This is a genomic window from Syntrophales bacterium, from assembly GCA_030655775.1.
GTDB lineage: Bacteria > Desulfobacterota > Syntrophia > Syntrophales > JADFWA01 > JAUSPI01.
The window spans coordinates 1-45,796 of the sequence record JAUSPI010000022.1 but is presented as its reverse complement, the minus strand read 5'-3'; the positions used below and the strand labels follow the sequence as shown (position 1 = coordinate 45,796).

Genomic DNA, 45,796 nt, shown 5'->3' with positions numbered 1-45,796 from the left:
TTCACCTCCCTTAACTCCCCACATTGCAATGCTGCCTTAATTTCCGCAGGCTTCAATGTGAGATAATATTTCGTTAGACGCTTCAGAACTTTCATCTCAGCGGCATCAATGTTGATGCACTCGTAAAAAGTCTCAAAATGTGTTATTTGTCATGCTGAACTTGTTTCAGCATCTAATCATTTCAGTGAGTTAGAGACCCTGAAATAAATTCAGGGTGACAGGAAAGACTTTTTGCGAGTCTGTCAATGTTGGATTTTGAGTTAAAAACTGAACTACGGTTCCATGTAAGGCGTAAAATGGAATTTAAGGAAAATTGGACAGAAGAAAAGATTGCGGCGCTTTTTGAATTGAATTTTCATGAGCTCGGGGAAATTGCGGATTCCATCAACCGTAAAAACGGAAACATTGTAACGTTCGTTATCAACCGGCATATAAATTATTCCAATATATGCGTCTCAAAATGCCCCCTCTGCGCCTTTTACAGAGACGCCGAAGATGACGACGCATATCTTATGAGCATTGAGGAGGCAGTCAAAAAATCTGAAGAAGCCGTACAAATGGGGGCATCGGAGCTCCATATAGTAGGCTCCCTCAACCCCGATGTGCGTCTGAAATACTTTGACGAGCTTTTCAGGAAGATAAAGAAGAGATTCCCGCAAGTCGTTATTAAAGCCTTGACTGCAACGGAAATCCGCTTCCTTTCTGAAATAGAAGAGATGAGCATTGAGGAAGTCCTTTCGAGATTGAAAGATGCCGGGCTGCAGGCGATGCCGGGAGGAGGTGCGGAAATCCTCGACGATGAAATAAGAGAAGTGATTTGTCCGAACAAGATTAAATCTGATGAATGGCTCCGCATAATGGAGACAGCCCACGGCATGGGAATAAAAAGCAACGCAACGATGCTTTTCGGTCATATTGAAAAGGAAAAACATAGAGCGATCCATCTGTACAGGCTCTGGAAGTTGCAGGAAAAGACAGGGGGCTTTGTTTCCTTTATTCCCCTTCTTTTTCTTCCGGAAAATACAAAACTTAAAGGTTTGAAGCTCGTTGAGGATAAAACAGATCCTGTCGATATTCTAAAGACGATCGCTGTTTCGAGAATCGTTCTGCAGAATTTCAAGAGCGTAAGGGCTTACTGGGTCGTGCTCGGCGAAAAGATCGCCCAGGTAGCCATAAATTACGGGGCTAATGATCTGGATGGAACGCTTATGGAAGAAAGAATAGCGCATTCCGCTGGAGCCGGAACTCCTCTATCTCTCCCCATAGATAAAATTTCAAACATTGCAAGAAGCGCCGGTAAAGTGCCTGCTGAAAGGGATACCTTTTACAATATTTTGAGGACCTATTCATGAAGGTTAGAATCGGCAAATTTGGTTTGGTAAATAATTTTCTGCCCTACTTTCGGCTTGAGCAGAAAGGGGTTCCGATAATTGAAGCGCCACCGGCAAAGCTTGCGGAGATGTTTGAAAAAGGAAAAATAGATTTTGCCCCCGTCCCTTCCTTTTATTATTTAAAAAACAAAGACAGGTTGAGAAGCTATGATTTCTGTGTTGCCTCCAAAGAGAAGGTTTTGAGTGTCCTTGTTGTTTCAAAAGAAAGGGAACTTGACGATGGAAGTATTGCAATAACAAATCAAACGATGACTTCTGTCAATCTGCTTAAAATCATCTTGAATGAAAGAAGGATGAAAAACATGCTCGTACCCGTGAATGAAAGCAGGGCAGACGAACTGCTGAAACACTGCAACCATGCACTCGTTATCGGTGATGAGGCGATAAAGGCGAGGATGAAGCATGAAAATCCCCCCATCCCCCCTTTCTCAAAGGGGGGCAAGGGGGGATTTTCATATAAAGTAGTAATGGATCTCGGCGAGGAATGGTATAAATTGACAGGCAGTTCAATGGTCTTCGGGATCTCTGTGTCACCCAAAGATATAGATATGAGCGATGTTAACAGAAAAGTTATGAAATCTGTCGGGTGGGGTGAAGAAAATATTGATATGATTGTGACGGAGGCTGAGAAGAAGTTTAAGCTACCAAAGAATTTTCTTGAAACGTATGTTAAATCGCTTACATACCGGATGGGAGAAGAAGAAGTGAGAGGACTTGAGCTGTTTGAGGAGAAATGTCGCGAACATGGCCTGCTCTGAATGGAATGAATATGTTGAGCAAAATTTAGAAGGTGTGGACCTGAGTTTTAAAGAGGCCCTGCATCTATTCGAGATGCCTTTGCCTGTCGTCGGCAGAATTGCGGATGAGATAAGGAAGGAAAAGTGCGGGGAGCTTGTAACGTTCGTTGGAGACAGAAATATAAGCTACACAAACTGGTGCGTGTCGAGGTGTAAGTTCTGTGCTTTTTACGCAAGGAGCAAAGAAGAGAGCTATGTCCTGAGCAAGGAGGAGATTTTAGAAAAGGTTGAGGAGACTGTCCGTGCCGGTGGGACGCAGGTTCTTATTCAAGGCGGGTTCAACCCGGGAATCGGGATTGCCTGGCTGGAGGATATGTTTTCGGCTGTAAAACGTTCTTTCCCGGGTGTCCAGATTCACAGTCTTTCTCCACCTGAGATATATTTCATTGCAAAGAAAGAAGGTATAAGCATAAAAGAAACGCTTGAAAAATTGAGAAACGCAGGTCTGGATTCTCTCCCGGGAGGGGGGGCGGAGATTCTGAGTGATAGAGTTCGACAGATTGTCAGTCCTAATAAGGTCAGTGCAGACGGGTGGATCGAGGTAATGGAGACGGCGCACAGCATAGGGCTCAAAACAACTGCGACAATGATGTTCGGACATATTGAACGCAATGAAGATATCGTGGAACATCTCTTCAGGATAAGAGATCTGCAGAACAGAACGAAAGGCTTCACCGCATTTATCCCGTGGACATTTCAACCGGGGAATACGGAACTTTATGAAACCATAAAGGAGCCGGTAGCAGCGACGCGATATCTGCAGGTATTGGCGATTTCAAGGATTGTTCTGCATCCAATAAGAAACATACAGGCTTCATGGCTTACGCAGGACTTTGATGTGGACAAGATCGCTTTGTTTTTTGGTGCGAACGACTTTGGCGGCACAATACTTGAGGAAAATATTGTAACGGCTGCTGGAAAGGAGTACGAGCCGGCAGGAGTCGAGGATATCGTAAAAGCGGTAAAATCTGTCGGCAGACCGGTGGCACAAAGAAACACACTTTATGAAGTAATCAGACCTTTTTAACCCTGTGGATAAAGAATGTCCAGTGGGGGCATTTCAAAAAAGCCTTTCTCTTTACCCCTTTCTGGGTTCCGTGTCGTATTAGAACGGATGAATCCAGATTCAGATTACCTTACCGAAAACAGTCTGGATTTGTCTGTCATTGTCCTGAGTTCCCTTATAAAAGCCGAATGGCGGTTATATTTTTCCCTGAAGTGGTTGATCAGCATCTGACCCTTATCCTGTTCATTGTTACTCCAGTATGTTTCTGCAATGGCCAGTATAAGCATGGCTGCCTTCCAGTAGCTTTTCCTATGTTTGCCACCCACTCTTTCCCAAATTGATTCAACTCCGGGAGTTCTTCAAGCGATACGTTGATCATACCATGGATGTTGAGATTATCATGGTAATAATAACGCCTGGATATCGCATCAAACAGGGCATCTGGCCGGGATGGCGGCTTTTCTGTAAGATAGATGCAGCGCAGGTATCGCAGCGCGGCCTCATCAATGTCTGTTTCGAGCATCTCATTATGGTCATATCCGGAGAACTGGCCTTCTTCGTTTCCCCCATTGTAAATGTCCAGCAGGTTTTCGTAAGTCTGTCTTGCAAGGCGGTAATCGCCAGCATCATAAAACTCATCGATCTGTTCAACGAGATCGTCCACCTCGGGCACCCAGCTATCATTCCCCCAGGCCCTTTCTTCGCCATATTCATTATCCCATCCCCAGCCATCTGTATACTCATAGTTCGCAGCCCGTTTCCCGAAAGCCGCTATCTCCCGTAAAAGGCGGTCCCCCTCTGCTTTTTGTATCTTTGCGGGTTCCGGTTTAACGGGTAAAACAAAGATATTCAGATATGTCTGACGTTTTTCAGGCGATATAGAGGCTGCATGCTCTAAGATTAAAGTCTTCAATTCATCATGAGTAAATCTGTCCAGTCGCGCCGTCAACTCAGAAACAAACTCTTTTAAAGACAAATTTTTCATAGTTCTCCTTAAGCTCAAATAGCAGTGATTATCCTGACAGCAAGAGCAATTATCATAACTACCGGAAAATTTACATGATTAAATCAGCATTTACTACACATATCATCGGAATCGAACTCATCTTATTGACATACTGTGAATCTCCTGCTAAATGCTTCCTGTATAGATTCAGGTCGATCAAAAAACAGCCATGAAAGAAAAGAAGTTTCTCAAAAAGAAAAAGCGTGAAAAAAAGGTCAGGGCTGACAGGTCTGAGCGGACAAAAAAATGGGAAGCGGAAGATAATTACTTGTGGGCTCGCAGTGAATACAGCGAAGGCAATCTCAAGACAGCGAGACATTATGCGCAAAAGGCCATCAACTGTTACCCGAACCACCTGATGGCTCATCACCTTCTGGCGCAGATATGTATGGATGAGGATGACTTTGGCCGGGCGGCGGAGCTGTTTCGCAGTGTGTTGAAGCTGCGGCCCGGTGATGTTGAGTCAAGATTCTTCACAGGATACAGCCTGACACGCCATGGGTCTTACGAAAAGGCGATTGATGCCTTTCAGGGGTTTCTGGATGCGATAAAGGGGAAGCGACTTGATCAGAGGCTGCGCTCGTTTAAGAAAGACGCATTAAACGGGATCAAGGAATCTACCAGGATTCTAAAATCATATGCTGATGCTAAAAGTTTAGCGCTGCAGTACCAGAGACAAAATCAAAATTCTCCTGTAATTGAACCACACAAGCGGGGGTCTCTGAAAAAAGAAACACTCCCACCGGAAGACCATATACCTGTAGATATTTCCCCTTTCGAAGATAAGAGTCTGCTCAATCAAAGCGTAGAAGTTAAGATAATTTCTGTAGACGGAGATTTTTCCGAAAGAATACCCCGGAAGAAATATGACCCATTCGAAGACTACAACCTTCTTCTGCAATTTCAGCGCCTCAACCTCGTAAAAGAATTTGACGAATTGCTCTGTCTGGAACATCTCCAAAATGTTGATAAATACTGGTATCAAATTGAAACTGTATCTAACGTGCTTAAGCGGTTTCGAGGAAGGGTGTTATTGGCTGACGAGGTAGGTCTGGGAAAGACCATTGAGGCCGGCATGCTCCTGAAAGAGTACACCATGAGAGGAATGATAAAGAAGGTGCTCATTCTAACTCCCCCTTCCCTGGTTTCTCAATGGCAGGAAGAGATGCGAACCAAATTTAACCTTGAGTTTTCGACAACGGATGACATTCTTTACCGTGAGAGCACTCATGATTTCTGGCACAGGCAGGATTGCGTTGTTGCGTCTATCAATACAGCCAAGTCCCGGAGAAATTTTGATACAATTGCCTCTATAGACTATGATCTGCTGATCGTTGATGAGGCACATTACCTGCGTAACAAGAGAACGCTGAATTACAAACTGGTCAACTCCATAAAGAAGAAGTTCATTTTTCTTTTGAGTGCAACCCCTGTCCAGAATAATCTCCTCGAACTTTATAATCTGATTACCCTTCTCAGACCGGGAACCCTCAGCACCGAAACGGAATTCAAGAAGGAGTATATAAAAGGGGGGAATCTCAGGGTGCCGAATAATCCTGAAAAGTTAAGGAAACTCCTGCGGGATGTTATGATCCGCAATACCCGCTCGCTGGTTGATGTGAGACTGCCAAAACGTTTTGCGACCACCTTTTATGTGGAACCGCTGCCCATAGAAAAAGAAGTGTATCAGGAAACAAGTAGTTTTATAAGAAGCTTTCCCAGTGAAAAATGGGGCCGGGAACAATTTACAATCACCAATCTTCAAATGGCTGCCGGAAGTTCCCCCCTTGCCCTCGAGAAATCCATCAAGAATCTATTAGATAAGAATACCAATCTGCGTTCAGGTGATCGCAAGCATCTGTCGAATATTATTTCCAGGATCAGAGAGATTAACCATGATTCATCCAAAGGGAATCAGCTCACACAACTCATCAGGAAGAATGAAGATAAAAAGATAATCTTTGTTAGATATGTAAAGACGCTTGAGTATTTGAGCGGCCTGCTGCGTAACATGGGTTATCCTTTTGCAGTGTTCAGTGGAAACATGACACCTCGAGAGAAGGATATATCCATCTCGGCATTTCGTGATGATATCCCCATCCTTCTCAGTACTGAGACTGGGGGAGAGGGTCGAAACCTCCAGTTTTGCAATACCCTGATCAACTATGATCTCCCCTGGAACCCCATGCGTCTGGAGCAGAGGATAGGGAGATTACACCGCATCGGCCAGAAGCGCGACGTCTATGTTTTCAATCTCTGTATGTCGGGAAGTATTGAGGATTACATGATGAGAATACTGCATGACAAGCTCAATATGTTTGAGCTTGTTATAGGAGAGATTGATACTATTCTCGGCAACCTCAAATTAGATAATGATTTCAGCAACATTGTCATGAACCTATGGGTCAGTTCAAAAGATGATTCAGAACTTAAGGCAAACTTTGACAGGCTGGGTGAGGACATCGTAGCGGCCAAGAAGACATATGAAAAGACCAAAGAACTGGATGAAATCATCTTTGGTGAAGATTATGAGGTTTAAGGATTGATGGATCTTCAGAACCTGGTTGCAAAAATCCTTCAAAGACGCGGTTGTCTCGTTGAAACAACTGTTGATAACACTGTACAGGTACTCTTTCCCAAAGAACTTCAGGAGGTGCTTTCCGTTGGTGAGATGGAAACCTTTGCATTTCAGGGTGGAGAGGGGAATCATTATGAAAGTGACTTTGTCGATTCCCTGGGACCTCTGGTTTCTTCGAGAGGATTATTTGCAGCCGTATCACTTCCCCATTTGAAGCCCCGCATCAAGTATCCGGAAAAACTTCTCACAGACAATCTGGTTGTTCAAAATGGCATCTTCCGTTTCGTGGATCATGAAATAAAACAGCTCAGCTATCTGTTGATGAATTTCAGGGTCAGCGCTGTTTCAGATACAAAAACAGAGCGTGTTCTAACTGTAGTACTCAATGAACATACGGGTACTGTCCCATTGGAAATAGAGGAAAAATTGAAAGGTGAACTGGAAAACGCTTCGGACGATCTCCCTGATCAAAGGACTTCGGACATAGCAACGTCTCTGGAAAAAGGGAGAGAGATAACCGGCAGACTGGCGCTCCTTGAATATCAGGATTTTTTGAAAAGTTTAAATAGACGGCTTAATCGTGACCTGAAAAGGCTTCAGGAATATTATGGTACGATCGCCAGAGAGATAGAGAAAACCCTGAAGAAGAAGGGACTTAAAAAAGAGGATATTGACAGGAGGCTGTCCCGGTTGGAGGCAACAAAGATAGAATATCGCAAAAAAATCAGTGATGCTCGTGACAAATATGCCATGGAAATTCTGATAGAGCCGATTAATATTCTTCGCATCTTTATGACGGCTGTAGTTCTCCGGGTGGATCTGCAGCAACGTAAAAACAAGATACCTATAGAAATACCCTTGAATCCGATAAATAACAGGCTGGAGCATCTTATCTGTACAAGCTGCCATCAACCGGTTCTCAGCTTTTATCTCTGTAATGAGATGCATCTGCTCTGCCCCTCGTGTTATCCTGGCTGTCAATTATGTAAATTGAGCCTGTTCAATAATTAAGATTTAGCGTGCAAAGAAACTGTAGCGGAATCTAAACAGACCATAAAATCAATATCTGTTGCAATAATGCTGTTCAATACTGAGAAAAAGTACAAACAAATTGATATTTAAAGGGAATTTCCAAATATTCCTTAATTTCAAAGGGCAGCAAGTGTTGATATTTTGGGTTAACTTTTTTCAAAACAGTCAGTTTCCGAGGGTTGCCCTCCGGAAACGCAATAAATTTGGGTTAACTTTTGTTTTATGCCCTTGTAACTGGCTGTATTTACACATATTATAAGTATTGAACAGGCTCAAATTAGGTAAGTGAAATCTTGGGGACGGGTTCACATTTTTCCAATCTGACTACCTTTTCTATCAAACTGTCAACTCAAATTAGTCTTCTGACAATTTAGTAGAATGAGACGATCCTTAGTGCCGTTCTTCCCTTTATTTATTTTTCTATTACGGATAAAGAATGTCCAGTGGGGGCATTTCAAAAAAACCTTTCTCCTCACCCATCTTGTAAAGTGTGTCGAGTGCTTTTCTAACCGTTTCAGGCATTTCATACGTATAGTCATTTACATACATCAGTGCGAATTCTGTTATAAGCTTCTCATCCATTCCCCGTGAATACTGCATTGCATACTGCATAGCCTCATCAACATTCTCCAGGGCATATTTTGTGCTTTCACGCATAACCCCGAGAAAATTCCGCTGAAGATCTTCCGGGATATCCCTTTTAATTGTATTGATGCCAAGTGGCATTGGTAAACCCGTTTTTTCATACCACCAATCCCAGAGATCGAAGACTTTTACAAGATTGTGCTGAGAATAGGTTATCTGTCCTTCATGGATAAGAAGCCCGGCATCAACCTCTCCCTTCTGCACCGCTCCGATAATCTCATCAAATTTCATTTCAACAGGCTGAAAGTCATCACATGCCAGCATAAGCAGGAGATTTGCCGATGTAAGTTTTCCTGGAATTGCTATTTTTTTGCCTTCGATTGTCATATCCTTTTTGGCAACTATTATCGGGCCATATCCATCACCTATGCTTGCGCCGGTAGACAGAATTCGATATTTCTCACTAAGAAATGCATAGGCATGGGCTGAGAGAGCGGTGACATCATTTTCAGCGTTAAATGCCTTCCGGTTCAGCGTTTCTATATCTTCAATAACATTGATAATTTCAAAATTTTTTGCGACCTTCCCGCTTACCATCCCATAGAACATAAATGCGTCGTCCGCATCCGGTGTGTGTGCAACGCTCAGTTTCCTCATTTTTTATCTGCAAACTCCTTATTATGATATATTTGTGTTCAGTTGTTATACTTACTCAATCGATTTTGAGGTTATTTAGTCCGTTAATTTCAAGTTCTTTAGCATACATTTCCTCTAATGGTGCTTCTTTTGTTAGCCGTTCTTCCAGGGACAGTTTCACAACATTTTCAATTCCGCCTTCTTGTTTTACTATGTCTCTTTCAACCAGACGATGTATTAATTCTTCCCAAAATGAATCATTTTCAAATTCATCTATGAAATCCATTGCCTTACTTGTTTCATCATATTCTTGTGTCGGGAAGTAACGTTCGAGTTTAGGATCATATTCAATAAGGTTTTCAAAACCCATCTTCTCTGCATGGGAAAATAATTTATGTTCCAGCAATCTATATTCTTCTGTTTCGGGATCTTTTTCCACTTTGTTTGCGTTAAGAACCCAATCGGCAATTGTCAGAATATCCAACAGAGCCCGATACTCTTTTTTTGTAAAGTTGATTTCCATAACATCCTCTCAAAAGATAATGGTTAAGCCAAGTGGAGCCGCTTTTTAGCTTCTTCGTGAGAAACGGTTTGTCCTGCGTCAGCCTGCCGGCAACCCTTTTCCCATACAACCGACATGATTGTCTCCGCCTTAGTAATTAAATTACTATACTATTGTACTTTACTGCTTGTAAGCTGTGTGGACAAATATTTTTTATGATGAGCCTTAATTAGGTATGCTGTATTGTAACGGTATCATGGACTTAATGTTAAAAACATGCAACAGCGATTTGACTGAAGGTGCGAACTTTAAAACTTAGTTCCAGGATGTCGGGAGATAAAGGCATCGAGACCCTCTTCATAACGTTTTCCCGATGTCATAAATCCCTCGTTGTGGGTGCCTGTAATTTCGAGAAATTCCTTCGGTTCCTGTGCCGCTTCGAATAATTGACGGCCGTGACTGAAGGGTATGATGTCGTCGTTTACGCTGTGTATGACAAGGATGGGACAATTGACCCGTCTTATATATTCGCCGGCGTTGTAGTCAAAGCGTGAGAGCAGTCTAACCGGCAGAAACGGATAGATGTCAGCCGCTATATCAGGGACGGAGGTGAACGTGGACTCAATGAGAAGTGCTTTCGGAGTGTAATTCTGTGCGAGCCGTGCGGCAATTGCCCCGCCGAGCGACCGACCAAAGAAGATGATTTCTTCCGGGGGGACGTGCAGCTCCTCAGTCAGGTAGAGCCACGCCGCCTCGGCATCCAGATAGGTTCCCTTTTCGGTGGGTTTCCCCTCGCTTTTTCCGTAGCCCCGGTAATCAAAAATAAACGTGCTGAAACCGAGACGGTGGAAAATATGGATCGAAGCCATACGGTGGGAGATATTGCCCGCATTGCCGTGGAAAAAGAGAACAACCCCACGCGGTTTTTCAGCGGGGATAAACCAGCCGGAAAGCTTTACATTATCAACGGTTTCGAAAGAGACGTCTTCGTATGAAAGCCCCGTCTGGTCAGGCGTTTCGAAAAAGGCCTTCTCCGGAAAGTAAATAAAGCCGGGTTGTGCGACAAAAATAACGCCCATAAGGCCTAAATACGACAAAACGGCTATTGAAATTATTGACCATATCATACGCATAACAGAAAGGATCAAGACTTGTTTTTTATTGCCCTCGACGCTCTGTTGCTGACCCGCAAATGGAGTCCGACATAATCCCCAGCGCCCTTAAATTTGTATCCCCAACGGAACTAAGCCCCGTACCGCCTCCTTATGGGAAAGTATCTTGAGCTATTTCACATTATTCTAATTTTAAATCATCAAAGTTGATATGGCCCCATCCACCGCTTGAAGCATCTATAATCCTAATCTGGGCAGTTCTTCCTATGTACTGAGACACATCCCACCTTAATTGTTCCATTGTCTCTGTGCATTTTCCCGTAGCTTGCAAAACAACTTGTCCATCAATTATGAGTTCCACCCTTTCAGTTTTAATGTCACATCCGCCGCCAATCAGAAAACTGATTGTTGGTCCGGTTATAGTGAAGGGTTCGGAAGTAAGAGTTCCCTGGGGTCCATCACCCTGTATCCTTCCGGGAGGATCAAACGGGGCAGGGCGATTCTCAAATCCACCAATCCAAAAGTTACCCTGGTGGTGCGACGGTTGACCCCGGTGACGTGCTGTGGGATTGTCCCCATAAGTAGGCTGAGTATTAAAGGCATTCCCTGTACTTTTCCAGCCGTCAAGATTGCCCAATTCAAAATTCCAGTTAATACCCAAGACCGATTGCGGAGCTTCTTCAAAAGAAATACTCAGAATATCGTCTTTGTTGAGGGGAACGTTGACTACACGACCATCCTTTAAGAAAACTTTCATGTCACCAAAAGAATAGGTAAAGGCAGCAAATAATATTGTTACGGACAATATAAGAACACACAATAATTTAGCTTTTTTTCTCATTTTGAATAACCCCCCTGAAATCAAAGATGTTTTTTAAATTTCATACCCTTTCAGGTAAAAAACAATATAGAACGGAAAGTAGTGTGTCAAGTGAATTAGCAGTCTCCCTGACCCTATCCCGACTAAGCGAAAAGGAAGCGGGGTTTTTGTTTTGGAGGTCAAGTGTAACAACAATCATGGAGGGCGGTCAGAATTATTGAGTGAAATAAGTCAAACGTAGGCTTGGCCCGCTTAAGCAATCATTCAACATCGTGTTACGTTAGTCACGGTGGCCCGGGAGCAGGCCTCGTTTGCTCTTTCGAATGAATTCGATCAGATAGGCAACCTCCGGTATTTCTCCTAATTCTGCTTCCACCTTTGCCAGCGCATCTTTTCGTATAAGTTTCGAAAAAAAGATGGTTTGCACCGCCTTTCTCAATGCATTTCTGGTTTCGGAGGAAATGCCGGCCCGCTTCAGTCCAACGAAGTTGAGACCGAAGACGGTGCCATCAATGACGAGACAGTAGGGAGGAACGTCATGCGTTACTTTCGAGTACGGTCCCGTCATTGAGAGTGTGCCTACATTGGAGAACTGGTGGACACCGATGTAACCGCTGAGATTAGCGCGGTCTTCCACTGTGACATGACCAGAAAGTACGGCATGATTGCCCAGTGTGCAGTTATTGCCCATTTTGACGTTATGCCCCACATGAACAAAGGCCATGAGCATGCAGTTGCTACCAATTAAGGTCTCCGTACCTTCCCCCTCTCCTCGATGGATGGTGACGTACTCGCGGATGATCGTGTTGTCGCCTACCCGGCAGTAGCTCTTTTCGCCATTATAGTGATAGTCCTGCGGCTCATCGCCGACAACGACGTTTGCGTGAATCTTGACATTATTGCCTATGGTGGTCCAGCCGTTGATATGGACGCGGGGACCAATACGGCATCCATCGCCTATGGTTACTTCATCCTCGATTACCGTGTAAGGGCCAACATGTATATTTTCCCCCAGCTTTACATCGGGGCCAATTACCGCAGTTTTATGAATCATGATTTCTCCTCTTGGGAGGAAAACATAGAGTAAAATTCCCCCCGCGTCAAGATAAAGCAGTTGAAATGCTATTGACACCTCAATAAAAACCCTTGACAATTTTGTTAGGGAATGTATTGTTTTCAATCAGTTCAAGAAGGTAGGACAACAATTTAAAAGTCAGTACGTTTCATCCCATCCCTGTAACAGGAGGGAGCCGTGGAGTGATCGAAAATAAAACCCCGTTTCTTAGAAAAAGGAAGCGGGGTTTTTTGTTTGGGGGATTGGCAAAATGGGCAGATGGCAAAAAGCAAGACCTGACCCCGATTTTTGCCGATTTTTGAGACGCCCTGTGGCGGGGGCTTGACAATACGTTAATTTAACGAATCGTCCTTCCAGTATTTCGTTCCTTTCACCGTTGCCTGAAGGGCTAACCCGGTCTCCGTTAACTGATATATCGTGATATTATCGACCGTGGCCTCACCGCCGACAGCCGCTCCCTTGTCACTCGCCTTGGCCGCCGCATCGGCCTGAGCTCCGAACGCCCAGCCATGTTTGATAAAACGGTTCATGGTATCGGCGCTATGGAACACAAACACGACACGAAAGTCTTTGGCGCCGAGGCCCACACCGATGCCAACCTCTCCCATTTTCATATACGTGTGTTTGCCGGTGCTGTTATTTGTGACGACACCATATCCGCCGCCGAAACTGGCAAAAATAATATTGACATTGATGTTGCTGAATACGGCATACCCTGGGGCACTGGAAATTTGCGCTTTAACGTCGGGCTTTACTTTATAGAGATCCGACAGCGTCTGGTTTTTCATATCGAGAACCGACTGTTGCTTTTGCGCTGGCGTTTTATCGCCCATAGTAGCGCACCCCCCGATGATTAATGCGAGTATCATGTACAGTACTAACGCTTTACGATTCATGGTTGACCTCCTTTTTTATTATAACTTGTCGCGTAATGCTTCGTAGAATACCTTACACAGAGGAGTGATGTCAACTTTCAAGGTGAACTGAACAGCGAGCGTATTCCCCGTTGCTTGCAGCGGGGTTAGCGAGCGAATAAAATCAACAAATTTCATTAACAGTCGGAGATTCCCCGCAGCTTGCTGCGGGGAGCTTCAATAAAGTGAACAAAGAGGGCAAGCGCCGTTTGACCCTTGCTCCCGGATCCTTGTACCTGTTGCTGGCCTCTGCCTGCCACAAATGTTTTTTCTTGACATTTTCGTTTAAGGGTGTATTTTTTCCAATCAGTTCAAGAAGGTAGGACAACAATTTAAAAGGCAGTACGTTTCACCCGCACCCGACAAAGGAGGGAGCCGTGGAGTGATTGAAGATAAAACCCCGTTTCTTAGAAAAAGGAAGCGGGGTTTTTTGTTTGGGGGATTGGTAAGCTGGATAGATGGCAAAAAGCAATACCTGACACCGATTTTCTCAGAGGCTACGATGTTCTTTTTGTTAAGTCCGTTAAAATGCTCCGAACTCTTCTGTCTGCCAGAGCAGATCATTCCTGGGAGAAGAAGATTAAAAAGTTCCTCAGACCAGACCTCCTGATTATCGATGACTTCGGCCTTGCTGCCCTCACTCATACTCAAGCTGAAGACTTCTACGAGATCGTAACTGAAAGACATTTAAAGTCTTCTCTCATTATTACCAGTAACAGGCCACCTCAAGACTGGATTCCTCTATTCCCGGATCCGGTCATGGCCAACTCAGCATTGGACCGTTTGGCCCATCACGCTCATCATATTATTATAGAAGGAGGTGATTCTTACAGAAAGAAATTGAAGCCCACTTATTCCAACTAAAATTTTGTCCCTCTTATGGCAAAAGTGGGGAATTACCTTGACCCCAGGGGTGGGGAATAACCTTGGCCCTTGACAAGCAAGGAGCTGATTAGGTTATACCCGATAACCTTCAGATACCTTGATGGTGATAAACAATTTAGTAAGTATCAGTGGATCAAAGCCAAAATTCAGAAGAATGAATCTGATATTCGTCCTGAAAGTTACAAAGTTAAGTACGATAGCATCCAACTCCTCGACATTATTTCACCAGTTGATGGATGGAATGAAAGGAAAAAATGGATACTAAATAAATCTAACATGTTTAAGTCACTCGAATCCATGATGAAAGCGAGGGATGCAGATGAAATATCAATGGGGATCATCAAACCAAAACATATTAAAGGTTGCATAATTCGCAATAAAACCAAAGATGAATTAAATGAGGCTCTGTCAAAGAAAAAAGCGATTATGAATCAGCTTGATATGTTCAGAGAAAAATTGATTTGGATATATTGCCAGTAAAGTTTCTTTTGCAGTTTTCATGTAACGATTCAGAATGTAGCGGCCACGAGATTAGTATTCTCGATTGGGAATTAGCTGAACTATATCGGAAAGTAAGGAAAAAGTCTGATTGGAAAGAAAAGATTAAATTCAAAATTATTACCGAAATATTCTCGGACAAAAGAGATACATACTTGATAATGGGAAACATGGCCAGGAGGCGAAATGTTTTCTGTATTTTGGGGCTTTTCTGGCCACCCGAGGAAAAACAATTATCACTATTTGATTAGAATAACATTGGTTTTACTTCGAGACCATTGTCACCTATTTTTTTTATTTCTTCAGCGATTATCTTTCTATGGCATTTATTGTGATCTTTCTCATAACACATCAAGGCTACGTTATGGTTTTTATGAATTAGCCCCGATATTTCAAGTAAAAGGTGTGTTTTTTCTTTTAAAATATCACGATACTCATTGAAGAATTTCTCATAATTTCGTGTTTTATGCAATTGATCTCGCATTTTTTTGGGAGTTCCAAGTTCTTTGATGTTGATATAATTTATACCTTTTTCCATCAGTGTGTTGGTAATATTGTTTTTACAAAAATCTTTTTTCCGACTTGACGTTCTTTCTCTTACATCAACAACTGTGGATATTTTAAAAAAATGCATACATTTCATAAATCGGTCTATATCAATACCTTCATACCCGATAGTATAAAGTTTCATTTTAACATATACTCCAATCGATTTTACTGTAGGGAAAGTAGCAGGGTAATTCTGACCTGTCAATAGGTTTCCGATAAATAGGGAGCAATAAACATGAAGGAGGTAGGCCTTGTTTTTTTATTAAAGACCAACTATGGAACAAGGTGAAGGGTTCAAGCCTACCCTTCGACTCACTTACCCTCTTTCCACTTCGAGTAATGAGACTTCATGGCCGTAAAGAAGCTGAAAAATGGATCTGCTGAATCCCCGGAGGGCTTCCGCTTCTGGCCGGCGCCTGCTCGAACATCCTTTAGGTTCTCATCCTGCCTTAGTCTCTCGTATGCCCGCTGTACCTGTTTGAATTTCTTTTCCGCCTCAGGGTCATCCGGGTTCTTGTCCGGATGGTATCTCTTGGCAAGACGGCGGTAAGCCTTCCTGATCTTTTTTTCTGACGCGCCCGGTAAAAGGCCAAGAATCACATAAGGGTCTTCGTTGAAAGAATTCATGGCAGCACCTTCCCCTGATTGACAGATCAAGTATAGGGGATAATGCTTTTGTGTGTCAAGAAGGCAGTAAAAGTGGAAGGAGGGGGGGCGGATTGGTGAGATTGAATAATGGGGTCGGACCAAGATAATCGTCTGTAATCCATAAAATTGTCCCTGAAAACAGGGCCAATTTTACCCTTAGAGGCACCATTTCAGCATCAAAATTGGGTGTTCTAAGAAATTCTCTGCGAAAAAAGATCGTGCTCCCACCACACCTTGAACCTTGACACCTATACCTGTTTTTTACAGTGCCCAGCGCCTATCGTTGTTGACCATATAAACTGCGGATAACGCAAAAGACCTGTAAGATAGTTTCGGATTTACTGAAAAGGCAAAATCAATAGCACTATCCATTTTACACTCATCAGCAAAATGAGTTATAACACTACAGTTTGATATCTTCTACCATAAGGAATTTATGAAAATACTACACACATCCGACTGGCACATTGGCCGTACCCTATATGGTCGCAAGCGATACGAGGAGTTCGAAGCATTCCTGAACTGGCTGGCCGGTCTTATTGATGACGAAGATATAGATGTGCTGCTTGTGGCAGGGGACGTGTTTGACAACAGCACCCCAAGCAATCGTGCACAGGAACTCTATTACCGGTTCCTCTGCCGCGTAGCTGCCTCACCAAAACGCCATGTGGTGGTGACGGCAGGGAATCATGATTCGCCGTCTTTCTTGAATGCGCCCAAGGAGCTTCTGAAATTTCTGAATGTCCATGTCGTGGGAAGCGCATCCGACTCTCCGGAGGATGAACTGATCGTGCTGCCCGGGCCGGACCAGGAGCCCGCTCTTATTGTCTGCGCCGTCCCGTATCTCAGAGACCGCGATATACGCACGGCTGAAGCCGGAGAGAGCGTTGAGGACAAGGAACGGAAGATCATCGAGGGAATCAGGACTCATTACCGGACGGTCTGTGAATTGGCCGAACAGACGCGCGATCTGCTGAAAAAGCCTGTCCCGATCGTCGCCATGGGACATTTGTTTGCCGCGGGCGGCGAGACCATCGACGGTGACGGGGTGCGTGAACTGTATATCGGCTCTCTTGCGCAAGTCAGAAGGGATGTGTTCCCCGAATGTATCGACTACGTTGCACTCGGGCATCTTCATATTCCGCAAAGGGTTGGCGGTTCTGATTTTATACGCTATGCGGGTTCACCTCTTCCCATTGGCTTCGGGGAAGCCGGGCAGAAAAAGAGCGTGGTCCTTGTGGAGTTTTCGAGCAATGCACCCATTGTCACAAATATTTCAGTGCCCCGATTCCAGGAATTGAAGACTCTGCACGGGGATTGGCAAACTATTGCACGGAACATCGACATATTGAAGTCCGAGGGAAGCAATGCCTGGCTGGAGATCGTATATGATGGAGACGAGATAGCCGGTGATTTACGCGAGCGGTTGGATGAGGCAATCGAAAAAACCGGCTTGGAGATCCTCCGCGTTAAGAACATCCGTGTGCTGGAACGGGCTCTGAGTGGGATGGATGCGGAAGAAACACTCGATGATCTGGACGTAACGGACGTGTTCACGCGCTGCCTGGAATCGCATGAAATACCAGACGATCAGCGCCCGGTGCTTTTGAGCGCATATCGGGAAATCATTGTAACTCTGAACGAAGCGGACCCGATGGCTGAATAGGAGAACATGGTATGAGGATACTTGGTGTTCGATTTAAGAATCTTAATTCTCTCATAGGGGAATGGAATATCGATTTCACCCACCCGGAGTATTTGTCCGACGGCATATTCGCTATCACAGGCCCTACCGGCGCAGGAAAGACGACCATTATGGACGCTATATGCCTCGGGCTTTACGGAAGGACGCCCCGCCTTGACAAGGTTACGAAAAGCAGCAACGAGATCATGTCACGCCAGACAGGCGAATGCTTTGCGGAAGTTGCATTTGAGACACAGAAGGGCCGTTACCGTTGCCACTGGAGTCAGCACCGTGCCCGGAAAAGGCCTGATGGCGAGTTACAACAGGCAAAGCATGAAATAGCCGATGCAGAAAACGGGACAGTCCTGGAATCAAGAATAACCCAGGTTAATGAATTTATCGAGAATGCCACGGGTATGGACTTTGAGCGTTTTACCCGTTCGATGCTGCTCGCCCAGGGCGGATTTGCAGCCTTTCTTCAGGCCTCCCCAGATAAGCGAGCTCCCATCCTTGAGCAAATTACCGGCACCGAAATTTACAGTCATATATCCGTAAAAGTGCATGAACGCAGTAGAGAAGAACGTGAAAAGCTGGAATTATTGCAGTCTGAACTGAAAGGAATCCAGGTATTAAGCGCAGATGAGGAAAGTGACCTGCGAGCGGGCCTGGAGGAAAAGCAGTTACATGAAGCAGCGCTTGGCGCTCCGCTCGAAGGCCTTCGAAAGGCTGCTACCTGGCTTGAAACCGTAGCTGCGCTGGAAAAGGGGATCTGCGAACTGGATAAACTCAACAAGGATTTTGAGATACGCCAGCGGATGTTCGAGCCGGAGGGAATACGGCTGGAAAAATCACGAAATGCCCTCGGTCTGGAGGGTGATTACCGGGGATTGGTCGCGTTACGCGATCTGCAGAAAAATGAGACAAAGGAAATTCATGACGCTCTCGCGGCCCTGCCGCTAAAGGACAAGGCCTGTGAAAATGCGTTGACTATCAAAAAGACCGCTGAGACCGGTTTTGATGAGGCACGAAAACGGCAGCAATCCGAAGCGGATGTTATCAAAAAGGTCCGCGACCTTGATGCCAGACTGAGCGAGCAGAAAAAGCAGATCGAGGAGAAGGATAAGTCGATATCATTTGCGGAGAAGCAGGGCAAAGCATATACCGTGAATATCGATAAGGCTTCGCAGATCCTGAACAAATCACAGGATGGCCTGAAAATCGTCCAGGACTACCAGGCAGAGCACGCAGTCGATGCAGCGCTGCTGACCAACCTGGCTGCAATCTCCAGAGTATTTGCCTCACTTTGTGGACTTGAAGAAAGGCATATCAAGGTTCAAGAAACGCGTGCCGCAGCTTTCAAGGAAAAAGAGACTGCCATTGCCGCACACAAACAGATAGAGATTGATCACGAAAATCTTCGTAAGGAATTTGAAAAAGATCAAAGCGAGCTTAAACGGATGGCAGCGGAGATATGCACCATACTCAAAGGGCGCGAGATCAGCGAGTGGCGAAGTGAAACGGACGCTATTAAAGAACGCCAGCGTCTTCTGGTTCAGACTAGTGAAGCCATTGAGCGGATTGATAAGACAAGCACAGCGCTGGACAACCTCGGCAAAAGCCTTGAAACAATGAAGGCTGGTCATGAGAAACTTTTGGATGATATTAAATTAGTCGCAGATAAAAAATCGCTTCTGGGAAAAGATATCGAAAATATGGAGACACAAGTTGTTCTCCTGAGCCGTATCCGCGACCTTGAGGAAGACAGAAAACGACTTGAAGACGGCACACCATGCCCTCTGTGCGGTGCGCTCGACCATCCTTATGCAAAAGGCAATGTCCCTGAATTAAACAAGGCGGAAAAAGAGTTGAAGGATGCCAAGGCTGAGTTCAAACAAGTATCTGAGAAGTTGAGCAAGCTGGAAGCCGAGCAAGCGAAGATGCTGGTGAAAGTTGAACATGTTGAAAAAGACAGAGATGAAAAGAAGTTTGCGCTGGACGCCGATGATAAACAATGTGCCGACAACATGCTGAAACTGAATATCAAAGCCGGTCCTGAAGAACGAGCAGGGAAAGTACGTGAAGAGATTGCAGACGCTCAAACGAAGATCGCTGAAATATCCGGTATTATTGTCACCGCCGAAGAAATGAACCGAAAGGAGAAGGCGGCACAAGATGCCCTGCAGAAATTAAGGACGCTCCTGGAAGGTTCAGGCAAGGCCTTACAAGACGCCAGGCATAAAGTTGAGACAGCCGGTCGTGAGCATGAGCGGCTGATTAAGGAGGTCGAGGCACTTGGGGTGGAGCTTGAGAAGGCCCATGCGGTTGTTCTGAAGGATGTTGTACCCTTTGGTATCAGACAGATACCATCAACCGATCTCGACACCATATTGAAAGACCTTACGGAGCGCAGAGATATCTGGCAGGCAAAGCTGGATGAGAGAACCGGTCTTGAAAAAGAGATCCATAAATTGAAAGCCTCGATTGATAAGGACAAGGCCCTGCTGGAAAAGCTCGAACATGATCTGAAGGAGAGCCGCAAGGATCGTGAAAACATGATGCGGCAGTATGAATCCCAGAGCGCTTCACGCCGCGAATTGTATGGTGAGAAAAACCCCGACCAGGAGGAGAAACGCCTGGCTGACGTAGTGTATCAGGCGAGTAAGGCCTTTGAAAAAGCACGTGAAGAACACGCTCAGATGGAGAAAGAGCTCAGCGCCCTGAAAGAGAAGATAGACGATTTTGAAAACAAGACACGCAAACGGGCAATTGAACTGTCACAGGCTGAAAAAAATCTGACTGAGCGGATAAATAAAGCCGGGTTCGAAGATGAGTCCGACTATTTATCTGCCTGCCTGAACGAAGAAGAACGGGAAAGGCTTGGGGAATTAGAGAAGGCCCTGATCAGGGAAAAAACAGAACTGGACACCCGCAGGAAGGATAAGACGGCAGCCCTTGCGGCTGAGCGTGAGAAACACCTGACGGATCAAACCCTGGAAACGGTCAAGAAAGATATCGATATCTGTGATTCGGACTTGAAACGGATAAGGATCGACATCGGAGGCATGATAAAGATCTTGAGCGAAAACGAAAAACAAAGGGAAAAGCAGCAGGTTCGCATAAAGAACATTGAAGCTCAGAAAAAGGAATGCGCACGGTGGGATGACCTGCATCAACTCATCGGTTCGGCCGATGGAAAAAAATTCCGGAACTTTGCACAGGGACTGACGTTCGAGATGATGACAACACATGCCAACCGCCAACTCAGGAAAATGACGGACCGCTATCTGCTCATACGTGACGTATCACAACCGCTGGAACTGAATGTCATCGATAATTATCAGGCAGGAGAAATCCGATCTACGAAAAACCTCTCCGGTGGCGAAAGCTTTATCGTGAGCCTTGCTTTGGCGCTTGGTCTTTCTCAGATGGCCAGCCGAAATGTACGGGTTGATTCGCTCTTTCTCGATGAAGGATTCGGAACGCTCGACGACGACGCCCTCGAAACAGCCTTGGAAACTCTTGCGGGACTGCAGCAGGACGGCAAGCTCATCGGTGTTATATCCCATGTCACTGCGCTCAAGGAGCGCATCGGCACACAGATACAGGTGATCCCCGAAACAGGGGGACGAAGCAGCTTGAGCGGCCCCGGATGCCGGAGAAATTAAGAGGCATCCAAGGGAATTACATCGGGTCAGCCCTTGACCGGGAGCGCACCCGCAAGCCCCGCCCTGCAGGCGGGGCAAGTCACTCTCCCGTTAGAGTTTTTCCAGTTCATCCCAGAAAAGGGGGAAGGATTTGTTGACGCAGTCTCTGTCTTTAATCTTTATGCCCGGAATAGCGAGGCCGAGCATGGCGAAGCTCATCGCTATCCTGTGGTCGTTGTAGGTTTCTATCTCAGCACCATGGGGCATTCCTCCGTCAATAATCAGTCCGTCATCCGTCTCTTCAGCTCTGATACCGGTCCTTACCAATTCGGTAACCACTGCTGCTATCCGGTCGCTCTCCTTTACTCGGAGATGTGAAACGTTTTTTATGACGGTTCGTCCCGGTCTTATTGCTGCCAGCACTGCAAGCGTCGGCACCACATCGGGCATATCCCCCATATCGAAGACATATTCCCCGCTATTCATTTCTTTGCCTATGACCTTCACCCAGTCATCCCCCCTTATTACGGAGATACCGAGCGTTTCCATGATATCAAGGAGACCGATATCCCCCTGAAGGGTTCCGGGGTTGATATTCATAACCTTTACATTGCCCCTGCACAGAGCAGCAGCCAGAAAGAAATAGGAGGCATTGGAGACGTCTCCCTCTACCATGTATCTATGACCAATATATTGCTGATTGTTTTTTATGATATAGTGATCTTCATTTTTCCTGACAACCTCCACACCGAATTGCTTCATCGTCTCAATCGTCATATCGACATAGGGGAGGGAGACCTTGCTTCCCTTCAGTTTTATTTCTATATCCGTTTTGGCAAATGGGGAGCATATCAGGACGGATGAGATATACTGGCTGCTATCCACATTGGTAAAGGTTACGCTGCCGCCTTTGATACCGTTTGCATTTATGATGACAGGAGGACAGCCATTTTTGTTTTTGCTGCGCGCGTCAACTCCCAGTCCGCTCAAGGCATCAAGGAGTGGTTTAATCGGTCTTTCGCAGAGGCGGCTGTCTCCGCTAATGACAAACTCTCCTTTTCCCAGGGATACAATGCTGGTGAGAAACCTCGTGGCGGTACCGTTGTTGCCAAGGTAAATTTCCCTTCCCGGATTGGTTATATTCCCGCCGGTTCCGGTTACGATGATATCTTCGCCGGTTTTCAGGATTTCTGAGCCTAAAGAACGGAGTCCTTCGGTCAAATATTCCGTGTCATCGGATATCAGATAGTTCCGCAGAAAAGATTTTCCATGGGCGAGTGATGCTATGATAAGTGCCCTCTGGGTGTAGCTCTTTGAGCCGGGGATTACTACTTCCGCATCCAGGTTTTTGATTGGCTTAATTTCCATAAATTCCGCCTTAATAAGGACAGGCGAGACGCCTGTCCTACCATCTAAAAGGTTTTAAGTTTTTCAAGAACGATTTGCCTCATCAACTCCCTCGGGGGTTCCATCCCTGTCCAGATTTTTATTTGTTCCGCCCCCTGATGGACAAACATATCAAGACCGGAAAGCACCGTACAGCCCGCCTTTTCAGCATTCCTCATAAGCTTTGTCCTGAGGGGGTTATAGATAACATCCATCACATGGCTGAAGCGTGTCAGTACAATGCTCCCGACAAGTGATTTTTTGGTATCCGGGTTCATACCCACCGGTGTGGTATTGATCAGGCAGTCCGCCCTGATCTTTTCTATATTATCTATATGATAAGACTTGCAGCCAAACTCAGCGGCCAGCTCACCGCCCTTTTCTGCTGTCCTGTTCAGGATGATAGGGGTTCCTCCCTCCTTTTGTACGGCATATACTGCGGATCGCGCAGTGCCCCCGGCACCCAGAATGACAAAGGTTTTCCCCTCAATTTCCATTTTTTCTTTAAGAGCGATAGTGAGCCCCATCCAGTCGGTATTATTGCCCGTCAATCTTCCGTTCTGGTTTAAGACAGTATTTACAGCCCCGATTTTGAGCGCACTATCATCTACTGCATCTAAGCATTTCATTACAGTGGATTTAAACGGGATTGTGATACTGGCCCCGCAGATATTTGATCCCCGGATTCCCCTGACAGCGCTTTCTATGTCATCCACACAAAAAGAGACATAATGGGCATCGATCCCCATTTTTGAATAGGCGGCATTGTGCATCAGTGGAGAAAGACTGTGTCCTGTCGGATTTCCGAAAAGGGCAAATATTTTCATCTTAAAATCCTTAAAATCTCCTTCATTTCACTGGCGGTCATTTGACCCGGGACTGATTCATCTCCCCTTTCCAGAGACGCAAAGCTGAGATAAGAGCCGAGAAGAGGTGCCGCAGCCCTGCTGATCCGCCCTGAATTGCCCATGCAGAAGGCAATTATTTCCTTATTTCCCCCTTTAGCATAGGGAATAAGATTTAAAACCCTGAGATTATCTTCCACAGAGTTGGCATAAGTAACGATCTTTACGATATCGGCACCGGCTCCGAGGCACTCATCGAACAGTTTTTTTAATTCGCTTTCCGGTGGTGTTTTATTGAAATCGTGATGAGAAATAATCAATTTTGTCCGATTATCATTGCCCCGTATTTTCAGCAACAATTCTTCTATCAATGCATCTTCCGTACTTAATTCAATGTCAATATATTCAGCGCCAAGCTCTACAGCCTCTTTCAGCAGGGCGACTCTTTCCCTTTCACTGCCTTCGAATCGTCCCCCCTCGTCCATTTTTCTGTTGGTTATCAGGAGCTTTCCTTCTTTGGCACCTATCAGTTCGCCGAGCGATATATCCCTGATATAATCAGCCCTCAGTTCTATAACATCGGCCAGAAGAGCACTTTTTTTCATCTTCAGTAATGCCTCTTCATTGGTCGCGGCAATAATTGGAATGCAGATCATGACTGAGTCGTTACCTCCCCTCGTGGATACGAACCGAGCATCTTGACAAAAGATGCCCGTTCCCTCAGGTCTTTAAGGCACTTCTTTATCTTATCATCTTCCAGATGTCCGTCAAAGTCTACAAAGAACAGATACTCCCACATTCTGTCCTTCACCGGATGGGATTCAATCTTAACAAGATTGATATGTTCCCTGGCAAAAGGTTCCAGGGCATCATGCAGAGCGCCCGGCGCATGGGGTGTTCCGAAAAGTATAGAGGTTTTATCTTTTCCCGATGGTTCATTTTTGCCCTTCCCGATTATTAGAAATCGTGTTGTATTCGACGAACTGTCTTCAATACCCTCTGCGATGATCGTAAGACCATAGGTGGATGCGGCGAGATTGCTTCCGATAGCGGCACCCTCTTTGTCTTCCAGGACCCTCTGGGTGGCTGCCGAGGTACTTTCCACCTCACAGAGGGAACAGTGAAGCAGGTTTTTACGCAGCCAGTGCTGGCACTGGGCAAGGGCCTGCGGATGAGAGTAAACCCTCTTTATGCCATCTATTTCTTTACGTGTAGAGATAAGAAAATGATTAATCCTGAGGAAAATCTCGGCACGAATATTCAAAGGGGTTGAGATTAACCTGTCCATAGTAATATTGACGGAGCCCTCTGAAGAATTTTCTGCAGGCACGACGCCGTAATCGATCCTCTCCATTTCTACTTCGTCGAAGACATCAGCAATAGTCGATTGAGGGAGAAAGTTGACGCTTTTCCCAAAATGCGACTGAGCGGCCAGGTGCGTGAATGACGCCTCAGGCCCGAAGTATGCCACTGTTGTCGGGGCCTGCATGGCACGGGAGGCGGATATAATTTCCCTGAAGATGTTTTTCAGGGCATCATCCGGCAGCGGCCCCTCATTCAGCTCTGATAGATAATTGTTAACTTTGTTTTCTTGTAAGGGGTCGTAAATATCCAAACCCTGTTCATTTTTTATCTTTCCCACTTCAATGGATATGTCTGCCCTCTCGTTGAGGAGCTTGATGATGGTTTTATCCTTTTCCTGCAATTTATTTCTGAGTTTTTTTAAAGAAGTTTCTTTCATTTAAAAGAGCCCTCTAACCTTTCAATTCTCTGATTGTTTCCTCAATTACCGCTTCCGACACCCCGCCGTTGACAAAGGGCATGCCGAGTTTTTTCAGTAATACAAATTTAACGGTTTCACCTTCTTTCTTTTTGTCAACCCTTAATTGTGACACGATTCCCTCTGTTCCGATAGACCGGGGTATGCGGCAGGGAAGATCGTAGGTCGTTATCAGGTTTTCTATCTTCTCCCTGTCCTGCCCGGACAGGTGTTTTAACTTTTCGGATATTCTGGCCGCAGCAATCATGCCGATTGATACTCCATCTCCATGGGAAATCGAGTAATCCGACTGCGCTTCGATCGCATGGCCGATCGTATGGCCAAAGTTAAGAATACGGCGGAGCCCGTTGTCTTTCTCATCGATTTCGATAATGCGTTTTTTTATTCTACATGATTTTCCGATGATTGACGAAAGGATCGCCATATCCCTGTCCATGATTGCCTTCGCCTCGCTTTCCAGCAGGCTGAACAGTTCAGTATCTTCAATTATTCCATATTTGATAATCTCCGCCATGCCGTTTTTGAATTCACGGGACGGCAATGTATCCAAAAACGACAGATCGATGAAGACCTCCTTGGGCTGGTAGAACGTTCCCAGCAGATTTTTCCCCTCGGGCAGGTCTATTGCTGTCTTTCCGCCTATGCTGCTGTCCACCTGGGCCAGAAGAGTGGTTGGGATCTGGTAGTATGGAATGCCCCTCATGTATATGGATGCAACAAACCCGACGACATCACCTACCACACCGCCGCCCAGTGCGATCAGAGCCGATTTCCTGTCAATACCCATTTTTATCAGCTTTTTGGTGATATCAAGAACGGTATTGATATTTTTTGAGGTCTCTCCCTCAGGGATTTCTATCATATCTACAGTAAGCCCCATTGATTTGAGTGTTGTTAAAAACCTTTCTCCGTGCAGAGCAGATACGTTGGAGTCTGTAACAACGACATATCGGGAAGCACAGTTATTTTTGGCAATTATCATCTCGATGCGATCACCAATGTTATGGCCTATGCAGATCTCATATGAAGCTGATATTTTTCTATCAAGATTTACTTTTATTTTATTCATTGTATCACCTGTATATCTCTCGCATTGTTTTTTCGAGGATTTTTACTTCCTCCATCAGTTGATAAAACTTTGCCGGTTTGAGCGACTGCATCCCGTCCGAAAAAGCCTTTTCAGGTTCCGGATGAACTTCAACCATGACTCCGTCTGCTCCCACGGCCACGGCGGCCCGTGTCAATGGGATAATGTATTTCCAGTGACCGGCTGCGTGAGAAGGATCAACGATAACAGGAAGATGGGTCAACTCTTTCAAAACAGGCACCGCACTGATGTCAAGGGTATTTCGAGTTGCTGTTTCAAATGTACGGATACCCCGCTCGCAAAGTATGACATTGTCATTTCCCGAAGAAATGATGTATTCTGCTGACATCAGGAGTTCTTCGATAGTAGTCATTAATCCCCGCTTCAGCATTACCGGTTTGCCGGCGCCTCCTACCTTTTTGAGGAGAGCAAAGTTCTGTACATTTCGTGCCCCGATCTGCAGGATGTCGGCATATTCTTCTACCAGATCCACATCAGATGTGTTGAGTACCTCGGTGATGACGGGAATATCAACCGCCTCACCGGCCTTTTTTAAAAGCTTCAGGCCCTCTTCTTCCATTCCCTGGAAACTGTACGGAGAGGTTCTTGGCTTGAATGCTCCTCCTCTGAGTATGTCGCCACCTCCCTTTTTGACAATGTAGGCGCTTTCCATCAGCTGTTCTTCGCTTTCGATTGAACAGGGACCGGCCATGACGATAAATTGCGGCCCGCCGATTTCAATGTCTTTTATTCGGATAGTCGTGTTTCCTTCTTTTGCTTCACGGCTTGCCAGTTTATATGGTTTCAGGATTGGCATTGTATTTTCCACACCTGACAGGGATTCAGCTTGTTTTAAATGTGCTTTGTCCCTGTCGTCTCCAACTACACCTATGATTGTCCGTTCAACACCATAGGAGGGATGTGACTTGTAACCTACCGACTCAACCCACTTCATAACATGATCAATCTGTGCCTTCGTTGCATTTCTTTTCATTACGATAATCATTTTTTGTCCTCCTGTTTTTCCTCCAAAAAAAGGCCATGGTAAAATTCGCTACCATGGCCTGAAAACAAAAAAACCATGGTGTAGAATCGTTCGATCTACCCATGGCCTGAATGTCTTTTTAGTTTACTTTAGGACCTCCTGATCAATGGGCAGACCAATGCAAAATAGTAATAATAACTAAACCAGCCGTTAAAATTTGTGTTTGCATTGATTTTTTGTCTGTCCATTATGACCTGAAAAACTCCTCTTAATTATTGGAGTTACTAAAACCATAACTTTATACCGATGTCAAGAAAAAAATAGAATTTCTTGTTTGACTATGAAAGAAGTTAATATTGTTTTGACATAACACTGCAAATAGATTAAGAAAGCTCTTTAGAAACCTGTAAAACACTTCTTTTTAAGTGAAGGTCAGGGTTATATAAAAAAATGGGAGTGATTTGATATGTATAGTGCCAGTGATTTAAAGAAGGGTTTAAAGATTCAAATTGATGGCGAACCTTACAATATTGTTGATTTTTCTTTCCTCAAGCCGGGCAAGGGACAGCCTGTATATAAGTGTAAGCTCCGTAACATGATAAAAGGGACTCAGCTTGATCGAAGCTTTCGCTCGGCGGATACCTTCCAGCCTGCCGATCTGGAGGAGAAAAAGATGCAGTACCTGTACGCCGAGGAGGACAAATATTGCTTTATGGATGTGGAAAATTATGAACAGATTTTTCTGACTACCGAACAGGTGGGGGATGCCAGAAGTTTCCTTATTGATAACCTTGAGGTAGAAACCCTCTTTTTCGGGGGGAAACCGATCGGAATTACCATCCCTAATTTTGTCGATCTTACCGTCGTCAAGGCCGATCCGTGGGTTAAGGGTGATTCAGTATCGGGAAATACCAAACCTGTTGTCCTGGAAACAGATTATCAGCTACAGGCGCCTCCGTTTATCGAGGAAGGAGAAAAAATAAGGGTTGATACGCGTACAGGGGAGTATGTCACCCGTGTTAAAGAATAATTTACTGCAAGCAATGTTTTTTTGTTGATTGGCACGCTACTTCCGTGATATCCCAAATTCAATTAAGATAATCAAGAGATCAAAGGAGAAAGGTTATGAATGTCAGGTCACAGTCATCACAATCGATTAAGCAGTTGGTCGAAGAGCAGTTTCGAAAGTGGGAAATGAGGAAAAAAGAAGAGAGTAAAAAGAAAATACCTTCCCCTGTGATAACAGTTTCAAGAGAACCCGGAAGTAATGGTCATCTGATAGCCATGGAACTTGCCAGGCAACTGGACCTTGATCTGTTTGACGTCAATATCATTAATGAAGTGGCAAAAAGCGCCAAAATGAGTGAAAGAGTGGTCAGGACTCTTGACGAAAAAGGGCGTTCCCTTCTGGACGAGCTTGTAAATACACTGGAAAAAGAACGACATCTGTGGGATCATCAGTATCTGAATCATCTCACCAAGGTTTTAGGTACCATAGGAAAACATGGCCGCGCAGTTATATTGGGCAGAGGGGCGAATTTCATCCTGCCGTCTGATACAACCCTCAAAGTCAGAATTATCGCTCCGGATAAGGTTAAGATTAAGAATATAGCAAGTGAATTAGGTATTTCTAAAACAGAAGCGAAGCTGCGCATAATGAATGTGAAATCTGAACGAAAGGCCTTCATGAAAAAATACTTCAACGTTAATGTGGCGGATCCGATGCATTACGATCTTGTGCTAAATACCGCAAATTTGAGTGTCGATGCTGCTGTGGATGTTATAAAAACAGCATTGCACTTGAAAATGTCTGCCAAGTAGCCTTGAACATGACCTGTCCATGAATGATTAAATCCGTCATTGGTGAAAAGGGTGAATGAAAAAAAGTATATGGGAGAAAAATACGATGTGGTTGTTGGTATTCCATCTTATAATGAAGCCAGGACCATTGGCCATGTGGTCAAGGTAGCGGGTCAGGGCCTTTCTAAATACTTTCCTGACGCAAGAAGCATCATTGTCAACTGTGACAATAATAGTCCAGACGATACCAAAGGAGCGTTTCTTTCTGCTGAAACCACTGTCCCCAAAAAATACATTTCCACAGCCGAGGGAGTAAAGGGAAAGGGAAACAATTTCTGGAACCTCTTCAATTTTTGCAAAGAGGTGGATGCCAAGGTTATAATCGTTGTTGATGCAGACCTCCGTTCAATCAAGCCGGAATGGATCAAGCATCTTGGGTGTCCCATCCAGGACGGGTACGATTTTGTCACTCCTCTCTATTCGAGACACCAGTTCGATGGGACTATTACAAATCACCTCTGTTATCCGCTTGTCTTTTCCCTGACCGGGTTCGATATACGACAGCCGATAGGGGGGGAATTTGCCTTTTCACCAGAGCTCTGTTCCTACTGGCTGAAGCAGCCGTGGAATGATATGACTCGTCAATACGGCATTGACATCTTTATGACTCTCAATTCCCTGTTTGGCGGCTTCAAGGTTTGCCAGGCCGGCCTCGGTGCCAAGATCCACAATGCCAGTGCTGCTAAGCTTGGTCAGATGTTTGAAGAGGTAGTCTATACCCTCTACTCAATCATAGCTGCAAATCGGCCGAAATGGATGGAGACCTGGTTACAGCCGGGACAGAAGACCCTGTGGCAGACCGAGCCCCGTGAGGTTAAGTGCTATGGCCCGAAGAAGATGGAGGAGCCCCAATCACTTGAAATAGACATTAGGGAACTTAAGAAAGATTGTCGGGTTGAATATGAGAGATATCACGACCTCGTTAGATGGTACCTGAGCCCTTACGGTTACCAGAAACTTCATAACATGTTCTTGATGGATAATTACGATGTAGACATTATGTTCTGGTCTCAGATCGTCTATAATCTTCTTTACCTTTTCGATAAAGGTACTGAAGAGACAAAAAAAGAGATTATAAATGTACTCAAGCCCCTTTATTTTGCTCGAAGCATCACATTTGACTATCAGACCTGGCGCTGTAGCATCGCCTATGCCGAAAAAAACATAAAAAGTGATGCCATGGCCTTTTTATCCCAGAAACCCTATCTGCTCGGTCTCTACCTGATGAAGGGAGACATCTATTCCAACCATTTAAACAAGAAGCCAAAATGAACACGCTCTGGATACTTGAATCAACCGACAATCCAAAATTTCCTTACCTACTGACCATTAGGCAGGATGGAAGGACGCTTCTTCGTCTGCGTGTGCAGGAACGATGGCCCGGGCAGAAGGGGCATGTGTTCTGCATACGTGAAGAGGATGAAGGATTACACCGGATTATTGAAGAAGTTCAGCGTGTGCCAGTCGTTTCACTAAAGCGATACGGAAAACGCCTCGCTGTTGTCCTCGACAGACCGAAGAACAAGCGTTGCGATTTTCTTTTCCTCACTAAAAAATACAAATCCAAAGAGGGCGAATACGAACAGATATTCTGGCGAACCGAACGTGGATTAAAGGAACGAAAACCCAGGGTCAAACTCTCGACTTACACGAAGAGTGAACTCACAATTACAATCGACTCCGCTGAACGTTACCCTTGGCGATTTCCAAATGACACCATAACGAGAGAACAGCTTCCCGTCGGCGATTACGCATTAAAAGAAGGCAACAGAATCACCGCAGTGGTGGAGCGAAAGACACTTGATAATATCGTTGCCGAATTCGGCAGGATGAGTATCTTCCACCAGCAGTTGAGTGAGCTTGAGGCATACCGGAATTCGGCACTTGTCATCGAGGCCAATTATTCCGACTTTTTAAATCCAGGCAAGATGAAATTTTATCCACCCGCTTTTTCAGCAAAAGCAATCGCTGAACTGCATACATTTCACCCAAATTTACCAATTGTCTTTACCGGCAACCGCAAACTTGGCCAGGAATGGACACATCAATTCTTTTCCGCAATTACAGCCCACGAAGAAGACACGCCGCATCGTAAAGTCTCCGAAGTCATAGCCCGTTACGGAAAAACGCCCGAAACAAGCGGCGGCAGTTACTACGAGATAAGAGAAAACATAGAAACCGAATTTCCACAAGAATTCACCATTGCAATGATGCGAGAAACCTTCCCCGATGTTCCGAAATCGACGTTACAACGTGTATTGCGGGATCTTAAAAAAGAAGGAACCGTACAACCCCACGGCAGAGGAAAAAAGAGCTACTGGTCGAAAACCCTGATTGATGCTGATTAAAGGGAGATTAAGCTTGATAGTCTCGTAAAAAGTCCTTTTTTGTCACCCTGAATTTATTTCAGGGTCTCTAACTTGCTGAAATAATTAGATGCTGAAACAAGTTCAGACCTTTGCAAAACTACAATTTTAGTCATTGCGAGGCACAAAGTGCCGTGGCAATCTTGTGAATTGTCGATATGTTATGAGATGATTAATGGGGACAGATTTATTATATCCCTTCCTGAAACGTATCAGTTCAAAGGACGTTCCCGGCAACCGGCGAAAGACCCCTTTAACGCATGTCTAAACTATTGTTACGGCATCCTGTATTCTCTTGTTGAAAAGGCGTGTATTTTCTCTGGCCTTGATCCTGACATACAGAATTAGTTTGACAAACAGATAAAGTAGGAATATGCTTCTATGTAAAGAATACTTGAAAGGGCAGGTTAATTTAGAAATGTATGCTAGAGTATCAAGCAAGGGGCAGGTTACCATTCCGAAAAACATACGTAAAAAATTGAACATAGAAAAAGAGAGTGGTGTCCTTTTTCTGATCGAGGATGATGAGATAAAACTCAGGGGAGTTCCGGGCTCTCCGTCGGACCACCTGGCGGGATCCCTGAAAAAGTATGCCAGGGAATATGTCCCTCTAAAAAAGGTAAGGAAAGCGGTTCAGGGAAGGATTGCCGATGAAATCGCCGGCGAAGACCTATCTCGCTGATACGAATGTAGTCCTCAGGTATCTGCTGGGGGATCACCCGGAATTCAGTCCCCGTGCCGACGCCTTCTTTCAAGATGTATATAAAGGCGTAAAAAAGGCAGAGATACTTGATGTAGTTATCGTGGAATGCGTGTATGTCATGGAAAAATATTACGGGATTCCGAAGGCCGAGATCGCGGCCAAGTTAAGCGGGATTTTAAATTTCCAGGGTATTGTGAACACGGCTAAATCACAAGTCCTCAGTGCCCTCCTGAAATATGAAGCTACAAATGCAGATATAGTCGACTGTATCCTCGCCGCAGCATCTACCGAATCAAGGGCAGTTGTTTCTTTTGACAGTGATATGAAAAAACTGAAAGCGGTTACTGAATCCCTGTGAACTGAACAGCGAGCGAATTCCCCAACGTCCCCGAAGCGACTTTCCGGAGAGTACTGAGAGATCTGAAAAAAGCGGGCATCATACAATCCCACGGCAGAGGAAAAAAGAGCTACTGGACAAAGACACAGTAGTGTTTATAAAAATGTCCTTAAATGACAGAAATGGGTATTTTTTCTATAAATATTATTGCATAAAAATGTAATTTTGTGATATTCTTCTAAAAATGTGAAGATAATATATCCTTAACCCTTATTTAAGAGGGAAACATGAAAGAATTGCACTAAGACCCCGCCTCTTATCGAAGAAAGACGGGGTCTTGTTTTTTTAGCAGGTTGCGCCTATGCAGGTTGTTGTCAATACACCGGGTACCTTCATCACGCAAAAAGATGAATGCTTTCGACTAAAACAGAAAGAAAAGGTATTCGACATCTCTCCTTTGAAAGTGGAAAGCGTTGTCATTTCCAATCAGGCTATGATTTCCACGCAAGCAGTAGTCCTCGCCCTGGAACATAACATAGATGTAATATTCATGGATTCTTACGGTAACCCCATCGGAAGAATATGGTTTTCCAAGATGGGGAGTACTGCCCTGATTCGCAGAAGACAGCTTGAGGCGATGGATAGTCCACTGGGGTTACAACTTGTCATTGATATGGTGACCCAAAAACTGGACAATCAGGCTCGTTTTCTGAAGAAATTGATGCACGCGCGCCCTGGCAAGGAAGATCATTTTACAACATCGATACAGACCATTGAACAGGCCAAAACTAAACTTTCCTCTGACAATACGGATTTGGGGATCGTTCGCGGCCGAATTATGGGACTCGAAGGAACCGCGGGAAGGAGTTACTTTCAATGCATGTCCGCTTTACTTCCTGAAAAGTATCAGTTCAAAGGACGTTCCCGCATGCCGGCGAAAGACCCCTTTAACGCATGTCTAAACTATTGTTATGGCATCCTGTATTCTCTTGTTGAAAAAGCGTGTATTTTATCCGGCCTTGATCCCTATGTCGGTTTTCTCCATACGGACAATTACAACAAGAAATCTCTTGTCTTTGACCTCATTGAACCTTTTCGTATATATGGTGAGCAAACAGCGGCTTATCTCTTTACAGGTAAAAAGATGAGAGATGAGTTTTTTGACTTCAGCGATCAAGCGGTATCTCTGAATCAGAAGGGTAAACCTGTTGTGGTTGAGGCGATGAACAGGCATCTTGATGAATCGATACGGTACCGCCGCAGGAATGTGAAGCGGCGCCACATAATTCAGCACGAAGCCCACCGCATGGCCAATATTCTTCTTGCCGAAACTGGAGAGAAGAGGCCTGACTGGCTGGAGATAAAGGAATTTTAGAAAACGCAAACCAAATTCCTTTTTGCCTGCATCTTCCCTCTCCTGCTGGACAGGTTGTTCTATCATTGCTTCCCTCCCTTGGTGGGAGGGATTGAGGGAGGGGGATAAAAAGGAAAAACAACAATTCCCCCTTTTCTAAAGGGGGATAAAGGGGGATTTATAGTGTCCGTCCTCATTTGGATCATCTACGATATCTCAGACGACAGAACCCGCAACAAAGTCGCCAAAGAATGTAAAAAATACGGCCTCATCCGGGTCCAGAAAAGCGTATTTCTTGGCAAACTCAAGGCAAACCGCTTTGATGAACTGGCGGAGAAGTGCCTTGACCTCATAAATGATGATGTAGACAGCTTATACCTGTTTCCATTTTGCCAGGAGGATTTCAGACAGATCAAGGTCATGGGGCAGGGGTTTGACAGAAAACTGGTAAATGATGAGGTACTGGCACAATTCTTTTAAGAAATCTGTTGGCTTTGACCTCATCTGTCAAATAGGAGCGATAAAGATACAGAATCCATTTAAAACAGATTACATATAGTACCATATGCATATGGTACTATATGTAATTTCGAAGGTTTTCCTCTTTTTTAAAGAGAGTTAGAAGCAATACTGTTCACTTAAACAATTTATCCCCCCTTTTCTAAAGGGGGGCCAGGGGGGGATTTTATACAATGCAAATCAAACGGGCGGCCTTGGAAGTTTTGAAAAATATAAATGAATTCATTTATAAATTCCGGCAAAAATGTTTGTTCTGAAAACAACCCCCTTCAGCGGCCGTAATGGAAACATGAATATGCACTCCCAATATCCGAAAATCATAACAGAAATAACAGAAAGAGCGCAACGCGACGAATTAAGGCACTTTGATTTGTCCTCTTTTATGTCCGATATCAATCTCTATGATGTATACCAGAAAATCGACAGAACCATGAAATTCTTCTCGGTATATGTTCTTGAGGAGCTTCTTGAAGATGATTTCTGGGAAGACAGTCGTTACATGGATAAAGAGGACGTAAATCTTTGTTCTCTGGTAGAAGCGGAAGCCAGAAAATATTGGGGGGGCAGATCAAGGGAACATCTGAAACTTATTGGTGAACAGGTAGAGTTATTAAAAAACGACCCGGAATATAAGAAGATGAATAATTCCGATCTCAGAGACAGGGTTATTGAGGACTTAAATCAACAAGTTTACCCCGAAGCGATTGAGCGGGTAAAGGAAGAATATCAGTTTATGTATGAAGATGAATGGGAAAAATACTGGAAAAAGGAAGATCCGTTTAAGCCGAGGAAGGAATTCCGCTACAACCGCAAATATGAAATGCCGCCCCCTTTCAATAACTGGGACAGACGAAACCCGTGGCAACAATATTATTTCGCCAAAGATAAAGATGACATTTTCTATTATACACAAGGGGGAGTCGGCGGCAGTTACCAGCGGTATAATCATGGATTTTACGGCCACTTGTTCGCTCTTTTAAACAGAGAAAATCCTGTCTCAACATATTTTTTCATCTATGACAGCCAAAACAATTTTATCTTTCAACGAAAAGAAGAAAGTCTGTGGCTCAACTTTATGGATCTGACCGGAAATTTTAAGATAGATTTGGATGAAAGCCGGGAAATACTTAAGGATGTGAATGAGATAGAGATGAAAAGGCGCTGGCATGAGAGATAAAAAGCTGATGAACGATGAAATTTTGGCAATTTTTGATAACGTTCAAAAGTGTTAGCAGTCGGAAGGTTATGACAGAAGATGAGTTTGAAATCTTGAGGTCACAAACTGTGACCTTAAGATGGGAAGGACGCCAGCCTGCAGGATTTTGAACTGGCAATCAATATCACAAAAGTTCAGAGGGTTTGAAAATAAAAAGCAGAGCAAAAACCCCAGGAAGAGGCTGGAGATAAGGATGGGAATAGCGGTTTGAAAAGAGATGCACAAGTGAAACCAATGAAGATCGAAAAAACGGAATTATGGATTACTTGTAAAAAACCATTGGAATTTCCAGATGGGAAGGCTTTGAGGGGATTCTTTGGAAATTTGTACCGGAACCGACCTGAATTTCATCATCATAATAGTGGAGACAACTTAATTTACAGTCATCCTTTGATTCAATATAAAATAGTTGAGAAATCTGCGCTAATAGTGGGATTAAAAGAAGGTTCCTATTTGTTGAAAGCTGTTCCCAAACTTGACCACATCGAACTCCACCACCAAAACTACGCTATCTTAGAGCAAAAATTGCACCCCAGCACTGTTTCCTGTGGTCTGACGTCGGAACCTGTCCATTATCGGTTTGCAACTCCCTGGGTCGGCCTAAACGAAAGAAATCATGTAGAATATATGCGAATTAAACATAGAAAAGAGCTGGTTAGCAATCTTTTGCGGAGGATTCTGGTCGGCAACATTCTTTCTATGTGTAAATCATTAAGATATGTGGTGGAAAACAAGATTGAAGCCGTTCTTGATTTAGAAGAATGCGCAAAGGTGGAAATAAAACGAGACGTGGAACTGGTAGCCTTTACTGGCGAATTTAAAGTAAATTTTAACATCCCGGATTTTTGGGGAATTGGGAAATCTTCCGCACGGGGCTATGGAACCGTCATTAGGGGGTAAACGCGATGGAGCAGCAAAATAGGGATATTGAATTAACTTTCAAAAAATCAGGACACTTCTGGTTGGATTCGGGTTTGATTGGTCTTGTAAAGATGCTTGAGGAAGTTAAAACTGATATTCAAATTAGCGTAAGTGACGATAAACTTGTATTAAGGGGTCCAAGAGATAATCTGCAATCGTCTATAAAAAAGGCCTATAGTATTTTAGTATCCAATTACTATAACCTATCGACCAAAAAACAGGAAACTGACACCTCTTCATATAATTTTTATTATGACACAGTACAAGATAAGTTTATTCCCTTTCCAAAGAAAAAAGCAGTGGGTATTGCCTCTGTTGTTTATAACAAAGCACCTCGTCCCTCCGTAAGTATTTTGAAATGGAAAGAGAAAGACTGGAAAAAGCAAAAGAAGGAAATAAGTGTTAACGGCAAAAAAATACAACGAACGCGTCCCCATCTTCCCGATACTCATAGGACTCTTCAAGAAAGAATGGATGACTTTTTGGATAAGCGTGGATTAGACATTACTACTTCTGGATTATTGATAGATGGGCCTAATCAAATTCGGCCAAAAGTAACGATTAAAATTGGTGCTGGCGCTTCGAAAGGAAATTGCTATCTCTGTGGGGAACCATCAAATTTATTAGAAGACATCAAAGAAACAGTTTTCCCTCTCATAACCGGTTCAAGCGGGGTACTTTCCTTCAATTCACTGGGAGGCAAACCGGAAAAAGTATGCTGGAAGTGTTCCCTTCTGGGTAAGTTTGTTCCCGTAAATGGATTTTATCTCTCTCAGGGAGAAAATCTGTTTGCTTTCTTGCCTTATTCGACGTCTTTAGAAAAAATGGTGGATGTGTTTGTGCCTTTGCATGAAGCAGAATACAGAGATCCAAATTTGTTTAGGAACTTTGATCACCCATTGGGTGGTTACTTCCAGCGGTCTTTTGAGGTAACATTCGCCTTTCTCTATACTTTATATCGGAAAATACTCTTGCACCAGAGATCTGAACAGGATGATGAAAATACCGTATTAGACTGGGAGGAAATGCTTCATCTAACGACTTCAAAAGCGCCATTGGATTTTTTTGTTCTACACATGGAATCGAAAGGACAGACAACCATGGGCAAAATGGCCTGGCCTTTTAGAGATTCGGTCTACTTTTTTAGATTGATGAATGAAGTTGAACAGACTGGTATTGATGTGCGAGAGGTTATGCGGTTGTATGTTGATTTCACTCAAACGAAAAATGAAAATAAAGCATTAACCCGCAATAGAGTATGCGAACGGATTTTGAAAAAACAGACCATTCTTGATCTTACAGAAGCCCATGTATTTCGGGCGGAGTTAACCTATTTTAAACCCTTGTTAGATTTTTTGATCATTTATGAATCTATAGTTCGAAAGGAGGATGATATGACAAAGGAAGAGCAGGAAACTGCCGTGACCTTGGGTAAGCGCGTTGGTATGGCAGTTGGAGGAGAAGGCAAAAAGGGGGATTTGTATGCCTTGAGAAAAACCCGTACAAAGACAGACTTTCTTGAACAGTTGAACCGGCTACAGTTTAAACTCGGTAGCAGTTTTACTGTTCCACCAGGCGTATATGAAGGAAAACTTACTAACGAAAACTTTAAGGAATTCAAGCCATTTTGTATGATTCCAGCACTCAACAGTTTTAATGCTGCACAATTTAAATCACAGAAGGGAGGTCAATCATGAAAAATGCAAAGGCTTTGACTATTACATATCTTACCCCTGTTTCGTTTGCCAGTCTTAATGGTTCCGATAAGGAGGCGGAAAACATTTCCAGTATCAAGAAATTGAGTCGGGGAACTGAACAATTTCCCTATGGCTCTTCTCAATGGGTTCGCAGGGCATTACGTGACCAGTTGAAAAACCTTGGATGGACTTTGTCTGAAGGTGAAGCAGCCAAAATTGCGAAGGGCGCTGCCACAACTGAACAGAAACCCGACAAGTATATAGATGATGACTTGTTCGGATTTATGGGAACTGTAAAAGGCCAAGCCGCCACTACACGGACCTCGCCTGTCAGGGTATCTCCGCTTGTTTCGCTTAACAAATATGAAGGGGATTTGGATTTTGGCACAAACTATATGGGAGTGAAAGCAGGGGGTAATCCCAATATCTTTGAAACGGAGATTCATTCCGGTATTTATCGAGGCACAGTACTTATTGAACTTGACCGTGTCGGCTGTGGTGATGGATTCAAGGATAAGAAAGAAGAACTAAACTCCCGGGAAAGATCCAAACGGGTTAACAGCTTGCTTGATGCCATGAAAAACTTGTGGTCATCCGGCAGGCAGACACGCTTTCTGGCAGACATTTCCCCGAAATTTGTTGCTGCAGCCATACTTACTACAAAAAACCCAATTTTTTTAGAATCAGTGATTCCTGAAAATGGTGGAGTAAATGCCGTCATATTGGAAGAAGTTTTAAAAGATTTTAAGGACGAAATCAAGGCAGTGGTCTTTGGTGCGAGAAAAGATATGTTTTCTGCTTTGCCAGAAAGTACGATTACAATCGGTGAAGCATTTAATACAATGAAAAAATGGGTAAATGAGCATTACAAGTCTTGAGGTGAGCTTATGTATCTTTTTAAATTGAAGGCTTTTGCTGTTACCGCTTCGTTTCGTATACCTGAATCTCATACGTTCCAGCAGACACTTCCCCTACCACCAATAACCACCTTGATCGGCTTGGTGGGTGCTGCTGTTGGACTGCGTTTTGAAGATGCGATGAAATTCAGAGAGGATAATGAATTGTTGCTTGGTATAATCGGTACTAATCAGGGGGAGTTCAAAGATCTCTGGAAGTACCATAAAATTAAGGCAAGTGAGGTAATATCGGATGTGCTCGTAAGAGAGTACTTAACAAACTTCGAAATGTCGTTGTATGTTGGTTCACAAAGGGATGATGTTGTGAGGCATGTAAGGGAGAGTTTTTTGTCCCCATGTTACGCTTTAAGTGCCGGGAATAGTGACGATCTCCTAAAAATACAGCAGGTAGGTGAAGTAAAAAATACTGATGAAGTCCCTCTATTGGAATTCAAAAACACAGTATTAGCTGGTGACTATTCGGCAAATTTTGATTCGGCAATTGACCTGGAAAAGGTGCCGATTACAGAAACTATCAGAGCGCCACAGGTCTATCTTCTTCCGACAGCTTTCAACTTTAATGGTTCAGAGCGTCGCGTAAGTGAGAGAAAGTCTTTTACCTTTGTAGGTTCCCCGATACGATTAAGAGATCCGATACCAGGCTTTCAAATTGAAGAAGAGGCTATTGTTCTAATATGACTGTATTCTATGCCAAACATGATCAAACCTATCGTCAACATCTTGAGGCGGTGTATGCTGCCTGGAAAGAGACAATCACGGCAAAACACCATCTAATTGAAAGATTGGCTAAAAAATACAATTTCTCTGTAGAGCGCTTTTTGCAGGGCACACTTTTAACTGTTGTTTTTCATGATATTGGCAAGATGACAAAGACCTTTCAGAATATGATGAATGCTGTTCGGACTGATAAAAAGTTAGACTGGAAGAAGAATTATCGGCATGAATTGGCATCTTTTCCCTTTGCTGTTGCTGCATGGAAGGAGTTCAACCAATTATCAAATTTGTCACAAGTTCCCATTGAAGCGCTTGCTGTTGTTGGGCACCACAAGCATCTTAATGCGGATCTCACATCATTTGACAGAGAGGGGAGTGCTGCTCTTCCAGATTTTGTGGCTGGTGGATTAAACGAAGCTTATAACTTTGCAAGAGAAGCATTTTTACAAGAAGGTTGGTCCTTGCCGATGTTACCAGATAGGATTGAGAAGCGGAATCCATATTCTTTACTGGCAGGACTTATAGGCTGGGATGGCCGTTTTGGAAAGTTATTATATAGGGAAGATCCCGAGAGGATTCGGACCCTCTATTTTTTGACAAAGGGCATCCTTCATTACGCTGATTGGCATGGGTCTGGAGGGGCAAGTGTTAAGTATTCAATTACAAAATCTGCGGACGCGCTTATTAAAGACTTAGCCGAACATTGTCGGGGGAAAGGCATATCGTTCGATGGGTTGAGGCCATTTCAAGAACAGATGAGTTCACATTCGGGGCACCTTATTGCTATCGCACCAACTGGAAGTGGAAAAACGGAGGCTTCTCTACTTTGGGCACTCAAAAATTCTAATGAAATGGGTGGTGCTAAAATTATATACCTTTTGCCCACTATGGTCACAGCCAACAATATCTGGAATCGACTCTGCCAGTTTTTTGGCCAAGAAAATGTTGGACTAACGCACTCTACAGCAAGCCTGTTTTTAGAAGATAAAAGAGGTGAAGAGGAAGCTGACCTATGGGAGAACCGCCGTAATGTTCTTTTTGCTCAAACATTTATAAGCCCTGTTACGGTGGGAACAGTTGACCAGCTCTTAACCGCTGGTTTCAATACCGGACGATGGGTTCTCAAGGAAATTAACGCTGCCAATGCGGTAATAATAATAGATGAGGTTCATTCTTATGACGGCTGGACTTTAGGTTTGCTTATTTCCTGTATTCGTCATTTTGCAAGTTTGGGAACTCGATTTTTGCTTATGAGCGCAACATTACCTGCTACACTTGTTAACCTTTTGCGATCAGAGTTGAAAGGTGCGGAGGTGATAAGGGAAAATACCCTGTTAAATGCTAAAAGAAGCACTTATCATTTGGAAGATCGCCAGATTGAGGAAGCGACCGAAGAGATTAAAGAAGCGGTCAAGAAAAAACGAAGAGTATTGATTGTGGTTAACACTGTCCAGCTCTGTCAAGAGTTGGCAGAACGATTCTCTGATTTTTCTCCAATCTGCTATCATTCCCGCTTCATTTTCCGAGATCGAAAAAAGAAAGAAAAGGAAATTGAAGATGCTCAATTTGTCATAGCTACCCAAGTGGTGGAAGTTTCACTCGATATTGATTTTGATTTGCTCTTTACAGAATGTGCTCCTCCTGATGCAATTGCTCAAAGGGCGGGAAGAATAAATCGCTATCGTGATCCAGAAAGAAACAGTCGTGTCTTTATTTTTCGGGCATCGGAAAAGAGTGAAAAGATATATAGTCCTATTAATGATCCAGATATTCTTGAGCGTTCTTTTGACGCATTTAATCACGCACCTGATAACATGTCTGAACAGGATTTAATTCAAGTGGTCGATCAAGTTTACAAAGACTTCCAAATTGAAGAAACAGAGCATTATAACAATGCACTGACGCAATACCAGCTTAGTCAGAGGAGCCGAATGGCAATACTTGACAGTCGACTGGGAGAGGATGATCAGGAAATAACCAGACTTCAGAAATATGAAACTATTTCTGTAATTCCAATACTGTTTAAAGAAGACGTTTTAAAATTAAAACCGCAGGGAAGGCGAAGGTATGAGGTAAAGATCCCGCTGTGGTACGCCATGAAACATAAAATTGAAGAAAGAGGGATTTTGTTCTGTGAAATGGACTACAATGATAAAATTGGTGGAGTCTTCAAATCAAACGGAGATTCATTATTGATTTTTTAATATGGAATTTTCTGTGAAGGCACCCCCATGCTCGGCTTCCTCGGCACTTTTTCCGTCAATTTTGAAATCCCCGATTACTGGGGTATCGGCAAGTCGGTGTCACGGGGGTTCGGAACGATTATCAAGAAATGATTTGGTGTTAGATTAAAACAATCGATAAAATGGTTAGATCTTATAAGTTGACTTCTAAGTAAGGTATTCTAATATTTAGCGAACGCAATTAAAGGAGATACGGAATGAGAAAATTAAATGTGACTATCGAAATATGGCAAAAGGGCAACTTGTACTTGGCCAGTGCACCAGAATTGGATTTCATTTCTCAGGGACAAACCTTTGAGGAAGCCAAGAAAAATCTCTTAGAGGTAATTAAAATACAATTTGAAGAGATGACGAAAATGGACACGCTTGAAGATTACCTTGCCGAATGTGGGTTCATTGTAAGCGGCGATACCATAATTCCGCAGAAAGAAATTGTGGGATTCGAAAAATCGGTAGTTATGGTGGCCTAAAAATGACAAGACTTTTACCAACAGATTACAAAACGCTATTGAAAATATTTCAGTTGTATGGGTGCGAATATAAGAGAAAAGCAGGTTCTCATCACATATTGGCTTTTTCCGGCGCCAAGAGAGCAATTGTTATCCCGGAATATGATGAAATAGATATTGATATTATCAAGAACAATATGCGGACGGTGGGGATGACAAGGGAGGAGTATTTTGAACTTCTGAAAGAGGTATAAACCCATAATGAAGAAGCCGCTGGAGACTTAAATCCTCGATCACTGGGGTATCGGCAAATCAGTATCACGGGGATTCGGGACGGTTGTTAAGAACCAGATTGAACCGACTTAAAACAGGCATATCGGTTATTAATACATGATAATAACCGATGAAATGGTTAAACAAGATATGGGGTGGTTTTTCTACTGTTGTATTGGGAAATAAGGCATATACGCCTGCAATGGATATCAGAGGGTTTATGATGGATTCAAATCAGGGTACTGTCGGTGAACAATTGCCGCTATTTGAGGATCAGTATATGCTGTTAAATTGCGGCTCATTAGAACTGAAAAAACTCAACCTCGAAGAGGCAAAAAAGGCTTTTCAGCGTTATAAGGATTTATATAAAGACGGTGACGATATTAATGATAAACTCAAGATCACCGATTTTTTAATCCAGGGTTTTGCGAATGCACCGGGTGCGTGTCCGGATGAACCTGCCTATTTGTACGGGTTATGGAATTCTTTTGAAGACTTTGTAAAATCTATCCGCTTTGAATCTGACAATATCGTTTCGGAAATCAAAAATTCCTTTTTCCAAAAGTTGCTTGCATCTGTTGATCGATGCAATCTGGCCGATGCACCCTACCTTTCCGACAATATTCCTATGGGCTACGTCTATATGCAGACCGGCAAATATGACTTGGCCATCAAATCCCTTCAGTCCTGCATTCTCGCAACACCGGAAAATGCCACGATTTATGGTTATCTTGGAGATGCTTATATGTTACGAGGCCAAGCGGACATTGCCAGGCAGTGTTATCTGGAAGCATGTTTGAATAGCCCCTCGGATATGGATTGGGGCCATGTGAAGGACAAGCAACTCCTGAAATTGAGAGATCAACTCATTGAAACATTCGACATGAATGAATCATTGGCTTCTGAATGGCTTCCAAGTTATGCCTATATTCAGGGTTTGTTCAAGCCCAAAGCTATAAGACTAAACGAGGAACTCAAAAAGTTTGTGGGTGAATATATGGCTTTGCGAAAGGCGTATTTAAAAGAACCGACACCTGATCTTGAACCGAAATTATTTATCAGGGCCATCATTCTTTGTGATAATGAGACTTTTATGAAACTTATCAAAGGGATCGATTTCATAGATGTTCGCAGGCAGATGAAGGATATGAATTCCTCATTATTTTCCAGATATATGAAGTACATTGAAAGCAGGAATCAACACAAAGGATAAGCTTACATGGCTAACAATGGACCTATAGAAAATATGGATATTGCGGACATTGGCAATAGTGGGATTGAGTCTTCGATAACCGCGTCTGACATCCTTGAATATCTCTTTTGTCCAAGATTTATTTATTTTGAAAATTATCTCGACATTCCACAACATGAGGAAAAACGTTTCAAGGTTCAAAAGGGGCGGTCTATTCATGAGGATAAACAGAAGATAAATCTGGATTACTTGAGAAAGAAAATAGGGTGTGCTGACCGGAAACGTTCGGTTTACCTGTCATCTGATCGAGGTATCAGGGGTATTGTCGATGAAATTCTGTTTCTTGATGATGGAACTGCAGCACCTCTTGATTACAAATATGCTGAATACAAAGCTCGAACCTTCAGGAATCATAAATATCAGTTGACGTTTTATGGTCGGTTAATCCGGGAATATTACGACGTGCCTGTAAACAAGGGGTTCATTATATATACGCGAAGCCGGAACAAATTGATCGAGGTAACTATTACGGAAAAGATGTATAGCGAGCTGGATGCTATAATTAGTGATCTTCGTAGTGTAATCCAGAGAGGTATTTACCCAAAACCGACGAGCTATAAGGCACGGTGCGGCGATTGCTGTTACGGAAATATTTGTGAAAAGGTGATTTAGCGCGAAAAACAGAAGGATACATGGGGTTTAACTGTACTTTGGTGGGTGGAAAAATGGGGATTTTAAGGTGTGTAAGAGTGATGAATGTCTGGATAAGTGTTTATGAAAAAATCTACAACTGCTTCTTTTCAATGATGATTCAGGGAATCCACTATTGAAGAGGAGATTCCATTAAAACAAGGATTGAAACGTGGAAACCGTGCTGGGTAAAGTGCTTCCGGCCGGATTGAAGAGGAGATTCCATTAAAACAAGGATTGAAACTATAATTGTATGAATGGATATGAACTTTGAATTATGATTGAAGAGGAGATTCCATTAAAACAAGGATTGAAACAAGAGTGAAGGCGTAACAGAAGCCGAAGTTCAGGCATTGAAGAGGAGATTCCATTAAAACAAGGATTGAAACCCTTTATGATCTTAATAAAGGTCTTTGATCGCCAGCATTGAAGAGGAGATTCCATTAAAACAAGGATTGAAACAAAAATATCCCTCGTAGCTTACGAAACACGGGTAAATTGAAGAGGAGATTCCATTAAAACAAGGATTGAAACAACAGATGACTTAGATCGTAATCAAGTGTTAGCGGATTGAAGAGGAGATTCCATTAAAACAAGGATTGAAACCATGAAAAACTCCCTAAAACTATACCACGTATAGGCATTGAAGAGGAGATTCCATTAAAACAAGGATTGAAACTAACCGAGTATCTAACCTTATAACACAAGGAGACAATTGAAGAGGAGATTCCATTAAAACAAGGATTGAAACTCAAACATATATCACTAACATTCAGCAAGTCATATATTGAAGAGGAGATTCCATTAAAACAAGGATTGAAACACAGATAACGCTACAGGTCAGCGGGGAATTAATATGATTGAAGAGGAGATTCCATTAAAACAAGGATTGAAACCCGG

44 protein-coding genes and 1 CRISPR repeat array are annotated in these 45,796 nt (G+C 43.7%); of the genes, 29 read left to right on the top strand and 15 right to left on the bottom strand.

The window, feature by feature from the left end:
- The first annotated feature begins 296 nt into the window (after positions 1 to 296).
- The 3 genes from mqnE to mqnC are packed head-to-tail and all read left to right on the top strand — an operon-like array spanning position 297 to position 3,215.
- Positions 297 to 1,352 (top strand): aminofutalosine synthase MqnE, encoded by a 1,056-nt coding sequence (mqnE, locus tag Q7J27_01145; protein MDO9527747.1) that lies wholly within the window; start codon positions 297 to 299, stop codon positions 1,350 to 1,352.
- Positions 1,349 to 2,149, top strand: coding sequence for a menaquinone biosynthesis protein (locus tag Q7J27_01140; protein MDO9527746.1), 801 nt, complete (start codon positions 1,349 to 1,351; stop codon positions 2,147 to 2,149). The genes mqnE and Q7J27_01140 overlap by 4 nt, the downstream gene beginning before the upstream one ends.
- On the top strand, positions 2,136 to 3,215 hold the full coding sequence (gene mqnC, locus Q7J27_01135) for a cyclic dehypoxanthinyl futalosine synthase (GenBank protein MDO9527745.1): 1,080 nt from the start codon (positions 2,136 to 2,138) through the stop codon (positions 3,213 to 3,215). Before Q7J27_01140 ends, mqnC begins: the two co-directional genes overlap by 14 nt.
- A 199-nt stretch (positions 3,216 to 3,414) precedes the next feature.
- Here the strand turns inward: mqnC and Q7J27_01130 are convergent, their stop codons facing one another.
- The gene (locus Q7J27_01130) at positions 3,415 to 4,179 is read right to left on the bottom strand and encodes a hypothetical protein (GenBank protein ID MDO9527744.1); all 765 of its coding nucleotides are present in this window, start codon (positions 4,177 to 4,179) and stop codon (positions 3,415 to 3,417) included.
- Between the two features lie 190 nt (positions 4,180 to 4,369).
- On the opposite strand from Q7J27_01130, the gene Q7J27_01125 reads away from it, so the two are divergent.
- Together Q7J27_01125 and Q7J27_01120 are read left to right on the top strand one after the other, a co-directional pair.
- Positions 4,370 to 6,739 (top strand): SNF2-related protein, encoded by a 2,370-nt coding sequence (locus Q7J27_01125; protein ID MDO9527743.1) that lies wholly within the window; start codon positions 4,370 to 4,372, stop codon positions 6,737 to 6,739.
- Positions 6,740 to 6,745: 6 nt separating this feature from the next.
- Positions 6,746 to 7,789, top strand: coding sequence for a hypothetical protein (locus Q7J27_01120; GenBank protein ID MDO9527742.1), 1,044 nt, complete (start codon positions 6,746 to 6,748; stop codon positions 7,787 to 7,789).
- Between the two features lie 444 nt (positions 7,790 to 8,233).
- Here Q7J27_01120 and Q7J27_01115 read toward each other — a convergent pair whose 3' ends face one another.
- The 6 genes from Q7J27_01115 to Q7J27_01090 form a co-directional block, all read right to left on the bottom strand.
- Entirely contained in the window at positions 8,234 to 9,052 is an 819-nt protein-coding gene (locus Q7J27_01115; protein ID MDO9527741.1) for an MqnA/MqnD/SBP family protein, read from the bottom strand.
- A gap of 55 nt (positions 9,053 to 9,107) precedes the next feature.
- Complete coding sequence (locus tag Q7J27_01110) at positions 9,108 to 9,554, bottom strand: hypothetical protein (protein ID MDO9527740.1); 447 nt, start codon at positions 9,552 to 9,554, stop codon at positions 9,108 to 9,110.
- A 287-nt stretch (positions 9,555 to 9,841) separates the two neighbouring features.
- On the bottom strand, positions 9,842 to 10,660 hold the full coding sequence (locus Q7J27_01105) for an alpha/beta hydrolase (protein ID MDO9527739.1): 819 nt from the start codon (positions 10,658 to 10,660) through the stop codon (positions 9,842 to 9,844).
- A gap of 166 nt (positions 10,661 to 10,826) precedes the next feature.
- The gene (locus tag Q7J27_01100) at positions 10,827 to 11,486 is read right to left on the bottom strand and encodes a hypothetical protein (protein ID MDO9527738.1); all 660 of its coding nucleotides are present in this window, start codon (positions 11,484 to 11,486) and stop codon (positions 10,827 to 10,829) included.
- Positions 11,487 to 11,745: 259 nt separating this feature from the next.
- Positions 11,746 to 12,519 (bottom strand): acyl-ACP--UDP-N-acetylglucosamine O-acyltransferase, encoded by a 774-nt coding sequence (gene lpxA / locus Q7J27_01095; GenBank protein MDO9527737.1) that lies wholly within the window; start codon positions 12,517 to 12,519, stop codon positions 11,746 to 11,748.
- 353 nt (positions 12,520 to 12,872) lie between these two features.
- Positions 12,873 to 13,436: a hypothetical protein gene (locus Q7J27_01090; GenBank protein ID MDO9527736.1), complete on the bottom strand. Its 564-nt coding sequence runs from the start codon at positions 13,434 to 13,436 to the stop codon at positions 12,873 to 12,875.
- A gap of 489 nt (positions 13,437 to 13,925) precedes the next feature.
- Here Q7J27_01090 and Q7J27_01085 point away from each other — a divergent pair, with 489 nt between their 5' ends.
- From Q7J27_01085 to Q7J27_01075, 3 genes are all read left to right on the top strand, one after another.
- Positions 13,926 to 14,318 (top strand): ATP-binding protein, encoded by a 393-nt coding sequence (locus tag Q7J27_01085; protein ID MDO9527735.1) that lies wholly within the window; start codon positions 13,926 to 13,928, stop codon positions 14,316 to 14,318.
- A gap of 69 nt (positions 14,319 to 14,387) precedes the next feature.
- Positions 14,388 to 14,819 carry a hypothetical protein gene (locus Q7J27_01080; GenBank protein MDO9527734.1) on the top strand — a complete coding sequence of 144 codons (432 nt, stop codon included), beginning with the start codon at positions 14,388 to 14,390 and terminating at the stop codon, positions 14,817 to 14,819.
- Positions 14,801 to 15,088 carry a hypothetical protein gene (locus tag Q7J27_01075; GenBank protein ID MDO9527733.1) on the top strand — a complete coding sequence of 96 codons (288 nt, stop codon included), beginning with the start codon at positions 14,801 to 14,803 and terminating at the stop codon, positions 15,086 to 15,088. The genes Q7J27_01080 and Q7J27_01075 overlap by 19 nt, the downstream gene beginning before the upstream one ends.
- Here Q7J27_01075 and Q7J27_01070 read toward each other — a convergent pair.
- Both Q7J27_01070 and Q7J27_01065 read right to left on the bottom strand, forming a co-directional pair.
- Entirely contained in the window at positions 15,085 to 15,528 is a 444-nt protein-coding gene (locus Q7J27_01070) for a DUF488 domain-containing protein (GenBank protein ID MDO9527732.1), read from the bottom strand. The two genes, Q7J27_01075 and Q7J27_01070, sit on opposite strands and share 4 nt — an antisense overlap.
- A gap of 170 nt (positions 15,529 to 15,698) precedes the next feature.
- A complete protein-coding gene (locus Q7J27_01065) occupies positions 15,699 to 16,013 on the bottom strand; it encodes a J domain-containing protein (protein MDO9527731.1) in 315 nt (104 codons plus the stop codon).
- A 457-nt stretch (positions 16,014 to 16,470) separates the two neighbouring features.
- Between Q7J27_01065 and Q7J27_01060 the strand changes: the two genes are divergently transcribed.
- A complete protein-coding gene (locus Q7J27_01060) occupies positions 16,471 to 17,700 on the top strand; it encodes an exonuclease SbcCD subunit D C-terminal domain-containing protein (protein MDO9527730.1) in 1,230 nt (409 codons plus the stop codon).
- An 11-nt stretch (positions 17,701 to 17,711) separates the two neighbouring features.
- On the top strand, positions 17,712 to 21,383 hold the full coding sequence (locus tag Q7J27_01055) for an AAA family ATPase (GenBank protein MDO9527729.1): 3,672 nt from the start codon (positions 17,712 to 17,714) through the stop codon (positions 21,381 to 21,383).
- Positions 21,384 to 21,473: 90 nt separating this feature from the next.
- Here Q7J27_01055 and aroA read toward each other — a convergent pair whose 3' ends face one another.
- The 6 genes from aroA to aroF are packed head-to-tail and all read right to left on the bottom strand — an operon-like array spanning position 21,474 to position 27,466.
- A complete protein-coding gene (aroA, locus tag Q7J27_01050; GenBank protein ID MDO9527728.1) occupies positions 21,474 to 22,730 on the bottom strand; it encodes a 3-phosphoshikimate 1-carboxyvinyltransferase in 1,257 nt (418 codons plus the stop codon).
- Positions 22,731 to 22,774: 44 nt separating this feature from the next.
- Positions 22,775 to 23,575 carry a shikimate dehydrogenase gene (locus Q7J27_01045; GenBank protein MDO9527727.1) on the bottom strand — a complete coding sequence of 267 codons (801 nt, stop codon included), beginning with the start codon at positions 23,573 to 23,575 and terminating at the stop codon, positions 22,775 to 22,777.
- A complete protein-coding gene (gene aroD / locus Q7J27_01040) occupies positions 23,572 to 24,249 on the bottom strand; it encodes a type I 3-dehydroquinate dehydratase (protein ID MDO9527726.1) in 678 nt (225 codons plus the stop codon). Before aroD ends, Q7J27_01045 begins: the two co-directional genes overlap by 4 nt.
- Positions 24,246 to 25,334 carry a prephenate dehydratase gene (gene pheA, locus Q7J27_01035; protein MDO9527725.1) on the bottom strand — a complete coding sequence of 363 codons (1,089 nt, stop codon included), beginning with the start codon at positions 25,332 to 25,334 and terminating at the stop codon, positions 24,246 to 24,248. Before pheA ends, aroD begins: the two co-directional genes overlap by 4 nt.
- Before the next feature lie 13 nt (positions 25,335 to 25,347).
- Positions 25,348 to 26,442 carry a 3-dehydroquinate synthase gene (gene aroB / locus Q7J27_01030; GenBank protein MDO9527724.1) on the bottom strand — a complete coding sequence of 365 codons (1,095 nt, stop codon included), beginning with the start codon at positions 26,440 to 26,442 and terminating at the stop codon, positions 25,348 to 25,350.
- A gap of 4 nt (positions 26,443 to 26,446) precedes the next feature.
- Positions 26,447 to 27,466: a 3-deoxy-7-phosphoheptulonate synthase gene (gene aroF / locus Q7J27_01025; GenBank protein ID MDO9527723.1), complete on the bottom strand. Its 1,020-nt coding sequence runs from the start codon at positions 27,464 to 27,466 to the stop codon at positions 26,447 to 26,449.
- A gap of 445 nt (positions 27,467 to 27,911) precedes the next feature.
- Between aroF and efp the strand changes: the two genes are divergently transcribed.
- The 19 genes from efp to cas4 all read left to right on the top strand — a co-directional run bounded on the left by efp (position 27,912) and on the right by cas4 (position 44,878).
- On the top strand, positions 27,912 to 28,475 hold the full coding sequence (gene efp / locus Q7J27_01020; protein ID MDO9527722.1) for an elongation factor P: 564 nt from the start codon (positions 27,912 to 27,914) through the stop codon (positions 28,473 to 28,475).
- 95 nt (positions 28,476 to 28,570) lie between these two features.
- A complete protein-coding gene (locus tag Q7J27_01015; protein MDO9527721.1) occupies positions 28,571 to 29,266 on the top strand; it encodes a cytidylate kinase-like family protein in 696 nt (231 codons plus the stop codon).
- Positions 29,267 to 29,317: 51 nt separating this feature from the next.
- Positions 29,318 to 30,577, top strand: a complete 1,260-nt coding sequence (locus tag Q7J27_01010) for a glycosyltransferase (GenBank protein MDO9527720.1) — start codon at positions 29,318 to 29,320, stop codon at positions 30,575 to 30,577.
- The gene (locus Q7J27_01005) at positions 30,574 to 31,653 is read left to right on the top strand and encodes an ERCC4 domain-containing protein (GenBank protein ID MDO9527719.1); all 1,080 of its coding nucleotides are present in this window, start codon (positions 30,574 to 30,576) and stop codon (positions 31,651 to 31,653) included. Before Q7J27_01010 ends, Q7J27_01005 begins: the two co-directional genes overlap by 4 nt.
- A gap of 436 nt (positions 31,654 to 32,089) precedes the next feature.
- On the top strand, positions 32,090 to 32,353 hold the full coding sequence (locus Q7J27_01000) for an AbrB/MazE/SpoVT family DNA-binding domain-containing protein (protein MDO9527718.1): 264 nt from the start codon (positions 32,090 to 32,092) through the stop codon (positions 32,351 to 32,353).
- Positions 32,322 to 32,732 carry a PIN domain-containing protein gene (locus tag Q7J27_00995; GenBank protein MDO9527717.1) on the top strand — a complete coding sequence of 137 codons (411 nt, stop codon included), beginning with the start codon at positions 32,322 to 32,324 and terminating at the stop codon, positions 32,730 to 32,732. Before Q7J27_01000 ends, Q7J27_00995 begins: the two co-directional genes overlap by 32 nt.
- A 340-nt stretch (positions 32,733 to 33,072) precedes the next feature.
- A complete protein-coding gene (gene cas1, locus Q7J27_00990; protein ID MDO9527716.1) occupies positions 33,073 to 34,086 on the top strand; it encodes a CRISPR-associated endonuclease Cas1 in 1,014 nt (337 codons plus the stop codon).
- A 162-nt stretch (positions 34,087 to 34,248) separates the two neighbouring features.
- Positions 34,249 to 34,545 (top strand): CRISPR-associated endonuclease Cas2, encoded by a 297-nt coding sequence (gene cas2 / locus Q7J27_00985; GenBank protein MDO9527715.1) that lies wholly within the window; start codon positions 34,249 to 34,251, stop codon positions 34,543 to 34,545.
- Positions 34,546 to 34,828: 283 nt separating this feature from the next.
- Positions 34,829 to 35,761, top strand: a complete 933-nt coding sequence (locus Q7J27_00980) for a hypothetical protein (GenBank protein ID MDO9527714.1) — start codon at positions 34,829 to 34,831, stop codon at positions 35,759 to 35,761.
- 273 nt (positions 35,762 to 36,034) lie between these two features.
- Positions 36,035 to 36,700: a CRISPR-associated endonuclease Cas6 gene (locus Q7J27_00975; GenBank protein ID MDO9527713.1), complete on the top strand. Its 666-nt coding sequence runs from the start codon at positions 36,035 to 36,037 to the stop codon at positions 36,698 to 36,700.
- Between the two features lie 5 nt (positions 36,701 to 36,705).
- A complete protein-coding gene (locus Q7J27_00970; GenBank protein ID MDO9527712.1) occupies positions 36,706 to 38,418 on the top strand; it encodes a hypothetical protein in 1,713 nt (570 codons plus the stop codon).
- Entirely contained in the window at positions 38,415 to 39,296 is an 882-nt protein-coding gene (cas7i, locus tag Q7J27_00965; protein MDO9527711.1) for a type I-B CRISPR-associated protein Cas7/Cst2/DevR, read from the top strand. Before Q7J27_00970 ends, cas7i begins: the two co-directional genes overlap by 4 nt.
- Before the next feature lie 9 nt (positions 39,297 to 39,305).
- A complete protein-coding gene (cas5, locus tag Q7J27_00960; protein ID MDO9527710.1) occupies positions 39,306 to 40,013 on the top strand; it encodes a CRISPR-associated protein Cas5 in 708 nt (235 codons plus the stop codon).
- Complete coding sequence (cas3, locus tag Q7J27_00955) at positions 40,010 to 42,253, top strand: CRISPR-associated helicase Cas3' (GenBank protein MDO9527709.1); 2,244 nt, start codon at positions 40,010 to 40,012, stop codon at positions 42,251 to 42,253. Before cas5 ends, cas3 begins: the two co-directional genes overlap by 4 nt.
- A 27-nt stretch (positions 42,254 to 42,280) precedes the next feature.
- On the top strand, positions 42,281 to 42,385 hold the full coding sequence (locus Q7J27_00950; GenBank protein MDO9527708.1) for a CRISPR-associated endonuclease Cas6: 105 nt from the start codon (positions 42,281 to 42,283) through the stop codon (positions 42,383 to 42,385).
- 104 nt (positions 42,386 to 42,489) lie between these two features.
- Positions 42,490 to 42,762, top strand: a complete 273-nt coding sequence (locus Q7J27_00945) for a hypothetical protein (protein MDO9527707.1) — start codon at positions 42,490 to 42,492, stop codon at positions 42,760 to 42,762.
- 2 nt (positions 42,763 to 42,764) lie between these two features.
- Entirely contained in the window at positions 42,765 to 42,995 is a 231-nt protein-coding gene (locus Q7J27_00940; GenBank protein ID MDO9527706.1) for a type II toxin-antitoxin system HicA family toxin, read from the top strand.
- A gap of 149 nt (positions 42,996 to 43,144) precedes the next feature.
- A complete protein-coding gene (locus Q7J27_00935) occupies positions 43,145 to 44,227 on the top strand; it encodes a tetratricopeptide repeat protein (GenBank protein MDO9527705.1) in 1,083 nt (360 codons plus the stop codon).
- A gap of 6 nt (positions 44,228 to 44,233) precedes the next feature.
- Positions 44,234 to 44,878, top strand: coding sequence for a CRISPR-associated protein Cas4 (gene cas4, locus Q7J27_00930; protein ID MDO9527704.1), 645 nt, complete (start codon positions 44,234 to 44,236; stop codon positions 44,876 to 44,878).
- A gap of 153 nt (positions 44,879 to 45,031) precedes the next feature.
- A CRISPR array of direct repeats spans positions 45,032 to 45,792; the repeat unit is 37 nt; unit sequence ATTGAAGAGGAGATTCCATTAAAACAAGGATTGAAAC.
- Between the last annotated feature and the right edge of the window lie 4 nt (positions 45,793 to 45,796).

What these genes read in the sequence shown, in the direction of transcription:
- mqnE (MDO9527747.1), top strand. Translation starts at nt 297, where the DNA reads ATGGAATTTAAGGAAAATTGGACAGAAGAAAAGATTGCGGCGCTTTTT.
- Q7J27_01140 (MDO9527746.1), top strand. Translation starts at nt 1,349, where the DNA reads ATGAAGGTTAGAATCGGCAAATTTGGTTTGGTAAATAATTTTCTGCCC.
- mqnC (MDO9527745.1), top strand. Translation starts at nt 2,136, where the DNA reads ATGGCCTGCTCTGAATGGAATGAATATGTTGAGCAAAATTTAGAAGGT.
- Q7J27_01130 (MDO9527744.1), bottom strand. Translation starts at nt 4,179, where the DNA reads ATGAAAAATTTGTCTTTAAAAGAGTTTGTTTCTGAGTTGACGGCGCGA.
- Q7J27_01125 (MDO9527743.1), top strand. Translation starts at nt 4,370, where the DNA reads ATGAAAGAAAAGAAGTTTCTCAAAAAGAAAAAGCGTGAAAAAAAGGTC.
- Q7J27_01120 (MDO9527742.1), top strand. Translation starts at nt 6,746, where the DNA reads ATGGATCTTCAGAACCTGGTTGCAAAAATCCTTCAAAGACGCGGTTGT.
- Q7J27_01115 (MDO9527741.1), bottom strand. Translation starts at nt 9,052, where the DNA reads ATGAGGAAACTGAGCGTTGCACACACACCGGATGCGGACGACGCATTT.
- Q7J27_01110 (MDO9527740.1), bottom strand. Translation starts at nt 9,554, where the DNA reads ATGGAAATCAACTTTACAAAAAAAGAGTATCGGGCTCTGTTGGATATT.
- Q7J27_01105 (MDO9527739.1), bottom strand. Translation starts at nt 10,660, where the DNA reads ATGATATGGTCAATAATTTCAATAGCCGTTTTGTCGTATTTAGGCCTT.
- Q7J27_01100 (MDO9527738.1), bottom strand. Translation starts at nt 11,486, where the DNA reads ATGAGAAAAAAAGCTAAATTATTGTGTGTTCTTATATTGTCCGTAACA.
- lpxA (MDO9527737.1), bottom strand. Translation starts at nt 12,519, where the DNA reads ATGATTCATAAAACTGCGGTAATTGGCCCCGATGTAAAGCTGGGGGAA.
- Q7J27_01090 (MDO9527736.1), bottom strand. Translation starts at nt 13,436, where the DNA reads ATGAATCGTAAAGCGTTAGTACTGTACATGATACTCGCATTAATCATC.
- Q7J27_01070 (MDO9527732.1), bottom strand. Translation starts at nt 15,528, where the DNA reads ATGAAACTTTATACTATCGGGTATGAAGGTATTGATATAGACCGATTT.
- Q7J27_01065 (MDO9527731.1), bottom strand. Translation starts at nt 16,013, where the DNA reads ATGAATTCTTTCAACGAAGACCCTTATGTGATTCTTGGCCTTTTACCG.
- Q7J27_01060 (MDO9527730.1), top strand. Translation starts at nt 16,471, where the DNA reads ATGAAAATACTACACACATCCGACTGGCACATTGGCCGTACCCTATAT.
- Q7J27_01055 (MDO9527729.1), top strand. Translation starts at nt 17,712, where the DNA reads ATGAGGATACTTGGTGTTCGATTTAAGAATCTTAATTCTCTCATAGGG.
- aroA (MDO9527728.1), bottom strand. Translation starts at nt 22,730, where the DNA reads ATGGAAATTAAGCCAATCAAAAACCTGGATGCGGAAGTAGTAATCCCC.
- Q7J27_01045 (MDO9527727.1), bottom strand. Translation starts at nt 23,575, where the DNA reads ATGAAAATATTTGCCCTTTTCGGAAATCCGACAGGACACAGTCTTTCT.
- aroD (MDO9527726.1), bottom strand. Translation starts at nt 24,249, where the DNA reads ATGATCTGCATTCCAATTATTGCCGCGACCAATGAAGAGGCATTACTG.
- pheA (MDO9527725.1), bottom strand. Translation starts at nt 25,334, where the DNA reads ATGAAAGAAACTTCTTTAAAAAAACTCAGAAATAAATTGCAGGAAAAG.
- aroB (MDO9527724.1), bottom strand. Translation starts at nt 26,442, where the DNA reads ATGAATAAAATAAAAGTAAATCTTGATAGAAAAATATCAGCTTCATAT.
- aroF (MDO9527723.1), bottom strand. Translation starts at nt 27,466, where the DNA reads ATGATTATCGTAATGAAAAGAAATGCAACGAAGGCACAGATTGATCAT.
- efp (MDO9527722.1), top strand. Translation starts at nt 27,912, where the DNA reads ATGTATAGTGCCAGTGATTTAAAGAAGGGTTTAAAGATTCAAATTGAT.
- Q7J27_01015 (MDO9527721.1), top strand. Translation starts at nt 28,571, where the DNA reads ATGAATGTCAGGTCACAGTCATCACAATCGATTAAGCAGTTGGTCGAA.
- Q7J27_01005 (MDO9527719.1), top strand. Translation starts at nt 30,574, where the DNA reads ATGAACACGCTCTGGATACTTGAATCAACCGACAATCCAAAATTTCCT.
- Q7J27_01000 (MDO9527718.1), top strand. Translation starts at nt 32,090, where the DNA reads ATGTATGCTAGAGTATCAAGCAAGGGGCAGGTTACCATTCCGAAAAAC.
- Q7J27_00995 (MDO9527717.1), top strand. Translation starts at nt 32,322, where the DNA reads ATGAAATCGCCGGCGAAGACCTATCTCGCTGATACGAATGTAGTCCTC.
- cas1 (MDO9527716.1), top strand. Translation starts at nt 33,073, where the DNA reads ATGCAGGTTGTTGTCAATACACCGGGTACCTTCATCACGCAAAAAGAT.
- Q7J27_00980 (MDO9527714.1), top strand. Translation starts at nt 34,829, where the DNA reads ATGTTTGTTCTGAAAACAACCCCCTTCAGCGGCCGTAATGGAAACATG.
- Q7J27_00975 (MDO9527713.1), top strand. Translation starts at nt 36,035, where the DNA reads ATGAAGATCGAAAAAACGGAATTATGGATTACTTGTAAAAAACCATTG.
- Q7J27_00970 (MDO9527712.1), top strand. Translation starts at nt 36,706, where the DNA reads ATGGAGCAGCAAAATAGGGATATTGAATTAACTTTCAAAAAATCAGGA.
- cas7i (MDO9527711.1), top strand. Translation starts at nt 38,415, where the DNA reads ATGAAAAATGCAAAGGCTTTGACTATTACATATCTTACCCCTGTTTCG.
- cas5 (MDO9527710.1), top strand. Translation starts at nt 39,306, where the DNA reads ATGTATCTTTTTAAATTGAAGGCTTTTGCTGTTACCGCTTCGTTTCGT.
- cas3 (MDO9527709.1), top strand. Translation starts at nt 40,010, where the DNA reads ATGACTGTATTCTATGCCAAACATGATCAAACCTATCGTCAACATCTT.
- Q7J27_00950 (MDO9527708.1), top strand. Translation starts at nt 42,281, where the DNA reads ATGCTCGGCTTCCTCGGCACTTTTTCCGTCAATTTTGAAATCCCCGAT.
- Q7J27_00945 (MDO9527707.1), top strand. Translation starts at nt 42,490, where the DNA reads ATGAGAAAATTAAATGTGACTATCGAAATATGGCAAAAGGGCAACTTG.
- Q7J27_00940 (MDO9527706.1), top strand. Translation starts at nt 42,765, where the DNA reads ATGACAAGACTTTTACCAACAGATTACAAAACGCTATTGAAAATATTT.
- Q7J27_00935 (MDO9527705.1), top strand. Translation starts at nt 43,145, where the DNA reads ATGAAATGGTTAAACAAGATATGGGGTGGTTTTTCTACTGTTGTATTG.
- cas4 (MDO9527704.1), top strand. Translation starts at nt 44,234, where the DNA reads ATGGCTAACAATGGACCTATAGAAAATATGGATATTGCGGACATTGGC.